The 57,671-nt window shown below is 62.2% G+C and carries 49 protein-coding genes and 1 tRNA gene (2 of these 50 only partly in view); 33 read left to right on the top strand and 17 right to left on the bottom strand.

The annotated features are described in order from the left end of the window. The 4 genes from HAHE_RS20185 to HAHE_RS20170 form a co-directional block, all read left to right on the top strand. Positions 1-1,118: the 3' portion of a GspE/PulE family protein gene (locus HAHE_RS20185; protein ID WP_338687035.1), read on the top strand. It extends 559 nt beyond the left edge of the window; only the last 1,118 of its 1,677 coding nucleotides appear in the window; the start codon falls outside the window, past its left edge; the stop codon is at positions 1,116-1,118. Positions 1,119-1,199: 81 nt separating this feature from the next. Next, positions 1,200-2,501, top strand: coding sequence for a type II secretion system F family protein (locus HAHE_RS20180; protein ID WP_338687033.1), 1,302 nt, complete (start codon positions 1,200-1,202; stop codon positions 2,499-2,501). Between the two features lie 30 nt (positions 2,502-2,531). Further along, positions 2,532-3,080 carry a prepilin-type N-terminal cleavage/methylation domain-containing protein gene (locus HAHE_RS20175; protein WP_338687031.1) on the top strand — a complete coding sequence of 183 codons (549 nt, stop codon included), beginning with the start codon at positions 2,532-2,534 and terminating at the stop codon, positions 3,078-3,080. 142 nt (positions 3,081-3,222) lie between these two features. Then, positions 3,223-3,834, top strand: coding sequence for a hypothetical protein (locus HAHE_RS20170; RefSeq protein WP_338687029.1), 612 nt, complete (start codon positions 3,223-3,225; stop codon positions 3,832-3,834). On the opposite strand, the gene HAHE_RS20165 is transcribed toward HAHE_RS20170, so the two are convergent. Then, complete coding sequence (locus HAHE_RS20165; RefSeq protein ID WP_338687027.1) at positions 3,828-4,346, bottom strand: hypothetical protein; 519 nt, start codon at positions 4,344-4,346, stop codon at positions 3,828-3,830. The genes HAHE_RS20170 and HAHE_RS20165 overlap by 7 nt on opposite strands. 128 nt (positions 4,347-4,474) lie before the next feature. On the opposite strand from HAHE_RS20165, the gene HAHE_RS20160 reads away from it, so the two are divergent. The 3 genes from HAHE_RS20160 to hemB are packed head-to-tail and all read left to right on the top strand — an operon-like array spanning position 4,475 to position 7,108. After that, a complete protein-coding gene (locus tag HAHE_RS20160; RefSeq protein ID WP_338687026.1) occupies positions 4,475-4,678 on the top strand; it encodes a hypothetical protein in 204 nt (67 codons plus the stop codon). Between the two features lie 57 nt (positions 4,679-4,735). Beyond that, positions 4,736-6,124: a cysteine--tRNA ligase gene (cysS, locus tag HAHE_RS20155; protein WP_338687025.1), complete on the top strand. Its 1,389-nt coding sequence runs from the start codon at positions 4,736-4,738 to the stop codon at positions 6,122-6,124. A gap of 3 nt (positions 6,125-6,127) precedes the next feature. After that, entirely contained in the window at positions 6,128-7,108 is a 981-nt protein-coding gene (hemB, locus tag HAHE_RS20150; RefSeq protein WP_338687023.1) for a porphobilinogen synthase, read from the top strand. 7 nt (positions 7,109-7,115) lie between these two features. Here hemB and HAHE_RS20145 read toward each other — a convergent pair whose 3' ends face one another. Further along, positions 7,116-7,991, bottom strand: a complete 876-nt coding sequence (locus HAHE_RS20145; protein ID WP_338687021.1) for a YicC/YloC family endoribonuclease — start codon at positions 7,989-7,991, stop codon at positions 7,116-7,118. Between the two features lie 41 nt (positions 7,992-8,032). Beyond that, positions 8,033-9,421, bottom strand: a complete 1,389-nt coding sequence (tatC, locus tag HAHE_RS20140; RefSeq protein WP_338687020.1) for a twin-arginine translocase subunit TatC — start codon at positions 9,419-9,421, stop codon at positions 8,033-8,035. A gap of 257 nt (positions 9,422-9,678) precedes the next feature. On the opposite strand from tatC, the gene HAHE_RS20135 reads away from it, so the two are divergent. From HAHE_RS20135 to HAHE_RS20125, 3 genes are all read left to right on the top strand, one after another. After that, complete coding sequence (locus HAHE_RS20135) at positions 9,679-10,185, top strand: sigma-70 family RNA polymerase sigma factor (protein ID WP_338687019.1); 507 nt, start codon at positions 9,679-9,681, stop codon at positions 10,183-10,185. Between the two features lie 49 nt (positions 10,186-10,234). Beyond that, on the top strand, positions 10,235-14,554 hold the full coding sequence (locus HAHE_RS20130) for a YfbK domain-containing protein (RefSeq protein WP_338687017.1): 4,320 nt from the start codon (positions 10,235-10,237) through the stop codon (positions 14,552-14,554). 72 nt (positions 14,555-14,626) lie between these two features. Then, a complete protein-coding gene (locus HAHE_RS20125; protein ID WP_338687016.1) occupies positions 14,627-21,514 on the top strand; it encodes a hypothetical protein in 6,888 nt (2,295 codons plus the stop codon). Here HAHE_RS20125 and argH read toward each other — a convergent pair. Together argH and HAHE_RS20115 are read right to left on the bottom strand one after the other, a co-directional pair. Next, entirely contained in the window at positions 21,511-22,866 is a 1,356-nt protein-coding gene (argH, locus tag HAHE_RS20120; protein ID WP_338687015.1) for an argininosuccinate lyase, read from the bottom strand. The genes HAHE_RS20125 and argH overlap by 4 nt on opposite strands. A gap of 58 nt (positions 22,867-22,924) precedes the next feature. Further along, a complete protein-coding gene (locus HAHE_RS20115) occupies positions 22,925-23,425 on the bottom strand; it encodes a Fur family transcriptional regulator (RefSeq protein WP_338687014.1) in 501 nt (166 codons plus the stop codon). Positions 23,426-23,526: 101 nt separating this feature from the next. On the opposite strand from HAHE_RS20115, the gene HAHE_RS20110 reads away from it, so the two are divergent. The 7 genes from HAHE_RS20110 (at position 23,527) to HAHE_RS20080 (ending at position 30,803) form a co-directional block, all read left to right on the top strand. Continuing rightward, positions 23,527-23,982, top strand: coding sequence for a hypothetical protein (locus HAHE_RS20110; protein ID WP_338687013.1), 456 nt, complete (start codon positions 23,527-23,529; stop codon positions 23,980-23,982). 99 nt (positions 23,983-24,081) lie between these two features. After that, on the top strand, positions 24,082-24,612 hold the full coding sequence (locus HAHE_RS20105; RefSeq protein WP_338687011.1) for an STAS domain-containing protein: 531 nt from the start codon (positions 24,082-24,084) through the stop codon (positions 24,610-24,612). Then, positions 24,612-26,060, top strand: coding sequence for a GAF domain-containing SpoIIE family protein phosphatase (locus tag HAHE_RS20100; protein ID WP_338687010.1), 1,449 nt, complete (start codon positions 24,612-24,614; stop codon positions 26,058-26,060). The genes HAHE_RS20105 and HAHE_RS20100 overlap by 1 nt, the downstream gene beginning before the upstream one ends. Positions 26,061-26,105: 45 nt before the next feature. After that, entirely contained in the window at positions 26,106-26,684 is a 579-nt protein-coding gene (gene grpE, locus HAHE_RS20095; RefSeq protein ID WP_338687009.1) for a nucleotide exchange factor GrpE, read from the top strand. 4 nt (positions 26,685-26,688) lie between these two features. Then, on the top strand, positions 26,689-27,837 hold the full coding sequence (gene dnaJ / locus HAHE_RS20090; RefSeq protein WP_338687008.1) for a molecular chaperone DnaJ: 1,149 nt from the start codon (positions 26,689-26,691) through the stop codon (positions 27,835-27,837). A 7-nt stretch (positions 27,838-27,844) separates the two neighbouring features. Beyond that, the gene (locus HAHE_RS20085; protein WP_338687007.1) at positions 27,845-28,561 is read left to right on the top strand and encodes an RsmE family RNA methyltransferase; all 717 of its coding nucleotides are present in this window, start codon (positions 27,845-27,847) and stop codon (positions 28,559-28,561) included. Between the two features lie 85 nt (positions 28,562-28,646). After that, positions 28,647-30,803 carry a hypothetical protein gene (locus tag HAHE_RS20080; RefSeq protein ID WP_338687006.1) on the top strand — a complete coding sequence of 719 codons (2,157 nt, stop codon included), beginning with the start codon at positions 28,647-28,649 and terminating at the stop codon, positions 30,801-30,803. A gap of 6 nt (positions 30,804-30,809) precedes the next feature. Here the strand turns inward: HAHE_RS20080 and purB are convergent, their stop codons facing one another. Both purB and HAHE_RS20070 read right to left on the bottom strand, forming a co-directional pair. Then, positions 30,810-32,228, bottom strand: coding sequence for an adenylosuccinate lyase (purB, locus tag HAHE_RS20075; protein WP_338687005.1), 1,419 nt, complete (start codon positions 32,226-32,228; stop codon positions 30,810-30,812). A 52-nt stretch (positions 32,229-32,280) separates the two neighbouring features. Further along, positions 32,281-32,583, bottom strand: coding sequence for a metalloregulator ArsR/SmtB family transcription factor (locus tag HAHE_RS20070; RefSeq protein ID WP_338687003.1), 303 nt, complete (start codon positions 32,581-32,583; stop codon positions 32,281-32,283). A 112-nt stretch (positions 32,584-32,695) separates the two neighbouring features. Between HAHE_RS20070 and HAHE_RS20065 the strand changes: the two genes are divergently transcribed. The 3 genes from HAHE_RS20065 to HAHE_RS20055 are packed head-to-tail and all read left to right on the top strand — an operon-like array spanning position 32,696 to position 35,412. Beyond that, positions 32,696-33,229, top strand: coding sequence for a rhodanese-like domain-containing protein (locus tag HAHE_RS20065; RefSeq protein WP_338687002.1), 534 nt, complete (start codon positions 32,696-32,698; stop codon positions 33,227-33,229). 12 nt (positions 33,230-33,241) lie between these two features. Beyond that, the gene (locus tag HAHE_RS20060) at positions 33,242-34,672 is read left to right on the top strand and encodes an MBL fold metallo-hydrolase (protein ID WP_338687001.1); all 1,431 of its coding nucleotides are present in this window, start codon (positions 33,242-33,244) and stop codon (positions 34,670-34,672) included. Continuing rightward, a complete protein-coding gene (locus HAHE_RS20055; RefSeq protein WP_338686999.1) occupies positions 34,669-35,412 on the top strand; it encodes a sulfite exporter TauE/SafE family protein in 744 nt (247 codons plus the stop codon). Before HAHE_RS20060 ends, HAHE_RS20055 begins: the two co-directional genes overlap by 4 nt. A 22-nt stretch (positions 35,413-35,434) precedes the next feature. Here the strand turns inward: HAHE_RS20055 and HAHE_RS20050 are convergent, their stop codons facing one another. Beyond that, positions 35,435-37,078 (bottom strand): FAD-dependent oxidoreductase, encoded by a 1,644-nt coding sequence (locus tag HAHE_RS20050; protein ID WP_338686998.1) that lies wholly within the window; start codon positions 37,076-37,078, stop codon positions 35,435-35,437. A gap of 95 nt (positions 37,079-37,173) precedes the next feature. Continuing rightward, positions 37,174-38,049: a hypothetical protein gene (locus HAHE_RS20045; RefSeq protein WP_338686996.1), complete on the bottom strand. Its 876-nt coding sequence runs from the start codon at positions 38,047-38,049 to the stop codon at positions 37,174-37,176. A gap of 155 nt (positions 38,050-38,204) precedes the next feature. On the opposite strand from HAHE_RS20045, the gene HAHE_RS20040 reads away from it, so the two are divergent. The 3 genes from HAHE_RS20040 to HAHE_RS20030 all read left to right on the top strand — a co-directional run bounded on the left by HAHE_RS20040 (position 38,205) and on the right by HAHE_RS20030 (position 39,515). Beyond that, positions 38,205-38,281: transfer RNA gene (locus HAHE_RS20040), tRNA-Met, on the top strand. A gap of 141 nt (positions 38,282-38,422) precedes the next feature. After that, positions 38,423-39,154 (top strand): hypothetical protein, encoded by a 732-nt coding sequence (locus tag HAHE_RS20035; RefSeq protein ID WP_338686994.1) that lies wholly within the window; start codon positions 38,423-38,425, stop codon positions 39,152-39,154. Positions 39,155-39,233: 79 nt separating this feature from the next. Further along, on the top strand, positions 39,234-39,515 hold the full coding sequence (locus tag HAHE_RS20030; RefSeq protein ID WP_338686993.1) for a hypothetical protein: 282 nt from the start codon (positions 39,234-39,236) through the stop codon (positions 39,513-39,515). 4 nt (positions 39,516-39,519) lie between these two features. Here HAHE_RS20030 and HAHE_RS20025 read toward each other — a convergent pair whose 3' ends face one another. Continuing rightward, a complete protein-coding gene (locus HAHE_RS20025; RefSeq protein WP_338686991.1) occupies positions 39,520-41,067 on the bottom strand; it encodes a glycogen synthase in 1,548 nt (515 codons plus the stop codon). A gap of 124 nt (positions 41,068-41,191) precedes the next feature. On the opposite strand from HAHE_RS20025, the gene HAHE_RS20020 reads away from it, so the two are divergent. From HAHE_RS20020 to HAHE_RS20010, 3 genes are read left to right on the top strand one after another with little or no spacing between them, the layout of a single operon-like run. After that, positions 41,192-42,523, top strand: a complete 1,332-nt coding sequence (locus HAHE_RS20020) for a dipeptidase (RefSeq protein WP_338686990.1) — start codon at positions 41,192-41,194, stop codon at positions 42,521-42,523. Between the two features lie 33 nt (positions 42,524-42,556). Next, a complete protein-coding gene (locus HAHE_RS20015) occupies positions 42,557-44,236 on the top strand; it encodes a glutamine--tRNA ligase/YqeY domain fusion protein (RefSeq protein WP_338686988.1) in 1,680 nt (559 codons plus the stop codon). After that, positions 44,233-45,861, top strand: coding sequence for an NAD+ synthase (locus HAHE_RS20010; protein ID WP_338686987.1), 1,629 nt, complete (start codon positions 44,233-44,235; stop codon positions 45,859-45,861). The genes HAHE_RS20015 and HAHE_RS20010 overlap by 4 nt, the downstream gene beginning before the upstream one ends. An 18-nt stretch (positions 45,862-45,879) precedes the next feature. Here the strand turns inward: HAHE_RS20010 and HAHE_RS20005 are convergent, their stop codons facing one another. Genes HAHE_RS20005 through HAHE_RS19995 form a run of 3 tightly spaced genes read right to left on the bottom strand, consistent with a single transcriptional unit; the run spans position 45,880 to position 48,538 of the window. After that, positions 45,880-46,263, bottom strand: a complete 384-nt coding sequence (locus tag HAHE_RS20005; RefSeq protein WP_338686985.1) for a DUF3293 domain-containing protein — start codon at positions 46,261-46,263, stop codon at positions 45,880-45,882. Then, a complete protein-coding gene (locus HAHE_RS20000) occupies positions 46,263-47,276 on the bottom strand; it encodes an aldo/keto reductase (RefSeq protein WP_338686983.1) in 1,014 nt (337 codons plus the stop codon). The genes HAHE_RS20005 and HAHE_RS20000 overlap by 1 nt, the downstream gene beginning before the upstream one ends. 11 nt (positions 47,277-47,287) lie before the next feature. Then, the gene (locus HAHE_RS19995) at positions 47,288-48,538 is read right to left on the bottom strand and encodes a M48 family metallopeptidase (RefSeq protein WP_338686981.1); all 1,251 of its coding nucleotides are present in this window, start codon (positions 48,536-48,538) and stop codon (positions 47,288-47,290) included. Between the two features lie 81 nt (positions 48,539-48,619). Here HAHE_RS19995 and HAHE_RS19990 point away from each other — a divergent pair, with 81 nt between their 5' ends. The 4 genes from HAHE_RS19990 (at position 48,620) to HAHE_RS19975 (ending at position 52,644) form a co-directional block, all read left to right on the top strand. Continuing rightward, positions 48,620-49,237, top strand: a complete 618-nt coding sequence (locus tag HAHE_RS19990) for a hypothetical protein (protein WP_338686980.1) — start codon at positions 48,620-48,622, stop codon at positions 49,235-49,237. A 47-nt stretch (positions 49,238-49,284) separates the two neighbouring features. Then, complete coding sequence (locus HAHE_RS19985; protein ID WP_338686979.1) at positions 49,285-51,291, top strand: penicillin-binding transpeptidase domain-containing protein; 2,007 nt, start codon at positions 49,285-49,287, stop codon at positions 51,289-51,291. Between the two features lie 119 nt (positions 51,292-51,410). Further along, positions 51,411-51,836, top strand: a complete 426-nt coding sequence (locus HAHE_RS19980; protein ID WP_338686978.1) for a DUF6941 family protein — start codon at positions 51,411-51,413, stop codon at positions 51,834-51,836. Next, on the top strand, positions 51,802-52,644 hold the full coding sequence (locus HAHE_RS19975) for an SDR family oxidoreductase (protein ID WP_338686977.1): 843 nt from the start codon (positions 51,802-51,804) through the stop codon (positions 52,642-52,644). Before HAHE_RS19980 ends, HAHE_RS19975 begins: the two co-directional genes overlap by 35 nt. Here HAHE_RS19975 and HAHE_RS19970 read toward each other — a convergent pair. The 4 genes from HAHE_RS19970 to HAHE_RS19955 all read right to left on the bottom strand — a co-directional run bounded on the left by HAHE_RS19970 (position 52,627) and on the right by HAHE_RS19955 (position 55,816). Further along, on the bottom strand, positions 52,627-53,430 hold the full coding sequence (locus tag HAHE_RS19970; protein WP_338686976.1) for an MBL fold metallo-hydrolase: 804 nt from the start codon (positions 53,428-53,430) through the stop codon (positions 52,627-52,629). The two genes, HAHE_RS19975 and HAHE_RS19970, sit on opposite strands and share 18 nt — an antisense overlap. Then, entirely contained in the window at positions 53,427-54,335 is a 909-nt protein-coding gene (gene pdxA, locus HAHE_RS19965) for a 4-hydroxythreonine-4-phosphate dehydrogenase PdxA (RefSeq protein WP_338686975.1), read from the bottom strand. Before pdxA ends, HAHE_RS19970 begins: the two co-directional genes overlap by 4 nt. Continuing rightward, positions 54,304-55,323 (bottom strand): peptidylprolyl isomerase, encoded by a 1,020-nt coding sequence (locus HAHE_RS19960; RefSeq protein ID WP_338686974.1) that lies wholly within the window; start codon positions 55,321-55,323, stop codon positions 54,304-54,306. Before HAHE_RS19960 ends, pdxA begins: the two co-directional genes overlap by 32 nt. 127 nt (positions 55,324-55,450) lie before the next feature. Next, positions 55,451-55,816 carry a hypothetical protein gene (locus HAHE_RS19955; protein WP_338686973.1) on the bottom strand — a complete coding sequence of 122 codons (366 nt, stop codon included), beginning with the start codon at positions 55,814-55,816 and terminating at the stop codon, positions 55,451-55,453. Between the two features lie 122 nt (positions 55,817-55,938). Between HAHE_RS19955 and HAHE_RS21785 the strand changes: the two genes are divergently transcribed. The 3 genes from HAHE_RS21785 to HAHE_RS19945 all read left to right on the top strand — a co-directional run. After that, the gene (locus HAHE_RS21785; RefSeq protein ID WP_353415570.1) at positions 55,939-56,112 is read left to right on the top strand and encodes a CPXCG motif-containing cysteine-rich protein; all 174 of its coding nucleotides are present in this window, start codon (positions 55,939-55,941) and stop codon (positions 56,110-56,112) included. After that, the gene (locus HAHE_RS19950; protein WP_338690831.1) at positions 56,112-57,101 is read left to right on the top strand and encodes a glycosyltransferase; all 990 of its coding nucleotides are present in this window, start codon (positions 56,112-56,114) and stop codon (positions 57,099-57,101) included. Before HAHE_RS21785 ends, HAHE_RS19950 begins: the two co-directional genes overlap by 1 nt. 354 nt (positions 57,102-57,455) lie before the next feature. Next, positions 57,456-57,671, top strand: the 5' portion of a protein-coding gene (locus HAHE_RS19945; RefSeq protein WP_338686972.1) for an RNA methyltransferase. The gene runs 561 nt beyond the window's last position; only the first 216 of its 777 coding nucleotides appear in the window; its start codon is at positions 57,456-57,458; its stop codon lies off the right edge, out of view.

Genomic DNA, 57,671 nt, shown 5'->3' with positions numbered 1-57,671 from the left:
ACCAGGCGATCAAGGAAAGGGCGTCCGACATTCACTTCGAGCCCTTCGAGAAGGACTTCAAGATCCGTTATCGCGTCGATGGCGCGCTCTACGAGATGGCGCCTCCACCGGTGCACCTCGCGTTGCCGATCATTTCGCGTGTGAAGGTGATGGCGAACATGAACATCGCCGAGCGCCGCGTGCCGCAGGATGGACGGATCGTAAAACAGGTCGGCGACCGCCAGGTCGACATGCGGGTTTCCTCGCTGCCGACCTATCACGGCGAGTCGGTCGTGCTCCGGGTCCTCGACCGTTCTTCGGTCAACCTCTCGCTCGAGGCCCTCGGGCTTCCCGATCACATCTACGAATACATCGGTGACACAATTGTGAAGCCGAACGGGATCTTCATCGTGACCGGTCCGACGGGTGCCGGAAAGACGACGACCCTTTACGCGGGATTGCGCCGGATCAACACGATCGATCACAAGCTTCTCACTGCGGAGGATCCGGTCGAATACGACATCGACGGCATCATCCAGATTCCGGTCAACGAGGGCATCGGTCTGACATTTCCGCGGGTGCTTCGTGCATTCCTCCGTCAGGACCCCGACCGGATCATGGTGGGGGAGATGCGGGACCTCGACACCGCGCAAATCGCGATTCAGGCGTCGCTCACCGGTCACCTTGTGCTTTCCACGCTGCACACGAACGACGCCCCCGGGGCGGTGACCCGTCTCGTCGATATGGGATGCGAGCCGTTCCTCGTGGCGGCTTCCCTTGAAGGCATCCTTGCCCAACGTCTGGTGCGGACGATTTGCCAGGAGTGCAAAGCTCCCTACGAGCCGAGCGAGGCGATCCTCAACCAGCTCGGCGTTTCTCCGCATGAACTGGGAGACAAGGACTTCTTCACCGGTCGCGGCTGCGCGACTTGTGGGCAGTCCGGCTACAAGGGTCGCGCCGGCCTCTACGAGCTCCTCGATATCTCCGATCCGATCCGCGACCTGATCACCGAGCGGGCACCGACTGTCGTGATCAAGCAGAAGGCCATGGAACACGGCATGACGACGCTGCGCGAAGACGGTCTCCGGAACATCTATCTCGGCAAGACGTCCATCGAAGAAGTCCTTAAGTATACCTGATCATTCACCCGCATTTTGATGTCGTCAGTTCACTCGACACGACGTCATTCTCCGCCTATCAATTTTAGCTAGAAAATACCCATGCCCCAATTCCAATTCACCGCAGCCGACGCCAAAGGGGAGCAGTTGTCCGGAACCGTTGAAGCGCCCACCGAGGCCGAGGCCATTAACCAGCTTCGCACCCAGGGTTACTACCCGCTCCAGGTCGTCGAAGAAGGCAAGGGCACGCTGGCTCCGGCGAAGAAAGCGACCAAGAAGGCCAAGGGAGGCAAGAAGCCCGCAGCCCCGAAGGGCAAGGCCAAGACGGGCGGTCGGATCAAGCCGAAGGCGCTGATGATTTTCACCCGTCAGCTGGCCACGCTCATCGATTCCGGTCTGCCGCTTTTGCGCGGTTTGACGGTGCTTGGAAAGCAGGAGCCGAATCCGGTGCTCCGGGGAACGCTCGGAGCTCTCGCCGATTCCGTTCAGTCGGGTTCGACATTCTCCGAAGCGTTGGCCCAGCACCCGAAGATCTTCAACAAGCTCTACGTGAACATGGTGAAGGCCGGTGAGCTCGGCGGTGTTCTCGAAGTGGTTCTCCTGCGTCTCGCCGAGTACCAGGAGAAGGCCCAGAAGCTGAAGAACAAGATCGTGTCGGCGATGGTCTATCCGGTGATCGTCATGTTCATCGCCATCGCGATCCTCATCTTCCTGATGTTGGTCATCGTTCCGAAGTTCGAGGCGATGTTCCAAGAAATGGAAAACTCGGAGCTTCCTATGATTTCCCAGATCGTGTTCGGCACCTCGAGTTTCTTCATCAAACAGGAGGCCGCCTTGCTACCGCCGGTGCCCAACGTCATCTGGGTAATCCTGGTGTTTGTCCTGCTGGGTATCGGGTTCAGCGCGTGGGGCAAGACCAAGGGCGGACGGAAGGCGATCGACACGATGAAGCTGAAGGCCCCGATCTTCGGTGATATCCAAAGGAAGAGCGCCGTTGCCCGCTTCTCCCGGACTCTCGGCACGCTCGTGACCTCCGGTGTTCCGATTCTCCAGGCCCTGAACATCACCCGGGACACGGCAGGAAACGTGATCATCTCCGGCGCGATCGAGAAGGTTCACTCCGCGGTCAAAGAGGGTGAATCCATCGTGACACCGCTACAGGCTTCCGGGGTGTTCCCCGGGATGGTGATTTCCATGGTCGATGTCGGTGAGGAAACCGGCCAGTTGCCCGAGATGCTGCTGAAGGTCGCGGATGTCTACGATGACGAGGTGGACAACGCCGTGACGGCCCTGACCTCGATCCTCGAACCGATCATGATCGTGATCCTGGCGCTGGTCGTCGGATCGGTTGTGTTTGCGCTCTTCCTGCCGTTGATTAAGGTTATTCAGGAGGTGGGTCAGTAATCCGACCTCTCAAAACAACCCAACGATTCCATGAAAACCTGTCCGAAACGCGCTACCGGCGGCTTCACCCTGATGGAGATGCTGGTGGTAGTGAGCATCATCGTGATCCTGGCCGGCCTGACCTTCGGCGGTTTCAACTTCGTCAAAGCCAAGCAGGCGCGCGAGCAGGCCAAGGTCCAGATCGGGCTGCTTCAGCTCGCGCTGGAGGAATACAAGGCGGACAACGGAGCTTATCCGGTCAACGCGGTTAGCAATGGCAAGAACGGGACTTCCGAGGTCTACGACGCTCTCTATCCGCAGAATGCTGACGACAAGGTCTACCTGAGCGAGCTGAATCCGGACAACGACGGGCAAGGCTGGCTCGCCGGCCAAACCGGGCGCTCCCTGAAGATCTACGATCCATGGGGAACGGAATACTTCTATCGCACCAACAATCCCGCGCGTCCCAATCGGTCCTTCGCCGCGAATCCCGACTTCGATCTTTGGTCTGCCGGTCCAGATGGGCAAACCTCGGCAGGGTCCAACGGATCCTACGACCCGAAGCATCCGGACAATCTGGATGACATCCGCGGCTGGTAAGCCGAACCTGCCGACGAATTTCCCAAGGCCCGCCATCCCGGCGGGCCTTTTTTTTGGCGTTGCCAATCCGAACCGCGAAAAGTCCGCCCTCCTTCGGCAAATGCGCTCGACGCAGGGCGGGGGAGACGTCTTGCTTCCGCCGATGACTGACGAGACACCCGAGGTGCCCGAGGAGAAACCGGCGGAAGAAAAGCAGCCGAAGAAGAAGGCGACAAAGAAGCGTGCTTCCAAGAAGGCCGCCGTTGCGAAGGCTGAGCCGAAAGCCGAGTCCGAGAGGCCCGCGGTCAGCCCACCCAAGGGTGACGGGGAACCGGCCCCCGAATCGGGTGCTGATTCCTCGGGTCAGGACGTGGCCACGGAAAATCCGAAGGTCCGCCGGATCTCGTCAAAGCCGGACTCTCCAAAGGGGGATTCCAAGGTGGAGGACTCACCGCGTGGCAATGATGACGAGCAAGCACCGGTGATCTCCGAGCCTCCGGGCAATGACGATCAAGGCAGCGGCGGCAAGCGTCGTCGACGCCGTCGTCGTCGCGGGAGTGGCGGTGACGAGGGGGAGGCGCAAGACGGCCAGAGTCCCTCGAATCGTCCGAAGCTGGATCCGCGCGAGGTCGAGAGGAAGGCGTGGAAGATCTACCTGTCGGAGGTAAGCGAGGAGGGCCTGGCTCTGATCAACGACAACGATGCCCGTGAACTGAGTCGCAGAAGCTTCCGAATTGCCGAGCTGTTCCTCGAGGAAGCAGCCCGGCGTCAGTGACCCTCGCCTGCAGCCCGCTGCCTGAGGGTTTTGGCGAGCGCGGTATTTCCCGTGGCTTCGGCGAGTCTGATCCGTAGTGCGACCACCTTGGTGCTTTGCAACTCAGCCGTAGGCAGGGTTGCAAAGCCGTTTTCCGCCTCGGCGTATTCACCCGCCTCGATCAGTCCCTCGATCTCATCGAGTGGGCCCGGCAGTTCGACATCGAGGGGTGCCTCGCGGTAAACCGCCCACCGGGCTGAATCAGGAAGTGTTTCGGCCTCGGGGCCCTCGACTTGCTCGAGATAGACGAATTCATCGCCCTCGCGTTGCTGCCGCCAGTGATTGACAGCGAGCACCAGCATGAGGCCGATGAGGACAAACGAGGCCTCCATGAGAAACGGGGTGCTCACGATGCCGGCGATGACACCGAACCACTCGCCGAAGAAGCCGGGGAGACCTCGGGCCAACCAGCACACGATCGCCAGCAGGCCCACCGAGACGATCAGGAGGCCGCCGATGACCAACTGCTTCACTTTTGAGGGCGATGTGGGCTCGGGTGAGGGCACAGGGCGAATGAAGCACGGTCGACCCTCATGACCAACACCCATCAGAGTTTTTTAATTTTTGTTGATAATTTTAAAAAGTGTGGTTTTTTCGCCGGGTGACTTTCCTCAAGCACATCGGGCTCGCCGCGCTTTTCGTCGTCGCGGTCACTCTGACCCTGCTTTCCCGGCATTCCGCTTCATCCGCTTCGGCCAGGACAGAGGGTTTGCGGTCGACGGTCCCGATTGCTTTGAGCGTCCCGGTAGAGGTCATCGAGGTCGGGCAGGATCCCTCAGTGCGCCAGATCATGGTGCTGCCGTGACTGGATTTCCGTCGGTGACGGTTGATTCGCGCTTGGCGGGCGTTTAGTAGCAACGCGATGCGGCTTTACGACACGCTCACGCGCGAATCCCGGGACCTGCGGCCATTGGACGGCAATACACTGCGGTTCTACTGCTGCGGTCCCACGGTTTACGGCCCTGCCCACATCGGCAACTTCCGGACCTTCGTGTTGCAGGATGTCTTCCGCCGGGCAATCGAAACCGGAGGTCTCCGGACTTTCCACGTCAGGAACGTGACCGATGTCGACGACAAGACCATCCGCGACTCCCAAGCGGCGGGGATCCCGCTGAAGGACTTCACCCAAGGCTGGCTCGATCGGTTTCATGCCGATTGCGACGGGCTCAATTGCCTGCCACCCCACGTCGAGCCCAGTGCGGTGGAGCACATCCCTCAGCAGATCGCGATGATCGAAGCTCTTGTCGAGAAGGAGCATGCCTATGCCGCCGACGATGGTTCCGTCTACTTTCGCATCCAATCGTTTCCGGAATACGGCAAGCTGAGCCATCTGGACACCCGTGAATTGGAACTCGGCCGGACGCAGGATTCACGGGCGAATTCCGACGAGTACGAGAAGGACAGTTTGGCCGATTTCGTCCTTTGGAAGGCCCGTCGTCCCGAGGACGGGGAGAACTATTGGCAGTCGCCGTGGGGAGAAGGTCGTCCCGGCTGGCATCTCGAATGCTCGGCCATGATCCGGGAGTATTTGGGGAACGACTTCGATCTCCATTCCGGGGGGGTGGATCTGGTGTTTCCCCACCACGAGAACGAGATCGCCCAGAGCCGCTGCGCCTGTGGTGGGCAGTTCGCGGAGCATTGGTTCCACGTGACCCACCTCCTTGTAGACGGCGGCAAGATGTCCAAATCGGTGGGCAATCTCTACACACTGGACGACCTTGCCGCGAAAGGCTTCACGCCGATGGAGGTCCGCTACGTGTTGATCGGCGCCCACTACCGCAAGCCGCTGAACTTCACGCTCGAGTCACTCTCCGGCGCTCGCGAGGCACTGCAAAAACTGGCGAAGGGAGCGAAGAGTCTCGCGGATCGGGCAGGCGGTGAGACGCAACTGACCGAGGTCGGATTCGGACCGTTCCAATCGGCATGGGAGGCACTCAACGACGACCTGAACACACCGGGTGCGCTCGGCGGGGTCTTCACCGGACTGAAGGAGTCGTCCGCGCTTGAAGGCATCGAGGCGGCGAAGGCGCTCGCAGCCATGAACCGGGTGTTGAAGGCCTTGGGAATCGAGCTTCCCGAAGAAGCCGCCGAGGCCGAGGTGCCCGAGGAGATTCGCGCGTTGGCCGAAGAGCGGTGGCAGGCCCGCGTGGCAAAGGACTGGGCGCGTTCCGACGAACTGCGTGACCGGCTTGCTTCGCTGGGCTGGGCCGTCAAGGATGGCAAGGAAGGTTACGAAATCAAACCGGTCTGAGCTGTGCACATCCGTCCCCGCCGCAACCGCCGTTCACCCGCGATCCGATCACTGGTCCGGGAAACCCATCTTTCGGCTGCCGATTTCATCTACCCGCTGTTCCTTCACGATTCGGCAGAAGATATGCCGATCGCCTCGATGCCCGGCTGTACGCGCTGGTCGATCGACGGCTTGGTCAAGGAGGCGGGAGAGGCTCTCGCGCTCGGAGTGCCGGCCGTGGTGCTGTTTCCCGCGATTCCCGAATCGCTCAAGACGCCGGATGCCGCGGAGTCATGGAATCCCGAGGGTCTCGTGCCTCGGGCGGTGCGCGCCTTGAAGGAGGCTCATCCCGAACTGTGCGTGATCACGGATGTCGCGCTCGATCCTTACAACAGCGACGGCCACGATGGCTTGGTCGAACGCTCGCCCGAAGGTGAACTGATCATTCTCAACGACAAAACCGTGAAGGTGCTTTGTCGTCAGGCTCTCTGCCACGCCGAGGCGGGTGCCGACATGGTGTCACCGAGCGACATGATGGACGGCCGCGTCGCCATGATCCGGCACACGCTCGACTCCGAGAGCTTCGAAGACGTCGGTATCCTCAGCTACTCGGCAAAGTACGCTTCGGGCTACTACGGCCCATTCCGGGGTGCGCTCGACTCGGCGCCCAAGGAGGGCGACAAGAAGACCTACCAAATGGACCCGGGAAACGCCCGTGAGGCGCTCCGTGAGGCGGCTCTCGATGAGGCGGAAGGAGCCGATATGCTCATGGTCAAGCCCGCCGGACCGTATCTCGACATCATCGCGCGGATTCGCGAAAGTACGGTGCTTCCCGTTGCGGCTTACCAAGTGAGTGGGGAATACCTCATGATCGAGTCCGCGGCCGCATCAGGCTGGGTGGACGGAAAGGCCGTCGCACTCGAGAGCCTGATCGGTATCAAGCGGGCCGGAGCGGACATGATCCTCACCTACTACGCCAAGCGTGCGGCGGAGTGGCTCCGCTGATGCGGCGCTATTCGATGTTCTGGACCTGTTCCCGAATCTTCTCGAGCTCGGTCTTTGCCGCCACCACCAGCTGGGCAATCGCGGCATCGGACGCCTTGGATCCGATGGTGTTGAATTCGCGGTGAATCTCCTGACAGAGGAAATCGAGCGGGCGGCCCGCCGGCTCGCCGCCCGACAGATACTCTCGAAACCGGCCGAAGTGGGCGTCCAGACGGGTCAATTCTTCCGTGATGTCGCATCGGTCCGCGAACAACCCGATCTCCCGCAGAACCCGTTCATCGTCGAGATCAAGGTCGAGCTCGGCATCCGAGAGCCGTTTCAAGAGGACTTCCCGGAAATGAGCGGGGCGGGTGGGTGCGATTTCGCCAATCGCATTCCGGTGTGACTCCAGCTGTTCGAGACGCTGCTGGAGGTCGGCAACAAGATCGGCTCCCTCCGCCTTACGCATCGACATGAGTTGGGCGAGCGCTTCCTCCAAGGCGGGATCGACCGCCTCCCACGAGGCCTCCGGATCGATATCCTGGCCATCGAAACGGATCAGCCCGGGAACTCGCAGGAAATCGGCCGGCTCCGGTGCAACCGTCCTTCCGAGATGTTGGGACAGGCTTTTGAAAACGTCGTCAAGTTGGGATGCCAACGCGAGGTCCGCCTGAACCGACGATCCGTCTCCGTCGGTGCGCTCGATCACCACCGAGACTTGGAGTCGGCCCCTCGAAATCCGTGCTAGAACGGCCTTCCGGATCCGGTTTTCGAGTTCCACCTGATCCCGGAGGCCCTGGACCACCACCTCCGCCTGCTTGCGGTTGACGCCCGCGATCTCGACGGTCGCAGTGCAGCGGTCGGTGGAGGCCGATCCCCGGCCGAATCCGGTCATGGAATGCATGGGCCGATTACAAGGGAGATCCCTTCTCCGGACAAGCTTGCTCAGTCGTCCTCCCGGCGCCTTTCTTCATCCGGCGTCGTGTCAGGCGGGTCCATGTCGCGCCGCTCCTCTTCCTCATAGAGCGGTTCGTCGTCGAGGTCGTCACCGATATCCTCCTCCTCGCCGTCCTCAGGGGCGTCGGCCTCGGGCTCGAAGTCATGCTCCAAGTGGTCATGGGCATGGGGGTCATCGTGATCGTAGGGATCATGGTCGTAGGGATCGTGAGCGTGCGGGTCGTGGTCATCCACGCCGTCATGCTCCTCACCACCGTCGTCCTCGAGCAGCCGGCTCATGCGCTCGGCTTCCTCTTCCGCCTCCTCGCGGCGCTGCTTCCGGCGGTCGAGCCAGGCCAGGAAGATGCAGATTTCGTAGAGGATGTACATCGGGACCGCCATCAGTGAGAGGGTCAGCAGGTCCGAAGTCGGTGTGATCATCGCCGCCAGAACAACGATCGTCAGCACCGCGTAGGAACGGGTGCGGCTCATCATCTCGTAGGTCAGCAAGCCCAGCTTCACCAGCGCCATGATCACCACCGGCAGTTCGAACGAGAGGCCGAAGAGCAGGGTGAACTGGGTTGCGAAACCGATGTAGGCACCGATGCGCCACTCGTTGTCGACCCCCATGCCCAATCCCCATTCGTAGAAGAAGACCAAGGCCCGCGGCAGCACCACGAAGTAAGCGAACAGGACGCCGAGCAGGAACAGACCGAATCCGATCGCCATGGATGGCCAAAGGATCTTGCGCTCGTTGTTGTGAAGGCCGGGGAGAACGAACTGCAGGATGAAAAACAGGAGGAAGGGGAACGAAACGATGACCCCGGCGAAGAAGGCCAGCTTCATCGAGAGCATGAAGGTCTCGGTCGGATTCAGCGACGACATTCGCATCAGGTCCCGTTCACCGATCGAATCCGGATCGGCTCCCGCTTCAGCGAGCTGCTCGATGAGCTTTGCCAGCGACTCGTTTCCCGCAGCCGAAGCTTTCAGAAACTCGTCGCGCTTGTCGTCGGGAAGCCCGAGCGAAGCGCGCATCAGGCGGGCCGCCTCGACCCGCTCGCGGGTGGCATCATCGAAATAGGAAAAGAGAAGCTCGCGCTCCTCCGAACTGAGCAGGGCGGCGCGCTCGAGAATGTCCTTTGCCTGCTCCCAGTCGCCCGCCTCCATGCCGTCGGGCATCATCGACTGGGAATGGGTGAGCCAGACGTCCTCGACCGGCTTGCGCAGGATGTCCATCAGGTAGCCCTGCAGCGAGAAGCAGGCGATCATCGAGATGATGAGCGTCAGGATGATGCGGGTGATCGTCGCCCGCAGATCCTCGAGGTGGTCGAGGAAGGGCTTCTCCATGTCGGGATTGGCCTTGTCCCTGAGTTGGAAAACCTTCTTGAGCAAATACATCGAGCGCGGGCGGATACTGGTCGGTGGGCCGATTCTTTCGCAAGCCCCGATCCTGACCCGAAAATGGCCGCCGGGGTCACAATTTGGCCGGGTGAGGCCAATGAATCCGCCTGCCGGGGAGAAAATCCGCGAATTCGCCCAAGGAATCCCCGGCTGGTGTGTCGCTAAGGAAAGGTCGATGATGATTGCCCATGAAACCCGCCCGACAGCCCCGGTCATCCAAGGCTAAGCCGGCGACGGTGGTCACCCTAGGTCCGATGAATCCCGAGAAACCGACACTCCGTGGGATTTTTGAGGCCGAGGAGGGCCCGCTGTTGCGGTTCGCCTACGGAATCCTCGGGCGGCGTGAGGTGGCCGAGGATATCGTCCAGGATGCCTTCGTCCGGCTGCATGAGCATTGGGACGAGGTCGCGAACCCGAGGGCGTGGCTTTTTCGCACGGTCCGGAACCTGTCACTCAACCACCTCCGCGACCACAAGCGGGAGCGGGTGACCGACGAGCCGCCGGAGTGGGACAACACCGGCGGCCCCGAACAACAGCTCGCGCGAATGGAGGCCATGGGGGCGGTCAGGCTGTTGCTAGCCGAACTGCCCGACGAGGAGCAGGCGTTGATCCGCCTGAAATACCATGAAGGCCTGAAATACGAGCAGATCAGCACCCGGACGGGCCTGTCGGTCGGCAATGTCGGCTACAAGCTGCACCACCTCCTGAAGGGGCTCTCCATGTCGCTGCGGCGTATGGGGATTGAGGGCTCGGAGGGATAGCAAGCGCGAACATCGAACGCCCAACTTTGAACATCGAACGGAGAGAACCATGAACGACGACACGAACCAGCCACTGGAACCGGTGGGAGACGACGCGCTTGAGGCGCGGATCGTCGCCTGGGTTCTTGGCGAGGCTTCGCCGTTCGAGGCGGCTGAGCTCGAGAAGCAGGTCGAAGAGGATCCGGAACTGAAGCTGTTTGTCCGGAGGATCCGCATGCTCGACGGCCTCGTGGCCGAGAATGGGGAGAACAAACCAGACGCGGATTGGCGCCTGCCCGAGGCGAAACGCTGGCAGGTGATGAAGCTGTTAGGCGAGGACGACGAATCGAAGAAGAAGACCAGGCGTCGGAGCATGCCATGGTGGTCGGTCGCCGCCGCGCTGGTAGTCCTGACGGTCGCGTTCTGGGGGGCGATGGCGGGAATGGGTCGGGTGGGAAACTCGGTGGAGATGAGTCCGGAAATGATTGTCGCCTACTCGGCGGCAGCCGCTGACGAGCAAGCGCAGGTCGAGGTCACTCGTGAGTTCCACTACAATACGGAATACGAACCACCCGAGCTGCCTAATGGCACCTCCAATTCGCCTCGATTCTCCAGGCAGTCGGGAGCGGCGACGGACGGTTGGAAAGAGGATTCGCTTGCCGCAATGGAGGGAGTGGAGACCAACGATTCGATCTCTTTGGGTTCGATCGCCTATCGGTCACGAGATGCCGAGGTCGCCGAGCAGTCGATCGACGGGATCCTGCCGGCTCCGCAGAAGCCCGCGATTGTCTTGGAGCGCGACAAGGACGCGCCGGTCGCCTCGAACACCGTCGCGCCTGCCGCCGTTCCCGTTCCCGAACCGGAAGCGGTTGAGGAACCCAGCATCGTCTTCAGCGATGGCGACGGTTTTGGGAACGGGTGGGGTGTCACCGGTGGCGGTGGCGGAGGTTTCAATACCAATTCCACCGACGAGAAGAACTGGAAGATGAATTCCGGTGATGCAGGGCGTCCCGGGCAGGTCGGAGGGGGCGTCGCCGCTGAAAAAGGTGTCCCGCTCCTCGGAGATATTCCGGTCGGAGGTCGTTTGTTCGGCGAAGACGAATCGAAGGATGGCGAACCGGGTGGCGATCGATTCTACAGTGGGACCGCGGGCAACGTGAACGCTCCCGCCGATCCGGAAGGATCGGTCGCATCAGGTCCGGCCGTGGATCCGTTTTACGGGGTGAATGGCGGCACGAGCGACGGCAACTCGAACGTGGCCGGCGACCCTTTTGGCGACGCGAACATGGATGACTTCGTTACCGGACTTGAGAACGGCCGAGGCCGCGCTGCCAAAGACCGTCCGGAACCACCACCCGCACCGGCAACTCTGCCGACCGAGGAAGTCCGCTACAAGATCGATGACTCGGGACCGGTGCCAACGACGCGGCTCGCCAACCCGGTTCCCGATCAAGATGGCCGGACTGCGGGTCGCGGCGGAGAGGTGCCGCACGCTCGAGGTATGATTGTCGACCGCATCCCGCCTGTTACCGGTCAACCGGAACCGCCTGCTGAGAACGCCGAGGGCCTTGTCCAATTTCAGAAAGAGCGGCAGGCCGAGAACAAGAAGGTCCGGGAATTGGATTCGACGATGGCGCTCGGGATTGAATTGGAGCGCTTGGAGCGGGCAGTACCAGATGCCGGGCTGGTTGATGGCCGGAACGGGGCCTTGGCTGGCGGGAATGCGCCTGACGACTCGAAGCCCGTAAGTGGAAGCGGCAACATCAGCGGCTACTCAAAGTTGGTGGAGCAGGAGATGCTGCGTAGGCAGTTGTCGGTCGCGGAATCCGATCGGAAGCGCGACGACGCCCGCGATGCCTACTCGCGGGGCGAGTATGATGAGGCACGGGAACGATATCGCGAGAGCCTCGAGGTGCTCCCCGACGCGCCGCTGATGGAGGACCGAAAAGGATTCCTCAAGCAGTCGCTGGCGGATGCGGAGGTCGCGTCGGCAGAAGAGAGCCGGCGGATGGGGCGCTACGAGGAAGCCGAGCAGCTGCTCGACTCAGCTCTGAAGCGTGACCCTGGAAACGAGTATGCCAAACGTGCGAAGGAGGCCTTGCAAGATCCGATCCGCACGAATCCCGCCATGACGGGCAAGCACGACGAGCAGATTGAGGCGGTGCGCAGTTCGCTCGTCGAAGCCGAAGGCAAGATGGAGTTGGGAGACCTTGATGGCGCCCGAACGGACTACGAGGATGCTCTCAAGGTTGATCCCTACAATATGTCGGCGCGGCGCGGACTGGAGAAGGTCGGTGAGGCACAGTCGAGCTACTACCGGGCCGCTTACGACCAAACGCGGGCCGAGTTGCTTTCGCAGGTTGATGCTTCTTGGGAAATGACTGTGCCTCCGGTCGAAGGCGAGAAGCGGGAGGTGGCGCAGGCCGCCCAGTTGCAGAAGCTCAATGAGATCGTGATCCCCGAGGTTGACTTCAAGAATGTATCGGTCGCCGAAGCGCTCGATACGTTGAAAGCCAAGGCGCTTGAAGCGGATCCCAGCGGAGAGGGTATCAACCTGTTCCTGAAGACGCCGGACCGGCTCCCCGAAAACGACATGGAGCTTGGCGGGGGGAGCGAGGCGGACTCCAGGATTTCCGAGCTACGGTTGAGGAACGTGCCCTTGGGCGAAGCGCTCAACTATGTCGCGGAAGCTTCACGGATGAGGTGGTTCGCCGACGATCATTCGGTGGTCGTGAAGCCGGCTACCGAAGCCGGAGAGGATCTGCAGACGCGCACCTTCGAGGTCGCGCCGGACTTCATCGCGCGCCTGGCTACAGAGACCGAAAGCACGGCGGGCGTGATCGTCGACGATCCGTTCGCCGCGCCAACCGACTCGGCGGCTCTGCAAGGCAGGACCAGCGTTCGGGATCTTCTCGTTCGCAACGGTGTCCATCTGGGACCCGATTCTTCCGTTCAATACTTCCCGGAAAATTCAACGCTGTTGGTCCGGGGTACGGGAACGAGCCTCGAGCTCGTCGAAGAACTGACGAAACTTCACCCGGTGCCGGAGCCGGTGATCGAGCCACTTGATCTGATGGAAGAGGTTTCGGCGGCCGACGAGCCCTATTCGACCTTCTCCCTCCATGTCAGCGATTCATCCTTCAAAGTTGCCGCAGCGGCGATGGAACGGGGCGAGATCCCCGACAAGGAGGGCATCCGACCGGAAGAGTTCTACAACGCCTTCGACTACGGCGATCCGTCCCCGGCGAATGGCGAACCGGTGGCATGTGTGATCGAGCAGAGTGCCCACCCGGCATTTCCCCAGCGGAATCTGATGCGGGTGGCCGTGCGCACAGGGGCCGCGGGACGCGGCCAGTCGACGCCTCTCAATCTCACGCTGCTTCTCGACAACTCGGGGTCCATGGAACGGGACGACCGGGCCGCGGGTGTCGGCCAAGCAGTCGAACAACTCGCAAGCCTGCTCCAGCCGGGAGACAAGATCAGCGTCGCGGGATTCGCCCGTCAGCCGAGGCTTTTGGCGGACCGCCTGGACGGAAGCAACGCAGCCCAGCTCAACGGGTTGGTTGCCCAACTGCCGGCGGAAGGCGGAACCAATCTGGAGGATGCACTGACGCTCGGCTCCGAGCTCGCCACCCGCCAGTTCATCGACGGCGCCCAGAACCGGGTGGTCCTGTTCACCGACGGTGCCGCGAATCTCGGTGATGCCGATCCCGAGTCACTGAATCGGAAGGTCGAGGAACTCCGGAACAACGGCATCGCGTTCGATGCTGCCGGATTCGGGGCCGACGGACTCAACGACCGGCTCCTTGAACGGCTGACGCGCAACGGCAACGGCCGCTACTACGTGGTCGACACTCCCGAGGAAGCCGACGCGGGCTTTGCGAAGAAACTGGCAGGTGCGTTCCGGCCGGCCGCGGAGAACGTGAAGGTCCAGGTCGTTTTCAACCCGGACCGGATAAATCTCTACAAGCTGATCGGCTTCGAGGAACACCGGCTCAAGAAGGAGGACTTCCGCAACGACGCGGTGGATGCCGCCGAGATGGCTTCGGAAGAGGCGGGAGTCGCGCTCTATCAGTTCGAAGTGAAGCCGGAGGGGCGGGGGGAGGTCGGTGAAGTCCGTGTGCGCTTCCGTGATGCCGCGACCGGGCGAATGGTCGAGCGGAACTGGACCATTCCCTATGACCCGCAGGCACCTGCCTTCGACCGCGCGGCGCCTTCTCTCCAACTCGCCGGTCTGGCTGCCTTCACGGCCGAGCGCCTGCGCGATGCCCCGATGGCGGCTGCGGTTGACTTCCGCGAATTGGCACCGGTGGTGGGCAATGTCGCTGCGAAATACACGGGAGCCGAACCGGTCGAGAAGCTCAACCGGATGATCGGCCAGCTTCGATAATTTACCACGGATTTACCCAGAAGCCGCCTGCGTGCGGCGATAAAGCACCCTGTGAACCCCACCCGAGAATCGATGAAGACCTTGTTAGGAAGTAGGATCTGGACAGTCCTCGCGCTCGCCGCGATCACACTCAATGCCCGCGGGCAGGGCCTCGGTGAAGGTGTTGCGGTGGTTCCGGCGGAGAAGATCAAACAGCAACCGCCGCTCTTCTATTCGGTCGACGCCTCGACCACCGCCTCGCACAACGGCTCGCGTGCGCTCACCAGCATGCAGCTCACGGTGAACGTGCATCAGGGAAGGGCGGAGAAACTGTCGATCGGTCTCGCCGGAGATGGAGAAGTCACCGAGGTGAAGCCCCAGAAAGGCCAGATCCTCAAGTCGTGGGCGGTCCGCCGGGAATCCGATGGACGTCGATTCCTCGACCTGTTTCCCGAACTGCCGGCCGCGCAGCCACAGAGCCCTTCGTTCAATACGGTGAATCCGTGGTGGGACGGAATCGCGCCGTTCCGGCCGATCGCGCCTCCCGCGCCGGTGGTGGACGGACCGAAGACGTTCCGTTTCTCGGTGACCGCGACCCACGACCTGGATGATGAGACCGTTTTCGCACAGTTGCTTCCGGCGGCCGGGGATGCGGTCGGCTTCACGTCGAAACTGCTCATTCAGGAAGAGCAGGGGTTCCGGAGCAAGGTGCTCGAGATCGGAGGAATGGTGCGCGAGGAAGGTGAAGGCCTGCGCTTCCAAGGGAGTGGGCCTGCCAAGATGAGAATCGAAGTGGTTCCCGACACCGGCAAGACCGCCGGCATCGAACTGATCGATCCGCGTCTCACCGGACAGCTGGCCGAGGATGGCAAGAGCATGTCGTTCACTCTCACCGGCCGCGTCCGCACACGCGAAGCGGATGCGTCGCTGGTTTTGCTCAGGGGGGTTGCCCTGACGGGTGAGGTGTCCGGTCCGAACTGGCACGTCCGACTCGCGCGCGAGGGCAAGACCTGGGTTCACGAACTGGTCGCGAGTGGCGAGGCGTTTGGCGTGGCACCGCTTGAGCTCACCTTCGAGGTGGCCGCCGATCGGAGCGACGATTGGCGAATGCTTGCCTTCGACCTCCCGGCCGGGGTTGTGGTTCCGGTCCGGCTCGAGGGTCTTGGCGAGGAGCTGACTTTCGATCCGGGGCGCCAGCTCGTGCCCGAGAAGAAGGGCAAGAGTTGGTTGGGTTTCCTGAACGCACAAGGCAACGCGCGGATGGCATGGAAGGAGTCCGGAATGGAAGATGACGGCGCCTTGTTCTTTTCCTCGAGCGAGGTTGCCGAGGTTCGTGTCGGAGCCGGACTGATCCGCCAATCGTCGCAAGTGGGCTTCCGGATCCTGCAGGGCAAGCTGGAGACGGTACGCATCGGGATTGAGGGGCCGGGCGAGGTACTGTCGGTCGATGGCGATCCGGTGCTCGGTTGGTCGCTTCGCGAGGCCGACGGAAAACGCTTTCTCGACGTCGAACTGAGCCGCCCGATCGAGGGCACGGAACAACTGAGTGTGGTTAGCCAGTCGGCCCTCGGAGCTTTTCCCGTGAAGGCCGCTCCGATGCGCTTCCTTCCCGAAGGCACGCTACGGCACAGTGGTTACCTGCGCATCGCCAACGAAGGAGCGGTTCGGTTGGAGGTTGTCGGCGAGAAGGGAATGATGCAGCTCGCCCCCGCTCAGTTTCCGGGTGGCGAGGCGAAGGGTTTCCGCCAGGTCTTCGTCTACCGATTCCCCTCAGGGGACTATGAATATTCGGTCGCGGCCGATCAGGTGCTGCCGGAAGTGAGTGTGTCCGAGGTGACCATCCATGAAATGGGGGAGACCGACCGGCGCATTCTAAGCGATCTTGAGTTGGATATTCGCGAGGCCCCGGTGCGCGAGTGGAGCGTCGGGATTCCCGCCGCCTTCGCGGTGGCCGAGGTGACCGGAGCCGCGGTCGCGGACTACAGCCTGGCGAGCGAAGAAAAGGACGGCATGCGGATGCTGAAGTTCCTCTTCAGCGAGGCCGTGAGTGGGCGGCAGTTGATCCAGATGAAGCTGGAGAGAAATGAGGGAGCCGCTGCAGGTGAGTGGACGCTGCCACGACTTCGGCATGACGGAGCCAAGTCGAGTAGGGGTTACATCGGAGTCGCTTCGGCAGCCGGATACCGGGTCGTGCCCGGCGAAGTCACCGGACTCGTCGAAACCCCGGTCGATTACTTTCCGAAGAAGATGGCGAGACTTCAGCAGGGATTCCGGATCCGTGACGAGGCGTGGACCTGCACGATGAAGGTCGAAGCTCTTGCCCAGAGCGTGCAGGCGGACGTGTTCCATCTCTACTCGCTGAAGGAGGGTGTGGCTTACGGCAGTGTCGTCCTCAACTATTTCGTGGTTGGTGCTCCGTCCAACGAGTGGCGTCTGCGGGTGCCGGAAGGTATCGGCAACATCGAGGTGACCGGACAAGGGGTCGGGCGCGATTGGCGTCGCGAGGGTGAGGAACTCATCGTTCCGCTCGCCCGTCCCGCCCTTGGCGCGTCGATCTTGCTGGTGACTTTCGAGCAACCCATGAGCGCCCGGGGCGGAACACTGAAGCCTGGCGAGATCCGCCCGTTGGGCGTGCAATCGGAACGGGGCTACGTGCAGGTGACCAGTCCGCTCCAGGTGAATTCGTCCGTCACGAAGAGCGAAGGGTCCGTGCTTCGGATCGACGCCACGGAGTTGCCCGCCGAATACCGCCTGCTCACCAGTGCGCCGACACTCGGCGCTTGGCAGTACACCGCCGGAGATGTCGACCTTCAGATGGACATCCAGTGGTATGAGGTCGGCGAGGCGATCGGAGAGGTGATCGATTTCGCCTCGCTCGACAGTCATGTGTCGCGCGATGGACAGGTCGTCACGACCGCGCGCCTGTTTGCCCGCTCGAAAGGTGCGGCCACCCTTGAGTTCAATCTTCCCGAGGGTGCGAACCTGTGGGAGGCGCTCGTCGATGGCGAGCGGGTCAATGCCCGCAAGGACGGCGCCAAGACCCTCGTGCCCCTTTCCCGACAGGTGGATCCCAATGAGGCGGTCGAGGTGGTCCTGCGATATGGCCAGAGTTTCGAGGAGGAGCGGATCCAACTCGACGCTCCGAAAGTCGGCACAGCAACCGCCATCGCCAACTGGACGGTGCGCGGCGACGAGAATCGGCGCCTGATTCCCCATGATGCCGAGGGTGCCCAACTCGTTCGTCCGGTCACCACCGAGACCGGCTTCGAGTGGATCGCCAGCCATGGCCGACGGTGGGCTCCTCTCCTTCTGATGTTCGCCGTGATCGGGTTGGTGCTCGCCCGCATCCCCCCGATCCAGATCCTCGGGTTGGCCATCATGATCGGAGCCGCGGTGATGGCCTTTGTGTTGGCCGACAAGGCGCTCGATTTGCGGAGGGTAAGTTTGGGGGCGCTGGAGTACACCGCGCCTGCGATTCTCGGCAACGCCGATCTGCACGTCGTGGTCGACAATGTGGAACCATGGAAAGCTCTCGTCAGTGGTGCGGGGGTCTTTGTCGCCTTGGTCGGTTGCGGGCTTTTGGTTTGGGCGATCCTCAGGACGGTCGGACGCCAGTCGATGGTTCGTCCGCTGATCGCGGGAGGAGTCGCGCTGATCGCCTTCGGTGTGCTGGCTCAGCACGGCGGAGCGGTGCCATTTTTCATCCTGTTCGGGATCGCGCTCCTCGCCTTGGGCGTATTTCCGAAGGCAATCGCATTCTTCAAGGGTTTGAAGAAGACCCCGGCGGCCGCAGCAACAATGATTGCATTGGCATTCCTCGGACTAGGCGAGCGGGTGTTCTCGATGGAGCCGGCGGAGTCGATCGTCCAAGGCTGGGAACTCACCGATGAATCGTTGAAGGGTGAGATCGATGTGCGCGTCCGCGCTTCGGAGATCGGAGAACGATTCCATCTGCTTTCGGCGCCTGCCGTGCTCACCGGATTCAAGTCCGACGGCCTGAAGGTCGAGAAGCAGGATGGCGGCTACGTCATGATCGCCCAACGGGAAGGGGTTATCGAGGGCACCGGGTCCTACCAGCTCAAGGTGGGCTCACCTCGAAACGGTTTCGCGGTGCCGACCGGGCCGGCAGCCGTCCAGACGATTTACGCCCGCTACGAGAAGCCAGGTTGGCAATTCGAGGCGGATGGCGCCGCAAGGATCCGCGAGCAGGTCGTGTGGGCCGGCATGGCAGGAAAGGTTACGGAAATCCAGTTGGCTGCGGGCCAGCCGGGCAAGGTGCTGGTCCGCCCGAAGAAGCGCGACGCGAGCCAGGAAGAGGTGAAGTTCTTCACCGAGGTGGCTGACCTTTACCTCCCGGGACCCGGGGTGGTGAACGGGATCCACCGTGTCGCGGTCCGGCCCGCCCAGGGTGTGGTCGACGAACTCCTGCTGACCGTTCCGGACGGCTTTACGGTCGGCGACGTCTATGGCGGACCCGTCGGGCGCTGGCGCTTCAATCCAGAGACGCGCGAACTTCGCGTGGCGATCGAACCTGCCCAGGAGCGGCCGTTTACCTTCGAGGCCGCAACCCAGCAAGCTGCCGGGTCATTGCCGGTCGACCTCAAGCTGTCGCCGATGCGCGTAGGAGGCTCGTCAGGCTCGGTAGGAATGCTCGGCCTTGGCTTCGGCGGCGAAGCGCAACCGGAAGCCGTCGAGCCTGCCGGCATGGGAGAGATCAATCTCGACGACTTCCCGTCGGTGCTCATTCCGATGGACTCGAAGAAGCGCCCACTCGCGTTGCTTCAACACGCATTCCGGTATGGGTCCGACGAAGCATCGGTCAGCCTGAAGGTTGCTCCGGTTGCGCCGGAAATCCGTGCCGAGATGAAGCAGACCCTGTCGCTCGGCGACGACCGAATGGTGCTCGCCGCGGACCTGCTTGCCACGATCAGCCGTGCAGGCGTTTTCCGTCTCACGGTGGAACTGCCGGCGGGCATGGAAGTCGAGTCGGTGACCGGTGGTGCGCTCAGTCACTGGACCGAAAGCGAGGTCGACGGCGTCCGTTTGCTGACGCTCAACCTCAACGGGCGAACCATGGGGCAACAAAACTTCTCGTTGTCCCTGGCCGGCCCTTCGCCCGGCAGTATCGAGGCCTGGCCGGTTCCCCGACTGTTGCTGCGCGACGCGGCACGGCAGCGGGGAACGTTGAGCGTCGTGCCCGAGCGTGGACTCCAGGTGCGGGCCGTGAATCGTAGCAACGTCTCCCAGTTGGACCCACGCGAGATGGGTGTGCCGCGTCCGGGAGCGCTCGCATTCCGATTACTGCAGGCGGACTGGTCGCTGGAACTGGCGGTGCAGGAACTCGATCCGTGGGTCACCGCTCAGGTCCTCCAGCAAGTGACACTGCGGGAAGGGCAGGTGAGGACTCAGGCACGGCTGCTTTACCGCATTGAGAATGCCGCGCGCAAGAGCCTCCGGGTGAAGCTTCCGGGGCTCGATGAACGTGCTGCAGGGACAGTACGTGCCACGGGTCCGGCCGTCGGCGACTTCGTTCCGATCGACGGGGAAGAAGGTGTTTGGGAAATCCGTTTCCAGCGCGGTGTCGCCGGGGAGACGCCGGTGGACATCGAGTTCCAGCAGCAACGGCAAAGCGACTCGAAGGAATTCGCGGTGGTTCCCCTCGAGCTGACGGATGTCCGCCAGTCGTCGTATTTCATCGCTGTCGAAGCCGGTGGCCGACTCAACGCGAGTCTCGGCTCGATCCCCCGGGGTTGGCAGAAGCTTGACTGGAATGCGGTGCCAACCGTGCTGCGCGAGCTGCGTGGACCCGAAGTGCCCGATTTCACCTTCCGTGTGGCGGAGGCCGAAGCGCCCCTGCAAGTCGCCCTCGCCCGTCACGGACTCGCCGACGCGGAAGCCCTGCGCGTCACCGCGGGCCGACTGAGCACGCTGATCTCGATGGACGGATCATCGATGACGGCGGTGAAGCTGCAGATCGAGGTGGCGGAGAAAGCCAGCCTTCGGTTGCGCCTGCCCGGCGGCGCCAAGCCGTTCAACCTGCTCGTCAATGGCGAAGGTGTGCCATTGGTCCGGAATGGTGATGAGTGGTTGTTCTACGTAAGTCCTTCGCCACTCGGCGACGGTCCTGCGGAGGTGGCATTCACCTATTCTCTGGACGCGGGAGGAGTGGGCGAATTGGTCGCACCGCAGCTTGACGTGCCGCTTGAGAATCTGACTTGGGATGTATTCGTGCCCGAGGGCTGGCTGCTTGCCGACAGCTCGGGCGATTTCCAGTGGACCGGATCCGACGACGTTGGCGAGATGAGCCTGGCTGATTATCGCGGCTATGTTCAGCAACGTCGCGACCGCGGCAAAGCCGAGGCCGTTGCGGAGCTTGATCAGGGCTACGCGTGGTTGCAGGCGGGTCAACAGGACAAGGCCGGCAAGGTGCTCGGCAAGGCAGCCCGCAATGGCTACCTCGACGAAGCCTCGAACGAGGACGCGCGGGTCCAATTCCGGAATCTGAAGATGCAGCAGGCGGTGCTCGGCCTGAACACCCGACGCCAGCGGAACTACCTCGACAACCGCTTCAACCAGGTCGACGTGCCGAACCAGCAGATCGAACAGGCCGCCGAGGAGAACCCGATTCTTCAGGGTGACTACAACTTCGATCCGACCCAGTTCGACCGGTTGATGGCGGGCAACTCGGCCGAGGAAACGAGCTCGCTGCGTGAGATCGCCAACGCAATCGTCGAGCAGCAACTGGAAATGGAGGGCGCGCCTGACGCGCTGAGCGTCGATCTCCTCGGCCAAGGCCGCTTGCTGCGCTTCGAGAGAAGCCTTCAGGTGAAGGGCGATCAGCCAATGACGCTTCAACTCAAGCTTCAGCCGGAGCGTCCGAAGGGCTGGTTCTACGGAGGACTGATCGGCCTGCTTGCCGCCGTCATCCTGGTGATCGGATGTCGCCGCGAGAAAACTCCGGAGCCGGCCGACAAGGACTAAAGTCCGGACTCTCGCCAGCGGCGGATCTCCGACCGAACATTCTCAACCGATGGCGCGCCCGGATTCGTACGGGCCGCCAACGCTCTCCCTAGGTCAAACACTGAACCGGCCTCACTGGTGTAGGCAGGGTCGATCGCGCTCAGGTCGAGTTGGTTCAGCGGGGTGCCGGTTTTGACGGATTCGGCGACCGCCTTCCCGACGAGTTCGTGCGCATTGCGGAAAGGGACGCCTTGCTTCACCAACCAGTCCGCGAGATCTGTCGCGAGCAGCATGGGGTCGCTGGCGGCCCTGCTGCAATTCTCCTCGCGCACCTCCATGGCGGCGATCATCTCGGCGTTCACCGCGAGCGTGAGCTTGAGGGTGTCGATGGAATCGAAGAGTGGTTCCTTGTCTTCCTGAAGGTCACGGTTGTAGGTCAGCGGGAGGCCTTTCACGGCCGTCAGCAGGCTAACCAGATTGCCGAGAAGGCGTCCGGTTTTGCCGCGGGTAATTTCGCAGACGTCGGGATTCTTCTTCTGCGGCATCAGCGAGGAACCCGTCGTGTGCGCATCCGACAGGGTGACGAATCCGAACTCGGCCGAGCACCAGAGGATCAGGTCTTCGGATAGTCGGGACAGATGCACGCCGCAGAGGGACATGGCGAAGAGGAACTCGACGATGTAGTCGCGATCCGAAACGGCATCCATCGAGTTCGTGGATATGCGGTCGAAGCCAAGCTCGTCGGCGATCGCCTGACGGTCGAGATTGATCGTCGATCCGGCGAGTGCACCGGACCCGAGAGGGGAAACATTGAGCCGCTTGCGGCAGTCGGCGAGACGGCCGAGGTCACGATCCAGCATCTCGACGTAAGCGAGAAGGTGATGGCCGACGGTCACGGGCTGGCCCCGCTGAAGGTGGGTGTAGGCGGGCAGCACGGTGGCAGCATACTTCTCGGCACGATCCAGAAGCGCGCTTTGGAGGGAGCGAATTCCGACCGAGATCGCGTCCACCTCGGCCCTACAGTAAAGGCGGGTGTCGGTCGCAACCTGATCGTTCCGTGAACGGGCGGTGTGCAGCTTCGCACCCGCCGGGCCGATCCTGCGCGTAAGCTCGGCCTCGATATTCATGTGGATATCCTCAAGGGACGTCTTGAACTCGAATTTGCCGCCGTCGATGTCGGCCTCGATTTGCCGCAGTCCGTTTTCGATCTGGTCGAATTCCTCGGAGGTCAGGAGTCCGGCCTCACGCTGGGCGTGCGCATGGGCGATCGAGCCGGCCACGTCCTGCTTGTAGAGCCGCCAGTCGTAACTGATGGACTCGCCGAACTGCTGGACGAGTTCGGCGGTTTCAACGGCAAAGCGACCTTTCCACATGATGTTGCGTTTTGGAGATTGATTGAGGGGGATCCGTGAATGGCTTCGGCCATCCGGTTCAGCGTTTCCGCGCGGGCAGGCGTTTGCCCGAGACCCGGGCCGCGATCAAGTTCGGACATGCGCCCTTGGTCCGCAGTTGCTCGCAGCAGGCCTCGATCTTGATCGTTTGGCGGACCGGCCGAAATCCCATCCTGCGCGTCAGGCAATCGTTCAGCAACTCGAGGTGCGAGTCCTCGAACTCCAGGACCTTGCCGCAGTCGATGCAGACGAGATGGTTGTGGCTCGGCTTTTCCAGGAAGTTCGGATCGTAGGTCTTGAGGTCGCCGCCGAGGTCGATCTCGTGGAGCAGCTTGGCCTCCACCATCAGTGCGATGGTCCGGTAGACCGTGGCTCGCGACGCGTTGATGTTGTTCCGCCGGACCCGGTCGAAGAGTTCCTCGGACGTGAAGTGCTCGTCATTGGCGAAGGCGAGCCGGGCGATGGCGTCGCGCTGGGGCGTGCGGCGGAGGCCCTTGCGCCGGATGAAGGCGTCGAGTTTGGCAAGGGCGGCATCGTCCATGGCGGGGATGCTAGAGCGGGTGAGGTCCGGAGGTGAAGCATTTCCCCGGGAAGGCAGCTTTCCGGATTGGCAAGCGGCGTTGGTTCGCTTGAATGCCCCTGATGCACTTTCGGAACGCGTCCGCCCTTTTCGCCGCGCTGGCCCTGTCGGCTTGCGGCACCAACGAGATCCTCGACGTGAGGCCCACCCACTTGCGCAGCCTTGAGGTGGTCGACTCCGACCAGCCGATGATCCGCGGCGATCAGCAGCGGCATTTCTACGGCGCGATCGGAGTCCGGGAGCAAGAGCAGCGCCTCGGTCACTACTATGTGGTGCTCTGGAACGAGGATTCGGTCGGAGAGCCGGTCCGGGTGGTCTTCGAGTATCAGCAGGCGTCGACGGCGAGCAAGATTCACCGGCAGGTTCAGGAGTTCGACCCGTCGTCCGACAACGGTCGGGCGGAATTCCGGATCACGGGTGATTCCTACCTTGAAGGGGGGCGGGTTCTGGCATGGAAGTGCAGCCTTTTCCGCGGCCAGCGGGAGATCGCGAGCCGGCACTCCTACCTGTGGGAATAAGGGAAATTGCGCAGCCAAAACCGAGCGATGAGCGGTTGACCGTCCGGCCGACGCTCGCCTAAGTTCCAATGCGGACCAGACGTTGCCCGCAACCTTCCTGTGGATAAAGAGACTGGCATCAAGTTCGGCGTCCTCGACGGATTCACCTGGATCCGGTGCGAGGGCAAGGGTTCGTTCATGCAGAGTCCCGCCCTGAAGGAGTGCACCAAGCAGCGGCAGGACGAGGGCGAGAAGTACTTCGTCATCGACCTGCAGGCCTGCACGGGCATGGACTCGACCTTTATGGGCTTCCTCGCCGGTCTGTCTGCTAGGGTCGGTCGCAGCGACGGGTGGGTGCACATCGCCTCCCCGGGTGACAGGAACCGCCAGTCTCTTGAGGATCTCGGACTCGACTGCGTTCTGGAGATCTCGCCGCCCGAGGCACCTTGGCGTGGCAAGGCCGATGAGATCCGGCAGGGGCTCCAGCCCTATGTCGGGAAGCGGCTTCCGGGCATGAGCGAGCGGGCACGCCACGTGCTTGAGGCTCACCGAACTCTCGCCAATACCAACGAGGACAACGCGAAAAAGTTTGCCGGTGTCCTTCAGGTGCTTGAAAAGCAGGCCTCCGACGATCCGGAGACCGAAGGCTGATGCCCGACCTTCCCCACCTCATTGCCTACGCCGTCTTCGTTGTCCTGCTGGGGGCGCTGGCGATCATTCTGATCCGGCTGCAACGGAAGGTGCGGCGCAAGAAGGCGCTGCTGAGGTCATTCGAGGGAGAAGAGGCCCGGATGTTCGAGTTTCTGCACAATCTCGGCGTCTCAATCGGTGCCGAGACCAGCTCGATCGGGCTCTACCGCATCATCGTCGAGGGCCTTGACGAAGTGGTGAAGGCCCGGGGTGGGGCGCTCTATCTTCTGGATGAGAGCGGCGAGATGCTCCAGCCGAAGTATCTGTCGGAGAATTGCCCGGCGCTGGTCGGCGTCCCGCTTGAGGTCCGCAAGAAAGCGGAAAGGGACTCGAGGGCGATGGACAGCTACCTACGATTGTCGCAGGTCCCGGCAGATCAGGGCGTCTTCGGAGCGGTCCTTTCCTCCGGCCAGGCGATCCACTTCGGTGACGTGAGATCGCATGAGTCGTTTCGGGACGCATTTCTCGGCTATGGTGGTGGAGAGGTTGCCGCACTGGTGGCGCCCCTGCGGCACGCCGGCAAGGATATCGGGGTGCTGGCTGTCGCGAGGACGAGAGAGGACGGGAAATTCTCGGCCAATGATTTCGCGGTGTTCCGGTCTGCTGCCGAGCAGTCGGCCTTCGCGCTCGGCAATGCCCTCGTCTACAAGGACGCGCACGAGAAGCGGCAGTTCGAGAGCGAAATCCGGAACGCGAGCGAAGTGCAACGGGTGCTGCTGCCTCAGGCCGATCCGGTGATTCCCGGCTTCCGGGTCGCCGGTACCAATGTGCCTGCGCGCATCATCAGCGGCGACTACTACGACCACCTCGATCTCGACAACGGACTCCATGGCGTCGTCATCGCCGATGTCTCGGGGAAGGGGGTCGCGGCGGGATTGATGATGGCGATGTGCCGGAGCGTGCTCCGCTGCCGCGCAGGCTCACTCGCGAATCCCGTGGAAGTTCTCGCCGCGGTGAACCGGCAGCTCTTTCCCGACATCCGGGAGGACATGTTCATCAGCCTCTACTACGGTGTGATCGATTCCGAAAGCGGGACCATACGGGTCGCCCGCGCCGGACATGACGCCGCTCTCCTGTTCCGGGCGAAGGACCGGACCGTCGAGGAAATCAAGCCCCCCGGTCTCGCGCTGGGCGTCGACGAGGGCGACGTCTTCGAGCGGGTGACGAAGATGCGCGAACTGACGTTGGACGCGGGAGATTGCCTCTTGTTCTACACCGACGGGGTCAAGGAGGCGGTCGACGACCGCGGCGAGGAATTTGGCATGGTCCGGCTCCGTACCTCATTTCTCGAGAACGCGGTGCTCGGGGCCGAAGCGACGATAGCCGGAATCCAGAGGGATCTCCGGCAATTCGGTGGCGAAGCGCCGCAAATGGATGACATCACGCTTCTGGTTCTGGAACGGCGTTGACTTGAGGGGGTTGACGATCCGCCCGGCGCGTGACAGGTAGCGGCCATGAATTCGAGCGATCCCGACGTGAAAACCGAGGAGGAAGAGGAAGTTCCCGTGAATCCGGAGCTGTCGGAAGAGACGCCCGCCGCTGAGGTGGATCCGGAGACCGATGAGCAGGATCCCTATGCGGCTCTTGAGCAGGATGTCCTGAAGTGGAAGGAGCTCGCGATGCGTACCGCCGCCGATTTGGAAAACTTCCGGAAGCGGGCCGCGCGGGAGCGGGAAGAGTCCGTTCGCTACGCGAACCAGTCGCTGCTCGAGGAACTTCTGCCGATCCTCGATAACTTCGAGATGGGGATGCAGGCGGCGGCTCAGGAGAAGGATTCGATGGTCTTCGTCGGGATGGATATGGTGAGAAAGCAGCTCAACGAGTTCCTTTCGGGAAGCGGTGTTACCGAGGTTCCTGCCGAAGGGCTCGAGTTCGACCCGAACCTGCACGAGGCGGTCTCCCAAGAGGAAAGTTCGGAAGTCGAGGAGGGTAAGGTGATCCGTGTTGTCCGCCGGGGCTACACGCTGCGTGATCGCCTGTTGCGGCCCGCCAGCGTTGTCGTTTCGAAGTCACCGGAAGCGAAGCCCGACTGAATCCATGGCGGATCGAGATTTTTACGAGGTCCTCGGAGTCGCACGCGATGCGAGCCCGGATGAGATCAAGAAGGCCTACCGCAAGCTGGCGGTGAAATTTCACCCGGACAAGAATCCGGGGGACTCCGAGGCGGAGGAAAAGTTCAAGGAGCTCGGCCATGCCTACGAGGTGTTGAGTGATGCCGACAAGCGGGCAGCCTACGACCGCTACGGCCATCAGGCGTTCGCCGGTGCGGGAGCGGGTGGTGGTTTCGGTGGTGGCGGCTTCGGCGGTTTCCACGATCCGATGGACCTCTTCTCGCAGGTCTTCGGGAACGCGTTCGGTGGCGGCTTCGAGGAGTTTTTCGGTGGTGGCCGGCGCACGCGATCCGGCAAGCAGCGGGGTAGTGACCTTCGCTACGACCTCGAAATCTCGCTTGAGGAGTCGGCCAAGGGTTCTGAGAAGGAACTGGAGATCGAGCACCAGCTCCCCTGTGGCCGATGCTCGGCGACCGGTTCGAAGAATGGCGGTGGCTCGCGTCCGTGCACTACCTGCGGCGGACGCGGCGTGGTTGCCCGCCAGGCCGGAATCTTCATCCAGCAAACGACCTGCCCGGAGTGCCGGGGAGCGGGTGAGACGGTCACCGACCCGTGCACGGACTGTCACGGCGAGGGCAGGGTCCAGAAGCCGAGCCGGATCAAGATTCGGATTCCGGCCGGAGTCGAAGACGGCACGCGTCTACGTTCGTCCGGGAATGGCGACGCAGGAGTTCGGGGAGGAACCCCCGGCGACCTTTACGTCTTCCTGCACGTCCGGGAGCACGATGTGTTCGAGCGGGAGGGGAGTGACCTTTACTGCCGCATGCCGTTGCCGTTCAGCACGGCCGCGCTCGGCGGCGAACTGGAAGTCCCCACCCTTGACGGAAAGGCGTCCATCCGGATTCCACCCGGCACCCAAGGAGGCACCCTGTTCCGTCTCAAGGAACGTGGGATGCCGGTCTTGTCCGGAGGACGGAAGGGTGACCTCCATGTCGAAGTGCAGGTCGAGGTGCCGACACGGCTGAACACCGACCAGCAGGCCAAACTGCGGGAATTCTCGGAATCAATCGGCGAGCACAACTCGCCCATGCAGGAATCCTTCTTCGAAAAGGCGAAGCGCTTTTTCGGCACCTGATGTTCCGATGGCCCGCTTCTTCCTCGATCCGGGTGACTGGAGTGGAGCAAGCGCACTGACAGGCGCGGAAGCTGCCCATTGCGCCCGGGTCATGCGGGCCGACATTGGGGACCGTGTTGAGGTCTTCGATGGAGCGGGGCGGTCGGCGTCGGCGATCGTTACCTCGGTGTCGAAGTCGCGGGTCGATCTCGAACTCGGCGAAATCGTTGAGGAACCATACCCCCAAGTGCCGGTGCATCTTGTCATCGCTGTGCTCAAGGGAAAGGCGATGGACTTGCTGATCCAAAAGGCCGTCGAACTCGGCGCGTCCTCGATCATCCCCGTCGTTTGCGAACGCACCATCCCGAGAAAGGAATCCGGACAGACCGAAAAATGGCGGAGGACGGTGCTTGAGGCGTGCAAGCAGAGCGGGCGTAGCCGCATGCCGGAGATTGCCCCCTTGGCAACGTTTGCCGATGCAGTGGATCGGAGCCCTGAGCCGGCCGAACTGAGGGTCATCGCTTCGTTGGCGGAGGGCGCCCAACCGAGTCGGGAAGTCATTGGGCCTCAAGAGCGACCACAGAGTTTGTGGATTCTGGTGGGTCCGGAGGGCGATTTCACAGCCAGCGAGACCCAACGAGCGCTTGAAACGGGCTGGCGCCCCGTAAGTCTCGGGAATCACGTTCTCCGCAGCGAGACCGCAGCCATGTTCCTCCTGTCCGCCGCGGCCTACGAATTTCAGTAGGAGGGCTGCACTGTAAGTTTGCTTGAGTTTTTTAGAAAACTTAAGTAAACGGGTGCCCGTGGCGGGCGTTTTTTACAAATCATGCGTGGCGGCGACCCTGTTGGGCACGCTCTCGAACGCATGGTCGGGCACCGGGCCGGTCCCGAGTACTGGCCTCACGGTGGATACGACCGACCGGAATGCGGTGCTCGCCTTCTGGAATTCCTTCTATGGTGCATCGCAGAACTCGGCTTCCGTGATGGCTTGGTCTGGCTCCTACGGTTCCACCTGCGACCCGGGCACCAACTCCTTGGCCTACACGGAAGCAATCGAGCGTCGGGTAAACTTCTACCGAGCTCTTGCAGGCATCCACGGCAATGTGGTGGTCAACTCGGGAGCGCCCGTCGTGATCTTCGGTACGGACGCCCACCAACCCCCGGCCACAACCACCAAGACGGAGGCGGCTCAATGGGCTGCTCTGATGTTCTCCTACGCGGGACAGATCAACCATAACCCGCCGCCCGCCCAACCCTACTCGTGCTGGTCATCCCGTTCATGGAACGGCGCAAGCAAGTCGAACCTCGCAATCGGCTTCCATGGACCGGATGCGATTGACGCCTACCTTCGCGAGAACGATCCGAACACGCTGTCGATCTGGAGCACGACGGTGGGTCACCGCCGCTGGATCCTGATGCAGTCGGCTACGGACTTCGCCAGTGGCGACGTTCCCGGGAACGGTGGCAGCCGCCAGCCTACAAACGTGCTGTACGTCGTGCCAAGCTTCGAGGAGCTGATCGCCGTCACGCCGAAGTTCGTGTCGTGGCCATCCGCCGGTTACTTTCCGGATCAGCTGATGGCGAAGCAGTGGTCGGTCAGCTATCCTGGCGCCGACTTCTCGAATGCAACCGTGAGCATGACAGACGAGAACGGATCGACCGTTTCGACCTCAATCGTCGACCGAACCACTTTGGGATTTGGCGAGCCGACCATCATCTGGTCGGTGCCGGACTCGGTAGCGGCACCTTCAGTGTCTGCTGATACCTCCTACCATGTGACTGTCTCCGGCATCGTCGTCGCGGGACAAACGGTCGCTCACAGCTACTCGACCACGGTCTTCGATCCTGACGTACTCGATGTTCCCCTCGAGCTCGTCGGCACGGCGACACCGCCCGTAGACGGGGCCAACTATTTTTTCGAACCGGTTCCCGCGGCGGAACAACATTCGGTCATCGCATCCGTGTCGGAGACCGCTTCGTGGACCGAAGGCGCCGAGGATGGCGAGTCCGATCATATTGTGGACGGCACGGATCCTGTCTACGAGCTTCGCTCTTCAAGCGGTTTGAAGCGATCGGGAGCGAAGGCGTTTCGTCTCGGATTTCCGGCTGCGGGCGCCCCGCCACAGTGGTTCGAGATCGATCGGGAGGTGGTCCCGTTACCGGGATGCGAACTTCGCTACTACGTCCGCCGTGGGTTCATGCAGGCCGCGACCAAGCTTGAGGTCCAGTTTTCGACGGATGGGAATCTCTGGGCAACCGTCGATACCCTCAACGGAAAGTCGACGAACTCGCTCGACGACAGCTCTTTCAATCTTCGAACGGTCCCGATGAGCTCGGCTTCCCCGGTCAGGGTCCGCTTTGTGATGAGTCACGGAGGAGGTGCCGTAAACGTGGTCGGACAACACAACAGCGTCGGTGTTTTCATCGATGACATCACCGTCTCGAACGCGGAGTGGGTCTCGACACAGGTCGAGATTCCGGCTGCCACCGCCGCGGGAATGGTTCGGCTGGATCCCGGAAGCATCGGGTCTCTTGCCTCGGAAGGGCAACAGTTGAAGTTGCGGCTCAGCGCCAGCTTGGGTGGCCGGCCCTACCTTTCCAGCGAGCAACTGGCGGTCACGTTCACGGGTGGCATTGGTGGCTTTTCCGACTGGATCGCCGCCGAGTATCCCCAGGTTTCCGGTGGGTTTGGCGACGATCATGACGGCGACGGCCTCGAGAATGGAGTCGAATACGCATTCGGGCTGAGCCCGATCGCAGGGTCTCAGCTGTCCCGGAGTCTGATTCTGTCAGGGGGACAACTGCAGCTCCGAACCCCGCTCTCGCTCCAGCGCCCGGGCGTCTCCTACGAGATGGAGACCTCCCCCGATCTTTCGATCTGGTCGACGTCGGGATCCACGGTGATCTGGAATGACGGCGAACTTGTCGGCAGCTCCGCGTTGCCTGCGGGCAAGGGTTTCGCCCGCTGGAAGATCACCGAGAACTGATCCGGTTCAAAGGATGGAGCCGGGTTGATACGCCGCCGCTGCGGGGTAGGCCTCGGCAAGTCGGTTGACGTTCTCCACGAATCCCTGAACCTGCGCGGCGGCTGCGCCCGCGTTGCTCTCGCCGGCAGCAACGATTCCCGAGAGCTCCTCGATCGTGAGCGGGATGCGTTCATCACCCGCAAGCCGTTCGACAAGATTGTTGGTCGAGACCTTGCCGGCCCGTAGATCGTTCACCGTTGCGACGGCATGCTCCTTGATCGCCTTGTGCGCAGTCTCCCTGCCGACGCCCGCCTTCACGGCCTCCATCATGATCGTCGTCGTCATAAGGAAAGGGAGATAGTGGGTGTTCTCCCTCCGGATCACCGCGGGGTAGGCATCCATCTGGTCGAGGATCGTCAGGAACGTCTCGAAGAGACCGTCGATCGCGAAGAACGCGTCTGGCAGCATCACCCGCCGGACCACCGAGCAGGAAACATCTCCCTCGTTCCACTGGTCACCCGCAAGACCTGATGCCATGGCGAGGTGTCCCTTGAGGATCACATGGAATCCGTTGACCCGTTCGCAGGAGCGCGAGTTCATCTTGTGGGGCATCGCACTGGAACCGGTCTGCCCCGGCGCAAATCCTTCGCTCGCCGTTTCGTGTCCGGCCATCAGGCGCAGGGTCTTGGCCATCGACGAGGGTCCGCTGGCAAGGTCGGTGAGGGCAGCCACCGAACGGAAGTCGAGTGACCGGGGATAGACTTGGCCGACATTTGTCCAAACTGCCGGCATCCCGAGGTGGGCGACGACCCGCTTTTCGAGTTCGGCAACCTTCGCGGCGTCTCCGTCGAACAGGGAAAGCTGGTCCATCTGCGTTCCGACCGCACCCTTCAGACCGCGAACCGGGTATCGGTCGACGAGGTCCTGAAGCGCGGCGTGTGCGGAGAGCATTTCTTCACCGAACATCGCCAGCCGTTTCCCGAAAGTGGTCGGTTGCGCCGCGACGTTGTGGGTGCGCGCGGTGATGACCAGATCGGCCCACTGCTGGGCCCTGCGGGAGAGCCGGGCAAGCGTGGCGACGGATTTGTCGCGAATGATCTGCAGGGAACGGAAGACCTGCAGCTGTTCCACATTCTCCGTGAGGTCCCGGGAAGTCATTCCCTTGTGAACATGCTCGTGGCCCGCGAGCCCGTTGAACTCCTCGATGCGTGCCTTGACGTCGTGTCGGGTGACCCGTTCCCGCTCCATGATCGACGCGGTATCCACCTGATCCTTGCACGACTCGTAGGCCGCGATGGCCTCGGCGGGGATGTCCAGGCCGAGGTCCCGCTGGGCCTTCATCACGGCAATCCAGAACTCTCTCTCGAGCACAATCCGCCCCTCGGCGGACCAGATGTCTTGTAGGGCGGGGGAGGCGTAGCGTTCGGCGAGGACGTTCGGAATCACGGGCCGGGGGTATCCGACACCGGCCCGGTACGCAAGATCGGGGACGCTGCGATCAGAATTGCAGCTTCTTCGGTCGGGCTTCCCGGTTGAGCTTGTCGCAGGCGATCCTGCAGAGCTCCATCACGACCGGCTCGGCGACCGAGTAGATCACGCTCGTGCCCTCCTTGCGCCTCTCAATCAGCCCCGCATCGTGGAGGATCTTGAGCTGCTTGGACACATTGGCCTGCGTGGTGGGAAGAAGCGCTACAAGTTCGCCGACGGAGCATGGCCCGGATTTCAGCTCCTGCAGAAGTGCCAGTCGGGTTGGTTCGGAAAAGGCGCGAAAGAAGGTCGCGACGCGCTCCAGCTCTGCCATGCCGAGATTCATGAAGGCAGAATGCCCGAAAATTCCATTTGCGCAAGTATAATTATATGGTTATAGAAGGTGCGTGGACTGCGGGTTCCGCCAGTCTCGAATTCTACCAATCATGAAGATCCAACCGAAACAACTGAAGGACGAGATCGAACAGGGGGGTGTCACGCTGATCGACGTGCGGACACCTGCCGAGTTCGGCGAAGTGCACATTGAAGGATCCCAACTGATGCCGCTCGATCGGCTCAAGGCGGACGAGGTGAAGGGCGATTCCTGCGTTCTTGTATGTCGGTCCGGAAAGCGTGCAGCGCAGGCGAAGGAAAAGCTCGAGTCGGCCGGGTGCGGGAACCTACGGGTGCTCGAAGGAGGAGTGACCGCATGGGAGGCGGCGGGCTTGCCCGTGAACCGGGGGAAGGCCGTGCTCTCATTGGAGCGGCAGGTGCGCATCACCGCCGGCGTGCTGGTCCTCATTGGGGTGATTTTGGGCACGTGGGTGCATGCCGGCTTCTACGGCTTGGCCGCATTTGTCGGTGCCGGTCTGACCTTTGCGGGAATCACCGACTGGTGCGGAATGGCCATGCTACTCGCGAAAGCCCCGTGGAACCAACGCGGTAGCCATTGCGGAGATTCTACGGCCTGTTCGGTCTAACCCCTTGCCGCCATGTTCCTGCGACAAATCACGGATTCCTCTCTGGCGCAAAACGCCTATCTCATCGGATGCCAGCGAACCGGTGAGGCGGTTGTGATCGACCCGGAGCGCGATGTGGATCGTTACATCCGTATCGCGGAGGAGAACGACCTTCGCTTGAGTGCGGTCGCCGATACCCACATTCATGCGGACTATCTGACCGGGGCCCGTGAGCTCATCGAACGGCACAAGGCCAAGGGTTATCTCTCCGCAGAGGGTGGAGAGGAGTGGCAGTTCGAATGGGCCAAGGGCCAAGAAGGTGTGACCCTTCTCCATGACGGCGATTCCTTCCGCGTCGGCAATATCGAGATCAAGGCGATCCTCACTCCGGGCCATACGCCTGAGCACATGAGTTTCCTTGTGATCGACCATGGCAGTGGAGCGAAGGAGCCGATGGCGATCCTCAGTGGCGACTTCATCTTCGTTGGAGACGTGGGCCGCCCTGATCTACTTGAGAGCGCAGCCGGTCAGGCGGGCGCGATGGAACCCTCGGCGCGAGTGCTGTTCGAGAGCCTTCGCCGAACTTCGGAACTCCCCGGATTTCTTCAGGTGCTGCCTGCCCATGGTGCGGGCAGTGCGTGTGGCAAAGCCCTCGGCGCGGTTCCGACCAGCGTGCTCGACTACGAACGCCGTCACAACGCGGCGTTCCGGCTCGCGCTGGAAGGGGAGGAGAACGAATTCGTCGGCACGATCCTTGATGGACAACCCGAGCCTCCTCTTTACTTCGCACGCATGAAGCGCGACAACCGCTCGGGTCCCGCGCTGCTGCCGGATGGGAAACTTCCGGAACCTTCCCGAATTCAGGCCGGAGATTTGGCAAATTGGATCGGAGCGGAACGACGGACCATTCTGGATCTGCGACGGGATCGGGCAGCGTTTATGGAACGGCATCTCCAAGGCGCGCTCTTCGCACCTATCGGCGGAAGCCACTTCTCCTTCGCCGCCGGGTCCTATGTGGATGAGGACGACGAAATCCTGCTTTTGGTCGAAGACGACGAGGATGTCGATCAGGCCGTCCGGGAGTTGGTTCGGATCGGGCTCGACCGGGTCGTCGCATGGATACCCGTTGTGGAGGCATTGAAAGACGACGCGCTCGCCCAGCGGATCCGACGGATCCCGACCAGCGAGCTCGCGAGCTCCATGGATGCCGATGAGGGAAGCTCCGTCATCGATGTCCGAGGGGCGGGCGAACACGCAGCCCGGCATGTGAAGGGCTCCATCAATGTCGCCCATACCCGGCTGGCTGCCCGTCTTGATGAGGTTCCCTCCGAAGGCACCCTGTTGGTTCATTGTGCAAGCGGGATGCGTGCGTCCCTAGCGGCGGCCTATCTCGCGAGCACCGGCCGCGAGGTCGTCCATGTCGACGGGCCGTTCGGAGAGGTACCCGACGCAGTCATGGAATGAATCCGCTTGCGATAGCGGGAGCGGTCGCCATCGGGCTTTCGCTCGGGCTGACTGGCGCCGGGGGGAGTATCCTGACGCTCCCCGTTCTGGTGTATTTCGCCGGGCTGCCGCCGAAAGAAGCGGTGGGCGTGAGTCTCTTCATCGTCGGAGCCGCCGCACTGGCAGGTGCGATCCAGAGATGGCGCTCGGGCGAGTTCCACGGCCGGGCAGCGCTCATGTTCGGTGCGGCAGGAATGGCGGGAGCCGCCGTCGGCGCACGCTTCACTGGTATGGTGTCGGAGAAGGCTCTCATGGTGAGCTTCGCCGTGCTGATGTTGGTGGTCGCCGTTCGGATGTTGAAGGGCCGTACTGGTGAGGCCGAGCCCGAGCCCGACTGCCGTCCGGGACGCTGTCTCGTGGCCGGCACCGGAACCGGTCTGCTCACCGGTTTCATCGGCGTAGGGGGTGGATTCCTGTTGATGCCTGCCCTGATGCGCTACGCCCGGCTGCCGATCCGTACCGCGACCGGGACCTCACTGGCCGTCATCTCCGTCAATTCGATGGTGGGATGGCTTTCCCATCTGCCGACCAGCGGTGGCCACTGGTCCGTAACGGCTCTCTTCGCCGCCTTGGCAATTGTCGGAACGTTGGCAGGAAAGGCGCTATCGGCCAAATTGCCAGCGAAGCGGCTGAAGCAGGGGTTTGCGGGGCTGGTTCTGGTGGTAGGCATTCAGGTCCTGTGGAGGTCGGTGATTTCCTGATCACGGCAATCCGGTTTCGCTCTCAATCGTTCGGGCGTGGTGCCTGATGATGGGCGCCGCCAAGGATACTGCGGGCATCGTAGCCATGGTTGGCGAGGATGCGGGCGGCGAAGTAGCTTGTCTTGCCCATCTGGCAAACGGTGTAGACCGGCTTCGACTTGTCGATCTCTCCGAGACGGCTCCGCAAGCTTGGAAGGGGAATGTTGACCGAATCCGGCACCGGCAAGGCGGCAGCAGCGGCGGCCGGGCGCACATCGACGATCACGTGTCCTTTCGCTTCCTCAAGTGTCTGGACGGGAACAAGGAACCCATCGCGGATGTTGGTGGCGGCAAAACCGGCGGTGTTGATGACATCCTTCGCGCTACCGAACGGTGGTGCGTAGGCGAGTTCCAGGTGGACGAGATCATCGATAGTCAGACGACCCCGGATGGCAGTCGCAAGCACGTCGAGACGCTTGTCGACACCGTCCCGCCCAACCGCTTCGCCACCAAGAATTCGGCCATCCTCCGGCGACCAGAGCAGTTTCAGTGTGATCGTTTCCGCTCCCGGAAAATAGGAAGCGTGCGAAGGACCGTTTACCGTTACGGCCTTGTAGCGAATGCCAGCGGCCGAGAGTCGCTTCTCGCTGGCTCCCGTGACACCTGCCTCCAAACCGAAGACCCTCACGATCGAAGTGCCGATCGACCCCGGATACGGGAGAGCCCGATCCCCAAGGAAGATGTGATCCGCAGCCGTGCGGCCTTGCCGGTTCGCGGGTCCGCCGAGAGCGATTCCGACATGCCCGCCGACAAGGGGATCGGGAGACTCACAGACATCACCGACAGCATACACGTCTGGCGCGCTCGTGCGTTGGAACGAATCGACCGTGATGTGTCCTCTCGGTCCGAGTTCAATGCCCGCAGCTCGCGCGAGGTCACTTTCCGGCCGAACACCGATGGAGAGGATCACGAGATCGCATTCCACACTCCGGCCACTGCCGAGTTGCGCGACGACGCCGGAGTCGGAACGGGCAAAGCCGTTGATGCCGTCGCCGAGGATCAGTTCGACTCCATGATGCCGGAGCTCACGCTGAAGCGGCCGGACCATCTCGGCATCAAGCTGTGGAAGCACCTGCGGCTGCAACTCGACCAATACGACTTCCTTGCCAAGGTGGGCGAGTTGCTCGGCCATCTCCAGACCAATGAATCCTCCTCCCACAATTCCGACCTTTCGGGTTTCGGGCATGGCGGACATGATGCGGTCCATGTCCTCCAGATTCCGCAGGGTCAGAATCCGCTCGTTGTCGATTCCTGGGATCGGTGGGCGGAGCGGCGAAGCGCCCGGCGAGAGGATGAGCTGGTCGTAGCCGATCGATGACTCGGTGCCATCGCTCAGCGACCGCAGGGTGACGCTTCGCGCGTTCGGATCGATGGCGGTCGCTTCGGTAAGCGTCAGCACCTCAAGGTTGAGAAGTTGCCGCAGGGAGTCGGGTGTCTGTAGCGCGAGTTCATCGCGATCGGAAATCTCGCCACCGATGTGGTAGGGGAGTCCGCAATTCGCGAACGAAACATCCGGCCCTCGTTCGATGACCGTGATTCTTGCGGTCTCGCTGTGTCTGCGTGCGCGGGCTGCGGCGGAAGCTCCTCCGGCAACACCGCCTATGATCACGATATGCTTCGAATCCATGTCTGCCATTGGAGATTGGTATCGCGGTGTCCGCAACACCTCAGGCACCGGTCAATGGATCCGGAGAGCATCCCGCAGGATCTGCGCAGGGGTACTCAGATTCCCGCCGGCTCGACAGCCTCCGAATCGGTGCGAACGTCCGCGGACACTTCCAAAACCGATGAGATCGAGTCGATCAGGCGTTGCCGCAGCGGAGCGGCGGCAACGGAGAGGCGGCGTTGCTCGGCTTCGTATGCCTTTCTGCCATCGGGCGATTCGATCGGAATGGCTTCGAGGCCGAATTCCGAGAGATCGTAAGGACTTGCGCGCATGTCCACTTCCCGCAATTCGGCAGCAAGCTCGAAGCAGTCGAGAACGAGTTCCGATCCGACCCATGGCAACGACTTGGAAGCCCACTTGTAGAGGTCCATATTGGCGTGGATGCACCCCGGTTGCTCCAGTTCGATGCGGCGATCAAGCGACGGCTGACAGCGATTCATTGCCCCGGCGGACGGATGGAAGAATCGGAAAGCGTCGAAGTGGGTGCAGGTCAACGGGCGGGATCTGACGACCTCGTCGATCTCGATCTGGGAAAGGCGGAGCGGACACGACTCCCGATGTCGCACATTCTCACCGGTGTAGATCATCGCCCACTCGTGCAGGCCGTGGCATCCGAAGTGCGGGTCTCGATCGCGCGTGGCGACAAGCAATTCAAGAATCCACTCAAGACGCATTTTCTCGGTCTTGCTCAGCCTCGGCTCCATCCGGAGCACGCCACCCTTGCTTACGTACGGGGCAGTCCGGAGCCACTCCGGAACTTCACCGGAATCTTCGAGCGTTTCGTCGATGCTCGGATGCCACTCCTCGAGTTTCTTCAGCGAGAGAAAGTAGTAGGTGAAGAGGAAATCCTCGACCGGATGCTTGATGCCGCGGGCTCGACGATTTCGCGCAGGAACGGTCCAGCGACGCGCACGATCGCGATAAGATTCCATCCGTTCCAGCCATGCGCTGGCGGGGAGCCGGGGACGCGAGCATCCCGGAATCGGCTGGTTGGAATTCATCGGCATACTTCTCCCAAAAAAGGTCTTGCGTCGGATGCGGCTGCGCGTAGTCTCCCGGCCCGCTCCCAAGGGAGCCACAACAAAATCGCGGGGTGGAGCAGCCAGGTAGCTCGTCAGGCTCATAACCTGAAGGTCACAGGTTCAAATCCTGTCCCCGCCACCAATGAAGGGCGTCGATCAACAGCTGGTCGGCGCCCTTCACCGTTTCAGGCCGGCCTCTTTGCTGTCTCGACCAGGGCGGGCGAATTCGATAGTGTCGGCCCTTGGCATCTCCGGCCATTTCCGCGAACCATTCCATCGAGCCATGAAGTTCCTCCCGTTGGTTTCCTCGGTCCTGATCGTCTGTCGAATTGCCTACGGTTCCGAACTGCCTGAACCGGCCTCGCTCGAGAAACTTGCGAAGGTGCCAGCTAGCCAGTTCACGAAGTCCATCAACGCTTCCGAGTCACCCGACAAGCGGTTCGTCGCAGCCGTGGGTTCGCCTGACGGGGCTGCACCAAAGTGGGTCAAGACCCATCATGGTCCGAAGGATGTCTCTTATGTTCTCGAGTCGGTCGAGGGGCATTGTCGGAACTACTTGGTCGATATGAAAACCGACCGGGTGACCGCCATTCTTGAGGCCGAGCACTTCGGCACGGGCACCCAATACAACCATGAGTCGGCCTTGCATGCATGGTCCGCCAACGCGCGGTGGCTTATCGAGATCCAATCGTGGAAATGGGCAACCGGACCCTGTTCGCTCCACCGGATCAACGAGGCAGGTGGCATAGTGGCAAGTTACGACCTGATGACGACCGCTCGTGAGGCGGTAGCCGCCGAGCTTGCCAAGAAGGGAATCAACTCCGCTGAGGACTATGCGGTTTCGGTTCCTTCCGCGGAGGTTTCAGATGGAGGATCGATCACGCTGGAGGTCACGGGTGAAGTCCCCAAGGATCCCGACACACCCTTTGTGAGCCTCTCCGTCAGAGGCGCCGCCACGTTGGGCGCCAACAAAGATTTGTCGGTGAAGATCACGGGCTCGAAGCCTATGGAGTGAGCGCCCGGGGTCATTTTGAACGCGCCATATCGGCAGGAATCCCTCGCTTCAGACCTTCCGGGGATCTACGACTTGGGCCGTGAAGAAGCGCCGAGCAAGCCAGTGGGAAGTCGATAAGGCGACCGCCGCAGGGATTCTCAAGGACCGCGGAATGCGCCGACGGGCACTCGGTGGATTCGCGACTGCCATGTTGGCAATGTTCGCGATCGGGCTATGGGCGATTGACGGATGGCTGGCCGAGTCCGTCTGGCGGTTCGCCATCTACTGGCTGTTCTGCGCGGGACTCGCGATGTTCGTGATGCTGTTCGCCCTCTTCGACGCGCTGTCCGTGATCAAGGAGGAGCGGGACCGGAGCGAGTGAGTGCTCAAACGGCAGGCTCGGGAGTCCCGCAAACCGTCCGACCGAGGATCTTCTCGTAGGTTCGGATATACTCGGCGGCAGTCGCAGTGTGATTGAAGCGGCTCTTGGCCTCACGCATCACCCGCTGGATCTGGGCTTCCTTCACTTCGTAGGGCATCCGGAAGAACTGGATCGCCTCATCGATCGCCCACTGAAGTCCGCCTGAGTCGAAGACATCGAACAGGAAGCCGTTGCCCCGGTCGGCACCGACGTCGAGGCGCTCGACGGTATCGTGGAGGCCGCCGGTATCGTGAGCGATCGTCATGGCACCGTACTTGGGAGCAATCATTTGCGGCAGGCCGCACGGCTCGAAGGAAGACGGCATCAGGACGAAGTCGGCAGCGGCATAGCCGAGGTGCGACAGGCCCTCATCGAAGTCACAGACCCCGACACGGTCCTCGAGCCCGTGGGTCTTCACGATGTTGTGGAAGTGCTCCTGGTAGTTGCCGCTGGCGATCACCGCAACCTGAAGGAGATCTGCTTCGTAATCCTGGATGATCTTGTAAAGAATGTCGGTCAGGAGTTGGCAGCCCTTCTGGACCGGATCGAGCCTCGAAGGCCAGAAGAGGAGAGGGGAGTCCGGTGCGAACTTGAGTCCGAGTTTCTCCTGCAGGCGGATCTTGTTCGCCCGCTTGCCGGCCATGACCGTGTCGACCGAGAAGTGATCCTGAATGTAGGTGTCGCGCACCGGATTGAAGGCGGAGTCCGGAGCATTGAGAATCCCGGTCGCACAGCCCGCGTCACACTTGGCCCACAGCTCGTGGCGGATGTGCCCGGGAATGTGCTGATGGCGGCCGTCCACCACCTCGCTGAGGAAGGTGGGGCTAACCGTGTTGACGTGATCGGCGGCGAAGATCCCGCTGTTCAGCAGATCAACCGGATTATTGTCGCGGCTTTCCTCATAGTTGTAGGGCGGGCGCGAGTAGTAGAGGTGCTGCCAAAAGTCGGCGGCGTCGATTCCCCGGTCCTCGATCTCGTCGAGGGTCATCCGTTCGGTGTGGATGTTGTGGACCGTGAACAACGACTTCATTCCGAAGCGCTTGGCGACGGCTGGGATCAGGCCGGTCATCCAGTCATTGCAGTGGACCAGCTGCGGCCGGACCTGGGGAAGGATGTGGTTGATCACCTCCCGCTGGAATGCGAGGGCGATCCGATGGTTCTCGGAAGCGCTGTAAACACGGGCGCGGTGGTAGAACACTCGATCCTCAGCGAGGTGGATCCGCTGCTCGGGAAGCGCCCGGCTGACCTTGTTGTATTCCAGTTCGTGGACCTGCGCGACGTCGAGGTGGAACATCCGCCGGTAGTTCGGCAGCGCGACATGGACGTCGGCACCCTGATCGTGCAGCGCCTGGACCAGTGAGGCCGAGACGTCGGCCATCCCTCCGGCCTTCGCGGACATCCGCTGCGCGAGGTTGCCCATTCCCGGGGGCAGGTAGGTGATCTCGGGAGTGACCACCAGAATCCGCGGGCGCGATTCGGAGTCAGCTTGGGGGGGTGGATTCTCTCTCGCCATGGATGGTCGGCCTCAGGATAAAACCGGGACAGGGTTTCGGGAAAGGCGAATCCTTGTCCATCAACGCCTTTTCACGTCTTGCTTTCGCCTTGCCGGTTGGCAGGGGCGGGGGCATGGATGGCGCATGACTTCCGAGCTCGAGCAGCTGTTCGAATTTCTGCGTTTTCCAAGCATCTCCACCGACTCCTCCCATGCCTCCGACGTGAAGGCCTGTGCCGAGTGGCTGGTGGCCAAATCGGAGAGTCTCGGCCTGACTGCCGAGCTTCATGAAACCCCCGGATTCCCGGTGGTGATCGCCCGGAACGAGCACGTTCCGGGCCGTCGCAACGTCCTGATCTACGGGCACTACGACGTTCAGCCGGTGGACCCTCTGAACCTGTGGGATTCCGCTCCATTTGAGCCCGAGATCCGCGACGGCCGGATTTGGGCGCGCGGCGCGACCGACAACAAGGGCCAGATGCTTGCCCACCTCCTGGGTGCAGGGAAGACGATCGCCGAGAAGGGCGACCTGCCAGTGAACCTCACTTTCCTGTTCGAGGGCGAGGAGGAGATCGGCAGCCCGAATCTTGCCCCCTTCCTCCGGGAGCATGCTGATGATCTGGCCTGTGATGTGATCGCGGTCTCGGATACCGGCATGGTGGCACCGGGTGTGCCGACCTTGGGCTACGGCCTGCGCGGCATCACTTGCTGCGAGATCTTCGTGCGTGGGCCCGCCCGCGACCTGCACTCCGGCCTGTTTGGTGGTGCGGTCACCAACCCGGCGACGGCTGCCGCGCGCATCATCGCCAGTCTTCACGACGAGTCCGGCAAGGTGGCGATCGAGGGCTTCTACGACGACGTCAGGGAGCTGGAAGACTGGGAGCGCGAGATGTGGGCGAAGGTTCCGGGCGTCTCCGCCGATGATTTCCTGCGGGTCACTGGCTCGCCGAATCTGTTTGGCGAGGACGGCTACTCCGCGGCGGAGCGTACGTGGGCCAGACCCACTGCCGAGGTCAATGGCATGGGCGGGGGGTATCAGGGCGAAGGTTCGAAGACCGTGATTCCAGCCGAGGCGATGGCCAAGTTTTCGTTCCGCCTGGTCCCGGACCAGGACCCGGTCGACATCATGAAGAAGGTCGAGGCACACCTGCAGAGCCACTGTCCTCCGGGTGTCAGCGTCGAGGTGATGCCAGGGCACGATGGCAAACCCTATCACGCCGATCCGCACGGGATCTATGGCAAGGCCGCCCAAGATGCCCTGCGCAGGTCTTTCGATGCCGAGCCGGTACTGATTCGCGAGGGTGGAAGTATTCCGATCGTCCAGGATTTCCGAGAGATCCTCGGAGCCGACACCTTGCTGCTCGGTCTCGCTCTCTCCGACGCTCAGATTCACTCACCGAACGAGAATTTCCCGGTCGAGAACTTCGAGGCCGGAATCCGCCTCAACCAAGCTCTCCTGGAAGAGCTCGGCAAATAGGCATCCATTTTTTCCGCCAGACTACCGATTTCCATGACCGACAAGGTTCACAAGAAACTCGATTTCATTCGCGAGATCATCGCCGAGGACCTCTCCTCCGGCAAACACGAGACAACGATCACGCGCTTTCCGCCCGAGCCGAACGGCTACCTGCATATCGGCCACGCCAAGGCGATCTGCCTGAACTTCGGAATCGCCCGCGAGAACGCCGCGACCGGGGCCCGGTGCCACCTTCGCTTCGACGACACCAACCCGTCCAAGGAAGAGGTCGAGTACGTCGAGAGCATCAAGGCCGATGTGGCGTGGCTGGGATTCGATTGGGGCGATCACCTCTATTTTGCCAGCGACTACTTCGAGTTCTTTCATGACTGCGCCGTGGCGCTGATCGAGAAGGGCCTCGCCTACGTCGACGAGCAGACTCCCGATCAGATCAAGGAGACAAGAGGGTCGTTGACGGTTCCCGGAACCGAATCGCCCTACCGGAACCGTTCGGTGGACGAGAACCTCGAACTGTTCGCGAAAATGCGGGCCGGCGGCTTCAAGGATGGTGAGGCGGTGTTGCGGGCGAAGATCGACATGGCTTCGTCCAACATGGTGATGCGGGATCCCGTCATCTACCGGGTCATGCATACCGCCCACCACAACACGGGCGATGCCTGGTGCATCTATCCGATGTATGACTTCGCGCATCCGCTCGAAGACGCGAAGGAGCACATCACGCACTCGCTGTGCACGCTGGAGTTCGAGATCCACCGACCATTCTACGATTGGACTGTCGAGAACTGCCCGGTGCCGTCGCGCCCGAGACAGATCGAGTTCGCGCGGCTGAACCTCAACTACACCGTGATGAGCAAACGCAAGCTTCTCACGCTGGTGAAGGACGGCCATGTCAGCGGCTGGGATGATCCCCGGATGCCGACGCTCAGCGGCATGCGGAGGCGTGGCGTTCCGCCCGAGGCGATCGTGCGATTCAGCGAGCGTGTCGGCATCACCAAGTTCAAGGGTACGACCGATGTTGCGCTGCTCGAGTTCGAGATTCGTGACTACCTCAACAAGGAGGCGCCACGAAGGATGGCGGTGCTTGATCCGGTCAAGCTCGTGCTCGTGAACTACGAGGAGGGACGCAGCGAGGACGTCGAAGTCGTGAATAATCCGGAGAAGCCCGACGAGGGATCGCGGAAGGTTTCGGTTTCCCGCGAGCTCTGGATCGAGCGCGACGACTTCATGGCCGACCCGCCGAAGAAATTCTTCCGCCTCGGACCGGACCGCTATGTGCGGCTGCGGGGTGGCTACATCATCAAGTGCGTGGGATTCGAAACGGGGCCGGATGGGGAAGTGACCGAAATCCGGTGCGAGTATCTGCCGGACACGATCGGCAAGGACGCGCCGGAAGGCGTGAAGTGCAAAGCTGCGATTCACTGGGTGTCGGCCGAGTTCGGCCGTGAGGCCGAGGTGAGGCTGTACGACCGGCTGTTTACCGACGAGAACCCCGATGCGGCCGAGGGCGGATTCGTCTCGGTAATGAATCCCGACTCGCTGAACACGATCACGGCTTGGGTCGAACCCTCTCTTGCCGACGAATCACCCGAATGGCGCTGCCAATTCGAGCGCATCGGATATTTCGTGGCAGACCGATTCGATCATGTGCCGGGCGAGAAGCCCGTCTTCAACCGTACCGTCGCGTTGCGCGATTCGTGGGCCAAAAAGGCATGAAGATCGGGATCGCACAGATCAACTCGATCGTTGGCGATTTCCCCGGGAACGCGAAGCGCATCCTTCAGGCCTACCGCGAATGCCTCGACCAGGGCGCCGAACTGGTCGTCACACCGGAAATGGTGCTCGCGGGCTATCCGCCACGGGACCTGGTGTTCAAGACGCGCTTTGTGCCCGATTGCCTTCAGGCTCTCGACTACCTCGCCAGCGAGGTTCGCGAAGTTCCGCTTCTGGTCGGGTATGTCGACCGGAACGATCAATCAAAGCGCGGAAAGCCGTTCCGCAACGCCGCCGCACTTCTCGCTGATGGCGAGGTTCGAGCGAAGGTCTGGAAGACGCTCCTGCCAACCTACGATGTCTTCGATGAACGTCGCTATTTTGAGGAAAGCGAAGAGTGCGTTCCGATCGAATGGAATGGGATCCGGCTCGGTGTGACGATTTGCGAAGACATCTGGACCGACGAGTATCTTCAGCGACCGTTTTACGATCGTGATCCGGTCGAGGAACTGGTGAAGGCCGGGGCGGACATCATCCTCAATCTTTCCGCCTCGCCGTTCCATGCCGGAAAGCCGACGATCCGTAGGGAGATGCTTTCTTCGGTGTCCGAGGAGCATGGTGTTCCGGTCGTCTACTGCAACGCCATCGGAGCGAACGACCAGTTGGTCTTCGACGGGCACTCGCTTGTTATAAGTGGCGCTGCCGTTGTGGAGTTGCCAGGCTTTGTCGAGCACTCCGTGGTCATCGACACAGACTCGTTCGATGCAAGCGCCTGTCCCGCGGCGCCGGAGGCCGAACAACTTTGGAGCGCCCTTGTCACCGGCCTTCGGGACTACGCTGGCAAGACAGGCTTTTCGACCGTGTGTCTCGGCCTGAGCGGCGGAATCGACTCTGCGCTGACGGCGGCTGTCGCTGCCGAGGCGCTTGGGGCGGAAAACGTCCACGGCATGACGATGCCGAGCCCCTACTCGTCGGGCGGGAGTGTCGACGATTCGATGTCCCTCGCTCGGAACCTCGGGATCCGCTGCGACGAAGTCCGCATTGATGACATCTTCGCCGAGGTCAAAAAGACCATGGCGCCGCTCTTTGTCGGCGAGAAAGAGGACGTCACCGAAGAGAACATGCAGGCGAGGATTCGCGGCCTGCTGTTGATGGCGCTTTCCAACAAGTTCAACCACCTGCTCCTGACGACTGGAAACAAGAGTGAGCTAGCGGTTGGTTACTGCACCATCTACGGTGATATGTGTGGGGGGCTCGCCGTCATCTCCGACCTCCCCAAGACCAAGGTTTACGAGGTCTGCCGCTGGCTGAATCGTGAGCGTGAAATCATCCCGTGGAACACCATCGAGAAACCGCCAAGCGCGGAGCTGAGACCTGACCAGAAGGATCAGGACACGCTGCCGCCGTATGACATCCTCGACGGAATCCTCGAGGCCTACGTCGAACGTCATCAGTCGATCGACGAGATCATCGCCTTGGGCTATGAGGAAGCGACGGTCCGATGGGTGGCGCGTCGCGTCGATCTCAACGAGTGGAAGCGCCAGCAGGCGGCTCCGGGGATCCGGGTGACCTCCAAGGCATTCGGGATCGGCCGCCGAATGCCGATCGTGCAGCGGTTTCAGAGCTGACTGACCGGACGGACGATCCTATCGGGTTCGCTCCGAGAGGCATCCGAGCGTTTCTGCATGGCCATCGCTGCATCGGACCAGCGCCAGCCGACCATCGACGATCCACCACAGGGCGCGTTGGTCGAATTCACGTGCGATCGAAAGCGCGCGCTCACGGGTGGTTTCCACGGCCCAGCCGGACTCGGCGTGGGAGTCGTCGGGTGATGATCCGATCGCGCGCCGGTGGGGCAGCCCGAACTCAGCCAGAGTGCCTCGCAGAGCCTCGTCCGCAGCCGCATTCTCCGCATCACCGGCCGCTCGGTCCATCGGATTGAAGGCGGTAATGATCGCGAAGTCCCCGCCGGGAACTCCGTCGGGGAAGTCGAATATCGTCGAGTAGTAGCACTCGGGAAAGCCGCGCATCACTCGGCCTCCTTGTCAGGATCCGGAGGTGCGATCTTGTCGATCCGTTTCAGGACGTCCTTGCCGAGCGGCGCCAAACTCAGGGCTCGGAGCGAGTCGTCGAGTTGCTCGACCGACCGCGCTCCGATGATGGCGGACGTGACGGCGGGTTGGTCCACGACCCATCGCAAAGCGAGGTGATGGAGTGGCATGCCGAGCTCGTTCGCGAGATCATTCAGCTGCCGGATCTTGTCGAGCTGCGCTTCGACCTGTTCCGGCTGGAGGAATCCTTCGGGCCTCGCCGCTCGTGAGTTTTCCGGGATGCCATCGGCATATTTCCCCGTGAGCATTCCCTGGGCGAGGGGACTGAAAACGATCGACCCGATGCCTTTCTCCATGAGCATCTCGTGAATCCCCCGTGCCTCCGGCCAGCGATTGAGGATCGAATAGGGGGGCTGATAGATCAGACACGGCACCCCCTCGTCCTCGAGCATGCGGATCGCCTTCTTGAGCTTCTTGGGCGGGTATTTGGAAAGCCCCACGTAGAGGGCCTTGCCCTGGCGCACCGCCGTCACCAAGGCGCCGATCGTTTCCTCCAGAGGGGTCGAGGGGTCGGGGCGGTGCGAGTAAAAGATATCTACGTAGGAAAGTCGGAGCCGCCGAAGCGATTGGTCGAGAGACGACAGCAAATGCTTGCGAGATCCCCACTCGCCGTACGGGCCGTCCCACATCAGATGCCCGGCTTTGGTCGAAATGATGAGTTCGTCGCGGTGCCACGCGAAGTCTTCGGCAAGGCAGCGTCCAACGTTCTCTTCCGCGCTTCCCGGAGGCGGACCGTAGTTGTTGGCCAGATCGAAGTGGGTGATCCCGCGGTCGAAGGCACGTCGCAGGATCGCGCGGACGTGATTCTGGTCATCGACGTGCCCGAAGTTGTGCCAGCAACCGAGCGAGATTACCGGGAGCTTGAGGCCCGAGACGCCGCATCGGCGATACGGCATGCGTCCATCGTAGCGATGGGGATCGGCGGAGTACATGGCGGATTGGTTCACTGGGATTGGAGGGCGCGAAGCCTTTCGAGCAACGGTGGATGGGAGTAATCAAGAAGAACCCGGAGGCGGTGGGGTGTCAGGTTGGAAAGGTTATTCGCCGAGAGTTTCTTGAGGGCCGTGACCAGATCTTCCGGATGCCCGGTGACCTTCGACGCGAAGGCGTCCGCCTCGAATTCGTGGCGTCGCGACCAAGCATTCGAGAGCACCCCGAGCAGGCGGCTGACGGGTGAGAACAGAATACCGAAGAGCACCAGTCCGACAGCGGTCGAAATCGTGCCGACTCCAAAGGCATCGAAGAGCTCACGGGCGAACGCGCCGTCCGGATCGACCGCGAGGCCGAGCAAGAAGAACAGAATGCCGCTTTGCACGATCGAAACCGCCATCCGTTGGATGATGTGCCGGCACTTGAAGTGCCCGATCTCGTGGGCGAGCACCGCGACCAACTCACCTTGGGTCTGCTCCTTCACGAGGGTGTCGTAGAGCGCGATGCGTTTCGTTTTCCCGAATCCTGTGAAGTAGGCGTTGGCCTTGGTGGAGCGCTTCGATCCGTCGATTTCGGAGATCTCGGCCAATGGAAACTCGCACTTCACCGCCATCCTCTCGATCGCGGTCCGGAGTTCTCCCTCGGGCATCGGAGTGAACTTGTTGAACAACGGCAGGATGGCGGTAGGGGCGATGTAGGTGACGAAAAGCTGGAAGCCGCTGAAGAGCAGCCACGCCCAGAGCCACGCATGCGGCACGCTGTCGAAGATCCACAGGATGCCGGCAATCAGCGGGGCGACCAGGATCAGCATCAGGAGCAGACTCTTGAACTGGTCGGCGACGAATACCCCGGGAGTCGTCCGGTTGAACCCGAACTTCTCCTCGATCACGAAGGTCGAGTAGATCGAGAGAGGCAGATGGATCAGATAGTGCCCGATGAAGATCAGACCGAGGAAAAGCAATCCTGCGAAGATGCCATCGCCCGCCCACGCGCGGGTGAGGGCGTCGAGCCAACCGAAGCCGCCAATGAACCAGAAGCACAGAAGAGTGAAGAGGGAGACGATGGACTCGATGATGCCAAATCGCGCGTTGGTCCGCGTGTAGTCCTGGGACTTGGCGAAGCGCCCGTCATCAAAGACGTCCTTGAACTCGTCCGGGGTCTCGGGTTCGAGCGCGCGGATGTTGAGAAGGGTAGCGACAAAGTCGAGATTCCAGAGCAGGAGGAGGGCGACAAGGAGAGTGATGCCGATCGCGTTCGGTTCCATGGGTCGGGTCAGGATGCATCGCGATCCGGGGAGGGCAAGTGCTGGCTGGCATTCCTTCGGGATCTCCCGAAACTTACCTTCATGATTCGCGCGGCCGTGCTGCTCGTCCCCTGTCTACTGGCTCTCTCGTCGTGCATGGGCTTGCGAGCGACCAAGCACACCTACGCATCGGGTCCGTCCGCCGATGTCGGAGGGGCCCGGGTTCGGCTCGGATTCCGGCCGGAGGGAACCAAAGGCCCGTCTTTCATGATGAGCGCGATGGTGGTGGGGGGAGGTGTCGCGACTCTTGATGGCCCTTTCCGATGGCGGGTCGAGGCCTTGGGTGAGACCGGCCGACATGAGTCGCTCGTCGTCCACCGCATCCGCACCCGCACTTCCAAGACCGGCCGTGACGAGTGGTTCCCCGCGGGCGAGCTGGGCCGGCGGGCGGAGTTCCGGGCCCTCAAGGGCAAGGAAGGGGTGGTGAGGGCCCGATATCCGATTCCGGGGCTGCTCAAAGTCATCCCGGAGGAGGACGGCGCGCTCGACGTTTGGGTGGATGTCGCGGTTTCCGGGCCAGAGGGAACTCGCCGGAAGACCCTGCAATTCCGCATGGATCCTACGGTGAAGAGCCAGAATGAGGTCGTTTTCCTGCCCGTGGAGATCGCCCGGAGCATCGGAACCGACCCTGCCGACTGGGAGGATTCGATGTGGGATTGAGCGTTGCCCGCGCCAGCTTCAAGGTCTAGATTTGCAAAGTTCCTGCTGTGCTTCGATTCCTCCTCAATCCGCTGCTCGCCGCGCTGATCACGATTTCAGCGAGTGCGCAGAGCGTCCCGGTGGCCGCCAACGGTGCCGAGCCGAATCCCGGCCCGGTGGCTGGCGCGGACGATGCCGCTATTTTCAATCGGAAGAACGCGCGGATCATCAGCCTGAAAATTCCCGCTCCGCGCGGACCGATCATCGACCGTGAGGGACACCCGTTCGCCCAAAACCGGGTCGCTTACCAACTGGCCGTCCAGTACGAGCAGTTTGAGAACGAGGATCGTGCGGCAGTCATCGCGTGGGGCAGGCAACGGGTGGAACTTGCCAAGGCGTTTTACGAGTCAGTTAGGGAACCAACCGACGACGAACTCTACGAGCACTACCGCCACCGCCGGTGGTTGCCGTTCTACATCAGTGAGCCGCTCGATCCTGAGACGGCAGAGGGCTTCCGGTCCAAGTTGACCCGGGGACTGGAACTGATGGCGGTCTACGAACGCTATTACCCAGAGAAGTCGCTGGCCTCTCACATTGTCGGTTACACCGGAAGCGTCGGCAAACTGCCCACCGGACCGATCAATCTGAACGAGCCGATGTGGGAACTCTCCGAAGGCAGGGCAGGCTTCGAGAAGATCTTCAACAACGAGCTCGAAGGGCAACCCGCGACGCTGCGTCTGCTTTTCAACGAGGAGGGCGAGATGCTCCTGCGGGAGCAGAAGGGGCAACCCCGGGCGGGCGGCGCGGTCGTCAGCACGCTGAACATGCGCTGGCAGAAGCGGGCCGAGAAGGTCCTCGACCAGCACTCGAAGAGAGGTGCCATGGTGGTGATCGATGTCGCCACCGGCGAGGTGCTGGTCCTGGCGTCCAAACCCGGGTTCGACCTCAACCAGTGGATTCCCGGAATCTCCGAGACCGAGTATGCGAAGCTTCGGGAGGACCCGGACAAACCACTCTACGCGCGGGCCTTTCAAGGCGTCTATCCGCCTGCTTCGAGCTTCAAGCCGATCATCGCACTGGCAGCACTCAACGATGGAACGATCAACGAGCGCACGACCATCAACTGCCCCGCCTACGTGAGCTACGGCAACCACAAGCTCTGGAACTGGTCGAAGTCCCCGTATGGCGATCTTTCGGTGATTCCCGCGATCAAATGGTCGAACAACCCGTGGTTCGCCCAGGTGGGCAACCGGGTCGGTTCCGGCACCTTCCTTTCGCTGGCCAGGCGGCTCGGCTACGGCACCACAAGCGGTCTTGACCTGATCGGCGAGGAGTCGGGCCTGATGCCGACCCCCGAATGGGTCCGCAAGACCTACGGTCGACCCATCACCGAGGGTGACGCCGCCAACTGGTCGATCGGCCAAGGCGCGGTGCTGGCGACACCTCTGCAGGTCGCCCAGGCGATGGCCGGTATCGCAAACGGCGGAGCACTTCCGAAGCTGCACCTGATGATGCAGGTTCAGGATTCCTATGGTCGTGTGATCCGCACCGCCCAACCCGAACGCCGGCACTGGCTCGGTGTCGATGCCGAAGCCATCCGGATTGTGAGGGAGGGAATGCGCCAAGTCGTCGATGGCGGCACCGGCCGCAGTGCGGGGCTTTCCTGGACAGAGGTCTGCGGCAAAACCGGAACCGGCCAGTGGGGCCCGGAGCGCAAGAAGCAGGGTGTTGCTTGGTTCGCCGGTTTCCTGCCCGCAGAGGAGCCAAGGCTCGCCTTCGCCTGCCTCTACGAAGGTCGGCCAGGCGAGAAAGTCAGCGGCGGCCGCAATGCCGCCCCGATGGTTCCGGCCTTCTTCAATTCGTTCCGGGATGAGATCAAGGAGATGGTCGAACCGGCTCCGAAAGCGCTGCTGGTCGTCGACGAGGTCGAGGCCCAGGAGAACGAGGAAGGCGTCCTGAGGGCGATCCCGGTGAGCCCCTTGGAGCTGGAGGAGTTCGAGCCCGATGAGGCCGATATCCCGCGGGCTCTACCGGTCGATCCGACCGAGCTTGAGGAGCTCGAGGAGGGTCCCTGAGACGCGGCATCCGGCGAGTCGGGAGTTTCCGCGCTGGACGTCAGCCCGACGAATCGCCAAACACGGCGTGGCCGCTCCCGAAACCGGTTCCGCGGCCTTACCCAATCGCATTGCAATCCATGGATATTCAGATCGCTTCCCTTTGTGACTTCGCCGCCGACTACAACGGCAAGCTCGTGGTCACCGGCACTTTCGACACCCTCGCTGCCCGCGCGCTGCCCGTCGTGCACCCGATGTGCGCCCTGGCGCTCCGCTTCTGCTTCACGCAGGAAGACGCGGGTCGGCACAAGCTCTCGATCAACATCATCAACGAGGATGGTGAGCCGCTCGACGCGAAGAACATGCCGATCGAACCCGAGTTCGACGTGCAGCTTCCGCCCGACGTTCCGTTTCTCACGCGCAACCTCATCATGAACCTGCAGGGTCTCCGTTTCCCCTCGGCCGGCATCTACTCGGTCGATATCGGCTGCGACGAGGAACTGCTGATGCGCCTTCCGCTGCGGATCGTTCATGTCGAGCAGCAGCCCGCCAACGGGCAGGCCTGACGTGGAAGAACCGACGGTCCAGTACCGCTGCGGCCTGATCACCGGAGCTTCCTCCGGGATCGGTGCCGAATTCGCCCGGCAGCTGGCTCACAGCTGCCGGGTTCTCGTTTTGGTGGCGCGCCGGTCCGAAGCTCTCGAGGAGCTCGCGACCGAGCTCCGCCAGAGCAACCCCGACCTGACCGTCCGGTGCCTGCCAGCGGATCTAACGGATGACGGCCAGCGCCAGGCACTCGTCGGACGCATGCATCAGGCCTCGCTGGTCCCCGACCTCGTGATCAACAACGCCGGGATGGGGGACTACGGCGAGTTCGCGTCCTCCGAGTGGCCGAAGGTGGAAGCGATGCTCCGCCTCAATGTCGAAGCGCTGACCGCGCTGACCCACGCGTTACTTCCCGGGATGATTTCGACCGGCGGCGGGGCCATCCTGAACGTCAGCTCACTGGCATCACTGCTGCCCATTCCCGACTTCGCGGTGTATGCGGCGACCAAGGCCTACGTGACGAGCTTCTCGGAAGCGCTTCGGCTTGAGTTGAAGGATTACGGGCTCAGCGTCACCGCGCTTTGCCCCGGGCCGGTGCATACCGGGTTCGGCGATGTCGCCCGTCGCGGTGAAAACCGTCCCGACGAGCCGTTCCGCGAGTGGTTCTATGTCGATGCGCCGCAGGTGGTGGCCGAGGCACTGCAAGGTCTCGCACTCAACCGGCCACGGGTTTTCCCCGGCTGGAAGATCGCGGGTGCGGCCGTCTTGCTGGGGCTGCTTCCCATCGCCATCCTCCGGATTGCAATGGGATCAAGACCCCGTCGCTGAACCGGCAAGCCAGCGCGCGAGAAACGGATTCCGGCTCCGCTCAACACCGAGCGTCGTCGCCTGTCCGTGTCCGGTAAGAAGGACGACATCATTGGGGACGCTGCCCAAACCTTCGGCAATCGTGCGCCTCGCCATCGCATAGGCGTCCAGGTCCGGACAGCCGCCGGCCGAACCGGCGAACACGGCGTCACCCACCGCCACGCACCTCCCACCCGGCCAGTCGATCCGATAACCCAATGCATCCGGGTGATGGCCGGCGAGAGAGAACGCTTCGATTCGGAAAGCTCCAACACCAACCTGATCACCTGCAGTGATCCTTTCCCCGTCGGGAATGGAGACCGGCGCTACCAAGCGGTCGACCCTACTTCTGACCCCGGAAATTCCGCCGATGTGATCCCGGTGGGGATGCGTGATCAGGAGACACGAAACCGGCTCCTCCGGTAGGGCCGAGGCGAGGTCGGTGCTCCCCAAGCCGGCATCGACGACCAGCAAGGTCGCGCCGGAGCGAAGTGCCCAGGCATTCACGGTATCGTCTTCGAAAGGCAACTCGATCCGGGTCACTCCGGCGGGAAGCTCAGGCTCGGGGAACGCCTCCTGATATCGGGCGAGAGCGGGTCCGTCCAGCTTGAGGGCTGTTGCCAATGGTTCGGCGAGTGCGGGCTCGAACTCACCCTTGAGAAAGGCACCGAGTTCCTTCGAATCAACGCCGGACAGGTCACATGGAAGCAGGCCTTGCCCACGCATGGCCTTCGCGACGATGTCGGAAGCGGCATCGTAGATCTTCATTCGCGGGCGAGTTCGGCGGCCACGCACATCGCACGGATCATCGAATCGGGTCGAGCGATTCCCTTGCCGGCGATGTCAAAGGCCGTTCCGTGATCCGGACTGGTTCGCGGCTTCGGCAACCCGAGGGTAACGTTTACCGCGTTGTCGAAGTCGAGGAGCTTGAGGGGAATCAGTCCTTGGTCGTGATACATCGCGACGACGGCATCGAACTCGCCGCGGGCCGCGTCGCGGAAGATCGCATCAGGCACGCCGGGGCCAACGAATTCGCCGATTCCGAGTCCATTGAGTTCCTCAATCGCCGGCTGAATGATTCTCTGCTCTTCGTCGCCGAATTTTCCGTTCTCGCCCGCATGAGGGTTCAGACCTGCGACGGCGATTCGGGGTGGGGCACCTTTGCGCCGCTTGGCAAAATCGGCCAGCAGGCGACCGACTTGCACAATCATCTCGGATCGGAGTTGGCCGACTACTTCAGAGAGAGGAATGTGGATCGTGGCCAGACCAACGGTCAAAGACGCGCCTGATAGGCACATTGCAAAGCCCTCACAATTAGCATGTTCTGCAAAAAACTCCGTTTGTCCCGGAAACCGGAAGCCGGCACTCTCCAGCTGGGATTTCGAGACGGGCCCAGTGACCACTGCGGCAACATCGTCGTCATTCCGAAGCCGAGCCGCAGCACTCTCCAGTGCGGTAAGTGAGGCCCGTGCCGAGATGAGGTCCGGTTTTCCGATGATGGCGCCGTCAGACTCTCCAACGACCTCGAATTCGAAGTCTTCGGGGATCTGACCCGAAGCAAGTGCCTGATCGATCACCTCGGGGCCGATCCCTGCCGGGTCGCCGAGCGTAACGAGGATCCGGCGGCGCCCGGCCACGGTTTCAGTCGAGTTTGATGTCGACCTGCGCGTCATCGCGGAGGTCGGTGATCCACTCTTCGTAGCGCGTGGACGTCTTCTTCACGCGGACACGCTGCTCAATCAGATCGCGGATCTCACCGAGGGGCGGAGCGGGGCCTTTCTGGATGCTCTCGACTTTGGCGATCGTGAATCCGGCCGGGTCTTCGAGAGGTCCGAGAATCTTTCCCGGTTCGGCGTCGAAGAGGATCGCAGCGAACTCCGGCGAAAGGTCCGGACGTGCGACGTCTTCCTGCAGACCTCCCTTGTCGGCGAAAGCATCACCCGAGTGCTTCTGTGCGAGCTCACCGAAGTCGGCACCGACGCGTAACTCTTCGGCCAGAGTCTCGGCAAGTTGCAGCTGGGTCTCCGGAGTCGCGAGCGGATTGCTCGGATCCACGCGCGGAAGGAAGATCTTGCGATAGCTGATGACGTCCTTGTTCGTGTCGCGCAGTCCGTCCTTCGCTTCCTGGTATTCCTTCTGGATCTCTCCCGGCAGCGGTGGAGGCGCGTCCTTGAACTTCTCCTGGCGCATGGCTTGGACGATCAGCTTCTCGCGAGTGAGTTCCCGATAGCTCGCCATGCTCATCCGGGCCTTCGTCAACTCGTCCCTGAAGCGCTGATTGTCACCATTGTAGAGCTCGCGGACCTGACGCTCGATCTCTTGGTTCACCACACGGTCCGGCAGCTTGGCACCGAGCTTCTCCCGTTGCTTGAACTCGCTCATGATGAGCTCGCGGTCGACGAGTTCCTGAACGATCCCGTCGCGAGCCTCCTTGACCTGACGTTCGAACTCGGCGCCGCGGCGGGGGAACTCCGCCATCAGACGGGCGATCTCGGGTCCGAGCATCACGCCGACTTCCTTGGCGGTAATCGGACGGCCATTCACAACCGCGGCGATCCGGTTGACCTCGACAAGTCCGCTACGGATCGGCGGCGCTGCGGGAGGCTCCTGGGCAAGCGACGTGCCGAGGGCAACTAGGGGAAAGATCCAGAATCGGTTCATGGGGATACGGGGCGGGATCGTTTCCCGGCGGAGGGCCGATTGCAAGCGGCGAAAGGGCGGGCAAAAAAACGCCCCCGGACCGACATTGCGGACCGGAGGCGTGGTGAAACGATAAGTAGCGTGATGCTTATTCCGCGTCGTCGCCGGCAGGAGTCACGGCATCAGCGGCGTTGTTGAGAGCGTCGGCGGCGGCCTCACGGGCAGCGTCGGCGGCATCCTCAGCCGCTTCGGCGGCATCTTCGGCCGCTTCTTCCGCAGCTTCAGCGGCTCCCTCACCGGCAGCTTCCGCGGCCTCTGCGGCTTCGGCGGCAGCGTCTCCGGCAGCTTCGGCAGCAGCCTCAGCGGCTTCGCCAGCGGCTTCAGCGGCATCTTCAGCCGCGGCGGCGGCATCTTCCATCGCGGCTTTCGCATCTTCAGCAGGCTTCGGGTCCTCGGAGCAGGCGGCGAAGGCAAACGGAATGGCGGCAAGAAGGGCGTAGTCTCGGATCTTCATGGCATTGATTGGGGTTGTGTTGCGGAAGCAACGTTCAGACCAACCTAACATCGCATTTTGCAAAACGTCAAACGCGGGCTTCCGGCTCGCCTCAGGTCCCTTGTTTCCTAGGATCACAGGCCATGGAGCTGTGCTCGGTCCAGTGTCCCACCTGTTTTGAGTGGTTCGATGTGCTTTCTCCTCCGCCCGAGGAGCTTCCGGCCGAGGTGGACTACGATTGTGAGGTTTGCTGTCGCCCGTTGGTGATCCGGTTCGACTCCAACGGCGCCACCGCGCATGGGCTGGGGGACTCGTGATGATCTCGGTGCTGCTGCCGTTCCGGAATGCGTCTCCGACGATCTCCTCGGCGGTGCGGAGTATTCTCGGCCAGAGCCACTCCGACTTCGAATTGTTGGCAATCGATGACGGATCGGAGGACGACTCTTGTGCCCGATTAGGGGCGGAGACGGATCCGCGCATCAGGCTGATCCGAATGCCGACATCGGCCGGGATCGTTCCGGCGCTTCAGGCCGGTTTGGAGCAGGCGCGTGGAGAGTGGATCGCCCGCATGGATGCCGATGACATCTCCCATCGGGACCGCTTGAGCCTCCAGTTGGAAATCGGCGAGAGGAATCAACTCGATGTGGTGAGCTCGAAAGTTCGCCTCATCGATGCCTGCGGGCGGGGTATGCAGCGCTATGTCGAGTGGACGAACTCCTTGGTCGATTCCGATGCCATCGCAGCATCCAGATTCATTGAGTGCCCTGTGATCCATCCCAGCGTTCTCGTCCGGCGCGATGCTTTGCTGAAGGCGGGCGGATACGCCGATGTCCCGTGGGCCGAAGACCACGATCTCTGGCTACGCATGCTGGAGCGCGGGGGGCGGTTCGGCAGAATCCAGCGAGTCCTACTCGACTGGCGAGATTCTCCGCGTCGCCTGACCCGTAGCGATCCTCGTTACGGCGAGAGCGCGAGGACGGAGATGCGGTGCCACTACTTGTCCCGGCTGTCCGAAGTGAAACGCAGCGGGGTGGTCGTCGCGGGTGCAGGACCGATCGGCAAGCGTCTGGCTCGTGGGCTCATGGAGCGAAACGTGGCCGTCCACGGCTTTCTTGAAGTGCATCCCCGCCGTATCGGGGAGTCGATTCAAGGAGTGCCTGTGGTGGCGGCCGAAGAGTTGAATCAGCACTGGCCCGATGCCGTTGTTCTCGGCGCGGTGGGAATCGAAGGCGGTCGCGAGCAAGTCAGCTCGCTTGCCTTGGAACATGGCCGCGTTGAAGGGCACGACTTCTGGTCCGTCTGCTGAGCGGTGCCCTTCGCCCCCCGAAAAGGGGGGAGAGAAACCGCTGTGCCGTCCCCGGCGTCGTGAGCCACGTTCCGGTGTCTCAACAAGCGGGGCGGCTGATCGACTCCGAGTCTTCCTGAGAAGGCGTGACCATCGTCGATTTGGCAGCTTGATGCCCCATATTTAATAGAGTCGGTCCGGGCACTTTGCCGTAACGGACGAACACAGCAGTTGTAGGTATCCTCACGTTCCGGGCCTGTTTTGGCAAAGGAAATCGCCCCGGGCCGGGCACCGAAATGTGTTGACAGACGAGCTCATGCGTCACGGTTGATGAGCGGAGTGGACCTTGGTTCGGAGCACTGCTAATCCGGGCGCGTGGAGGCTGAAATCGAGTGGGTGAAGCAACTGCGGATCCAGATCCGGCAGCGGGTCGATCCGTGGGTGGTTCTCGAGGGTCGCCATGCGGTCGAGGGTGCGCTGGGCGGTTGGTGGGATGTCGCGGGTGTGCTTGCGGGAGAGGAGTGTACGTGGGATCCGCCGCAATGGAGTGGACTGGAATTGCTGCGTCGGCCACGCACGGAACTCGAGGAG

The organism is Haloferula helveola, from assembly GCF_037076345.1.
Lineage (GTDB): Bacteria > Verrucomicrobiota > Verrucomicrobiia > Verrucomicrobiales > Akkermansiaceae > Haloferula > Haloferula helveola.
This window is presented reverse-complemented; position numbering and strand designations above follow the sequence as displayed.

Bases quoted from the DNA above. Each gene is read 5' to 3' on its own strand.
- HAHE_RS20135 (WP_338687019.1), top strand. From the start codon at position 9,679: ATGAATCCCGAGAAACCGACACTCCGTGGGATTTTTGAGGCCGAGGAG.
- HAHE_RS19970 (WP_338686976.1), bottom strand. From the start codon at position 53,430: ATGAAGATCTACGATGCCGCTTCCGACATCGTCGCGAAGGCCATGCGT.
- HAHE_RS21785 (WP_353415570.1), top strand. From the start codon at position 55,939: ATGGAGCTGTGCTCGGTCCAGTGTCCCACCTGTTTTGAGTGGTTCGAT.
- HAHE_RS19980 (WP_338686978.1), top strand. From the start codon at position 51,411: ATGGATATTCAGATCGCTTCCCTTTGTGACTTCGCCGCCGACTACAAC.
- HAHE_RS20055 (WP_338686999.1), top strand. From the start codon at position 34,669: ATGAATCCGCTTGCGATAGCGGGAGCGGTCGCCATCGGGCTTTCGCTC.
- pdxA (WP_338686975.1), bottom strand. From the start codon at position 54,335: ATGACGCGCAGGTCGACATCAAACTCGACTGAAACCGTGGCCGGGCGC.
- HAHE_RS20085 (WP_338687007.1), top strand. From the start codon at position 27,845: ATGGCCCGCTTCTTCCTCGATCCGGGTGACTGGAGTGGAGCAAGCGCA.
- tatC (WP_338687020.1), bottom strand. From the start codon at position 9,421: ATGTATTTGCTCAAGAAGGTTTTCCAACTCAGGGACAAGGCCAATCCC.
- HAHE_RS20010 (WP_338686987.1), top strand. From the start codon at position 44,233: ATGAAGATCGGGATCGCACAGATCAACTCGATCGTTGGCGATTTCCCC.
- HAHE_RS20170 (WP_338687029.1), top strand. From the start codon at position 3,223: ATGACTGACGAGACACCCGAGGTGCCCGAGGAGAAACCGGCGGAAGAA.
- HAHE_RS20130 (WP_338687017.1), top strand. From the start codon at position 10,235: ATGAACGACGACACGAACCAGCCACTGGAACCGGTGGGAGACGACGCG.
- HAHE_RS20005 (WP_338686985.1), bottom strand. From the start codon at position 46,263: ATGCGCGGCTTTCCCGAGTGCTACTACTCGACGATATTCGACTTCCCC.
- HAHE_RS20000 (WP_338686983.1), bottom strand. From the start codon at position 47,276: ATGTACTCCGCCGATCCCCATCGCTACGATGGACGCATGCCGTATCGC.
- HAHE_RS20180 (WP_338687033.1), top strand. From the start codon at position 1,200: ATGCCCCAATTCCAATTCACCGCAGCCGACGCCAAAGGGGAGCAGTTG.
- cysS (WP_338687025.1), top strand. From the start codon at position 4,736: ATGCGGCTTTACGACACGCTCACGCGCGAATCCCGGGACCTGCGGCCA.
- HAHE_RS19960 (WP_338686974.1), bottom strand. From the start codon at position 55,323: ATGAACCGATTCTGGATCTTTCCCCTAGTTGCCCTCGGCACGTCGCTT.
- HAHE_RS19950 (WP_338690831.1), top strand. From the start codon at position 56,112: ATGATCTCGGTGCTGCTGCCGTTCCGGAATGCGTCTCCGACGATCTCC.
- grpE (WP_338687009.1), top strand. From the start codon at position 26,106: ATGAATTCGAGCGATCCCGACGTGAAAACCGAGGAGGAAGAGGAAGTT.
- HAHE_RS20125 (WP_338687016.1), top strand. From the start codon at position 14,627: ATGAAGACCTTGTTAGGAAGTAGGATCTGGACAGTCCTCGCGCTCGCC.
- HAHE_RS20060 (WP_338687001.1), top strand. From the start codon at position 33,242: ATGTTCCTGCGACAAATCACGGATTCCTCTCTGGCGCAAAACGCCTAT.
- HAHE_RS20065 (WP_338687002.1), top strand. From the start codon at position 32,696: ATGAAGATCCAACCGAAACAACTGAAGGACGAGATCGAACAGGGGGGT.
- HAHE_RS20015 (WP_338686988.1), top strand. From the start codon at position 42,557: ATGACCGACAAGGTTCACAAGAAACTCGATTTCATTCGCGAGATCATC.
- HAHE_RS20175 (WP_338687031.1), top strand. From the start codon at position 2,532: ATGAAAACCTGTCCGAAACGCGCTACCGGCGGCTTCACCCTGATGGAG.
- HAHE_RS20035 (WP_338686994.1), top strand. From the start codon at position 38,423: ATGAAGTTCCTCCCGTTGGTTTCCTCGGTCCTGATCGTCTGTCGAATT.
- HAHE_RS20100 (WP_338687010.1), top strand. From the start codon at position 24,612: ATGCCCGACCTTCCCCACCTCATTGCCTACGCCGTCTTCGTTGTCCTG.
- HAHE_RS20025 (WP_338686991.1), bottom strand. From the start codon at position 41,067: ATGGCGAGAGAGAATCCACCCCCCCAAGCTGACTCCGAATCGCGCCCG.
- HAHE_RS19975 (WP_338686977.1), top strand. From the start codon at position 51,802: ATGTCGAGCAGCAGCCCGCCAACGGGCAGGCCTGACGTGGAAGAACCG.
- dnaJ (WP_338687008.1), top strand. From the start codon at position 26,689: ATGGCGGATCGAGATTTTTACGAGGTCCTCGGAGTCGCACGCGATGCG.
- HAHE_RS20020 (WP_338686990.1), top strand. From the start codon at position 41,192: ATGACTTCCGAGCTCGAGCAGCTGTTCGAATTTCTGCGTTTTCCAAGC.
- HAHE_RS20110 (WP_338687013.1), top strand. From the start codon at position 23,527: ATGCACTTTCGGAACGCGTCCGCCCTTTTCGCCGCGCTGGCCCTGTCG.
- HAHE_RS20045 (WP_338686996.1), bottom strand. From the start codon at position 38,049: ATGGAATCTTATCGCGATCGTGCGCGTCGCTGGACCGTTCCTGCGCGA.
- HAHE_RS20115 (WP_338687014.1), bottom strand. From the start codon at position 23,425: ATGGACGATGCCGCCCTTGCCAAACTCGACGCCTTCATCCGGCGCAAG.
- HAHE_RS19955 (WP_338686973.1), bottom strand. From the start codon at position 55,816: ATGAAGATCCGAGACTACGCCCTTCTTGCCGCCATTCCGTTTGCCTTC.
- HAHE_RS20070 (WP_338687003.1), bottom strand. From the start codon at position 32,583: ATGGCAGAGCTGGAGCGCGTCGCGACCTTCTTTCGCGCCTTTTCCGAA.
- HAHE_RS20050 (WP_338686998.1), bottom strand. From the start codon at position 37,078: ATGGATTCGAAGCATATCGTGATCATAGGCGGTGTTGCCGGAGGAGCT.
- argH (WP_338687015.1), bottom strand. From the start codon at position 22,866: ATGTGGAAAGGTCGCTTTGCCGTTGAAACCGCCGAACTCGTCCAGCAG.
- HAHE_RS20145 (WP_338687021.1), bottom strand. From the start codon at position 7,991: ATGCATTCCATGACCGGATTCGGCCGGGGATCGGCCTCCACCGACCGC.
- HAHE_RS19995 (WP_338686981.1), bottom strand. From the start codon at position 48,538: ATGGAACCGAACGCGATCGGCATCACTCTCCTTGTCGCCCTCCTCCTG.
- HAHE_RS19990 (WP_338686980.1), top strand. From the start codon at position 48,620: ATGATTCGCGCGGCCGTGCTGCTCGTCCCCTGTCTACTGGCTCTCTCG.